The sequence below is a fragment of the Mesorhizobium sp. WSM4807 genome, assembly GCF_055811615.1.
The window spans coordinates 57,672-115,342 of the sequence record NZ_JBVVQY010000008.1 but is presented as its reverse complement, the minus strand read 5'-3'; the positions used below and the strand labels follow the sequence as shown (position 1 = coordinate 115,342).

Genomic DNA, 57,671 nt, shown 5'->3' with positions numbered 1-57,671 from the left:
CCTGTGCTAACGTTGCAAACCGGACCTCTCTGCCACCGGCGATGCAGAGGATCACCCAGAAGCTTGGCCAAGCCAATGGGAAGGCCGCACAACGGGGCGCACTGGAACGGCTGTGCGTGAGCGCCGTCAACTCAAGCCACGAGTTAGAACTGCTCAACCTCACGGGAGCCGCTGCCTACGAACCTGGCCTCGACACGGACGCCAACCAGGCCCGCATCATGCCCCGGGGCAGTCCTTGTCCAAGGCGGTGCAAACGGAAATGGCGGACGTCGACGGTCAACTCGCGCTTATCCGCAGGCGATCGCGTCGCCATCCAAGATCGCGCCTTTTCGGCGCGGTCGGGCACCCTTCCGATCGGATTCAGTCGGCGTTGTTAGCGCCGAACTCACTCGCCTCAACGTCATGGCGCCACAAGCGCGGATTTGCGGCGCCATGGTGCGGGCATTTACAACCCTGCTGCAGCGGGTCTCGTTGATGGCGAAGCGGCTTGCCCTGAACCAGTCGCTCGCGTCTGCAGCTCGCCAAGCTGTCGCGCAGCGCGATCATCCTGATGCTCTGGGATGGCAGTGGCAGGTGACCGCCTATGCGGTGAGCTTGGCTTAGCTCGATTGGCATTATCATATTTTTTATGAAAAATGCTGTTCATTAGTCCGAGTTACTTAAAAGAATGAGTCGGACCTGCGCGGATGGCAGCATGTATCGGGATTTTGATCACTACCAGGAGAAAATATTCCTTTCATATCTACTCGCCGCGCCAACGCAACGGACGCAGAGACGGTCGGCCGTTTCAGTCACGCGCTACTCGATGAACTCTCTGGCTGGAAAGCGCCCACGCCCGACGTCGTGAGACAAAGCGCGGAGACAGTGCTTGCCGACGCCGGCGTGGTCGCTGTGATCGCAAGTGCAGATGACGAGCCGGTCGGCATCATGGTGCTGAATGAATGCACGGCGATCTATGCAGGAGGCAAGTTCGGCTACATTTCGGAGCTGTATGTTCGACCCGACATGCGCTCCAAAGGGATTGCCCCTCATCTGCTTGACGTCGCCTCGCAGGAAAGCCGTGCTCGTGGTTGGACGCGACTTGAGGTTGGATCGCCCGGGCAACCAAAATGGAAGCGCACGCTCGATTTCTATCTGCGGAACGGGTTCGAGGAAGTCGGCCCTCGGCTCTGTCGGATAATCTAGACTCAGAGTTTGCTATAGGCTGGCTCAAAGCAACCTGCCGCACAATGTGACGGAACGGAAGCGGAACCATATTAATGCTACAGCCGAATGGTCGATAGTTGGCCATTTTCGCAGGTTAGGGCCGTCGGGGCCTTTTGCATCAGCGTTTTGGCTTTGGACTTCCTCGCGTTCTGCGACGAGGCGGGCATTGTGACGCCTCTGGCGATCGACCTCCGTTTCGGCTTCGAGGATACGCTTCAGCAGAGCGGCGTTCTCGGTGCCCAGGCGCCGCACTTCGATCTGCAGAACCTGGAAGCCATCGCTGCTGGGCGAGCTGCCGGGCCCGCTCGGGTGCGGCCTTGTTCCAGACGGCGATCCGGGCATTGGAGCGTTTGATGAACGGCTTCAGGGCGTGCGATAAGGTCGCCTCGGCAATAAGCGTCACCGCGTCCTTCTTCTCGCTCTTCACCAGGAACAGACGGTTGCGGTCCTGCTGGGTGGAACGAGAGACCAGCGGAGCCGTCATTGCCAGCAACCGGTCGATCAGATTCGGAGCCGCATGTCGCCGTCGGCGATCGAAGGAGCGCCTTTGCGCGCGTTTCACCTTTGCGCCGGCCCGGGGCTTGGCCCACTCGACGAAGATACGATGCTCATCGAGCGGATGGCGCCAAGGGCGGACGGCCGCCCTTTGATACGGTGATGATGTTGAAGATCATGGTGCTGCAGGCGCTCTACTGTCTCTCGGACGATCAGGCCGAGTTTCATATCCAGGACCGGCTGTCGCCGGTGGGCATGGCCCGCATATCCATCCCATGGATGCATTATATCCAAACAATCAAGTTTACCCATCCGTCATGATGCTGCATAGCGCAGTACAGGAAAGCCAATGTCCCGTGCTTTCCAGCTCACGTTCACGAGCGTGGACTTTGTTGGAAGACCAAGTCGAAATCGGCACATCATAAGGGGCAGAGTATCCATGAACGGAATGGCGGCGGGGCAGGCCGGATCTGGGCGTTTTATTGCTTTAGAGGGGTTGAGGGGGCTGGCTGCAGTTGGCGTCCTCTTGTCTCACGCCCTCTTCGCTGTCGAGCCAGGGATATTCAAAACCATGTACCCGTTGGCGCAAGCAGCGTGGCCAGAAATCGGATGGCCTGCTCAGCTTCTAACTCTCCCCCCATTCAGCATGCTTATCAACGGAAGCTTTGCGGTTTGTGTATTCTTCGTTCTAAGCGGCTTCGTCCTTACCAAGTCTTTTGCTGACACTGGAAATGCGTCGGTGCTTGTATCCAGAGCAATCCGACGGATACCCCGCCTCGGCATTCCAATCGCAGCTTCAATCGTTTTTGCCGGTACCATTTTTGCCATGGGGCTGATGAGAAATCTTGAAGTTGCCCCACTCACGGGCTCGGTCTGGCTGACCTGGTATTACCCTAGCTCAATTACGGCCGCGACCATCGCCCAGGAGGCCCTATATGAGTCCTTATTTCTCGGTAAGAACAAACTCAATTCACCACTCTGGACGATGTCCATTGAGCTCGTGGGTTCATACTTAGCCTTCATGTTCGCCTTCGCTGCGAGGTGGTTCACCTTCGCCCTCGTCACAGTTTTTGCCGCGGCTCTCTCTTTTGCGGTCCATATAGCTTACCTGCCCTTCGCCTTGTCGTTCGGCGTCGGCGTCCTCCTGACTCGCGTTTCTCCAGCGAAATGGCCTCACAAAGCTAAGATCGTAATCTTTCTTGCTGCCATCTATCTTGGCGGCTTCTCAAACGACATCTTGTATGAGCCGATCATCAAACTCTCCCCAATCGACTTTAATCCCCTGAAGGACGCAATGCACTGCGTCGGTGCAGCCTTCCTTGTCGCTAGCGTTCTCGCGCTTCCATCGCTTCAGCGAGCCTTCTCGTCATACTTTTTCCCACTCCTAGGTCGATTGTCGTTCTCGGTCTACCTTCTTCATTTCCCTGTCCTTTGTTCCCTCGGGTGCTTTGTCTATCTCTGGACTATCCAATGGGGGCATGCCATTGCGGCTAGTAGCACTGTCGTCATTGTACTTGTAACCACCATCATTGCTGCGGTGCCGTTTCAGCGCCTTGTAGACGTGAAGTCCATGGAAGTAGCCAAGAGGGTGGACCAATACCTGAGAGTAAGACTGCGGAGGCGTAGACTGGCGCTGCGCTCAACCATTTGAGCTGGACAAACATAGCTAATCATTCTGACCTCAATAAAACGAAAGGTGCCCTGCCTTGGAAGAATTCGTATCACGCATCGCCACTAATGTCGGCGTCGACCCGGCTCTCGCAGACAAGGCCGTTGGCATGATGCTGGGTTTCCTGCAACGCGAGGCAGCCGACGGTCCCGCTGCGCGCATGATCGAGGCCATTCCTGGAGCTTCGGAATTAGTGGCGAAGCATGATGGTGAGGACGCAGAGGGCGGCAGCGTCCTCGCCGGAGGCGGCGTGGTAGGTTTCGGCCAGCAATTGATGAACGAGGGTCTCAGCCTGGGAAATATCGCCGGCCTTGCTAACGAGACGATCGCCTTCGCCAAGGAACATGCCGGCGACGAACTCGTGGACGAGGTCCTCAATTCCGTTCCCGGCCTTCCCCAGTTCGCCTGATCAGCAGCAGCCGGGTGGCATACGATGTCGTGCGCCCGTCTCGGCCCTCTTGCGCAGCTAGAGCAGATTGGACGTATTCATAGCCGTCTGCCTCGACATAGTGCCTGCATTCCTCGGCTGTGAAAGCTGCGAGGCAGTTGGCCACGACCGACCAGAATTCGTCGATGGTTCGGGTGCAGCCTTTCTCAGGAGAGCCTGGAGCTTCGAGAAAGCCATCTCGATCGGGTTGAAGTCGGGCGAGTATGGCGGCAGGAACAGGAGCCGCGCCAACCTTCTCGATCACCTCGCGCCCGCCGCTGATCTTGTGGGCGGGCAGGTTGTCCATGACCACGATGTCGCCTGGGCGAAGCTCGGGTGCGCGGACCTGCTGCGCGTAGGCGAGCAAGGCAGAACCATGCATAGGGCCATCGAGCAGTATTGGCCCCGCCAAGCCGCCCAGCCGCAGGCCGGCCGTGAATGTGGTGGTCTTCCAATGGGCGTGAGGAACGGCCGCCCGACAATCGTTCGCCGCGCAGGCTGCGGCCACGCAACCGCGCCATATTTGTGGATGCTGCGGTCTCATCGATGAAAATCAGCCTTTCGGGTTGAGATCGAGCTGGCCATCGAACCAGGTTCTGCGGCGGCGCAGGACATTGGGGCGCTGCTGTTCGGCGGCGTGCGCCGTCTTGTTTTGAAACGTGATGCCGCGCCGGTCGAGGTACAGCCGGACCGTGGACGACGCTGCCCGCACGCCACGCTCGGCGGCAAGGCGCTCCCCGATCTCAGCAAGCGTGATGTCCGGCGCCTCCTCGATGAGGCCAAGAATGAAGGATGCGCATAGAGCTTCGAACGCGACGGCTGGCCCTGCTTGCGCGCTTCCATCTGGCCGGTCTCGCGATAGCGGCGATACCAACTCCCGGCCATCGAAATACCTATCCGGAAGCGACGCGTCGCCTCCCGCGTCGAACCCCCGACTTCAATGGCCGCAATCACGCGCCCCACGAAGGTCCGCCCTTGGACTCCTCGTCATCATCACATCCTCGTAAATCACCGGGACAGTGAATCAGACAGGATCTTCGCGTGATTCCCAAACCGACCCTGTGTTAATCGAAGATGCTCGAGGCATTCTCCGCCGAGTGTTCCGTACGGACCCTGCCAGACCACCAACCGCCGGGCGCGAAGCGAAACCTTGGAGTTCATTCGTCTACCCCAAAATCGACCTCGGGCGTACCGATATGCATAACTTTAGGCGGCAAAGGCTTATCCTGAACGCTTTCGATGAAGCCCGCGAGATAAGCAAATATATTGTACTTCTCAAGTACCAACCGCTTCGCCTCTCGTATTGCATCGCGACGTTCCTTCCAGAGGTCCGAGTTGATTATTTCTCGGATCTTTTGAATTACGTTCTTGTCCTCTGGATCAATCAGAACCATTGAATCCGGCGGGAAGAACCTCGTGATTGCCGGGCTGCCGTAATAGATCGGCATTGTTTCAGCAACGAAGCAGTCCATAAGCTTCTCTGTAAAATAGTAATCAGCTCTAGTATTCTCGAAAGCTATACTGTAGCGGTAAGGTGCAAGTGCGTCCCATTTATCTCCAATCAGGTGAAAACCTCGGCCGAACAGGTCGAACTCGATCTCCTCTCTCAGCCGCTCCAAAAACGCCAGCCGATATCGATGTCCTTTAAGCAGGGCGATGTTGCTGGTAATCCATGAGAGCCGACGCGGCTTGTCAACGACTTCGCTGACCAGAAGTTGGTCATATGACTTTCTTACAGACCAAGACCGAGTGATAGGTGGAGACAAGACGAACCGACGCCCTGCATTCTGCTGGGCTACCAACTCTGCGTCAGACGTCAAAACGATGGTATTTTCCCCCTGCCCTAGATGGAGGGCGCGATGAGCTTTCGTCGGCGGTTCGCCGATCGCAAAAATCGTCCTGTTCGGGCTCGCCTCGATATCAACAGGAAGTCCAAAAACAGAAGGAGAGTTAAAGATTATATGCCAATCCGGCGTGAAGGATGTCTTGCGGACAAAAGCGACATCGTTCCAGATTCCACTGCCCTTTGGAGTGAGATGGTGGATGGCGTCATCCAGACCGCCCCAAGAATCGAGGCATGCAGCAACAATGGGCGCCGGACGTTCCGTCAGCAATTTGGCGCTAGACAAAGTAGTTCGACCCCTTCACTTCGGTGGTACCGGCAGTAATTTCTGCACCAGGGCCAGACCTCTCTGCGCCTATTCCCGTCGTGAGATGAAGCTAAAACGATCGGAATCGATGGCTAAACGGGACGCAGGTAAGCCCTTCGATATCGAAAAGTTTGGGAGAACTGCACAAAGGCTTGTAACCCCTCCTCCTCCATCTCAATCGGCTTCCATAATCTAGCTCTGACTATTTTTGATGCAGTTTGGGAGTTCTGTCCAGAGTCTTCTGCAAATTTGCGATCACGGTCGCCGGTGTTGGCGGGTCAGGCGCGGCGTCTTCAAGTAACGCATGCGCCCAGCCCGCCCGCCGCCGTCAGGCGGCCTTGGGCTGCTCCAGCTTGCGCAGCATCTCCTTCTTGTCCTCGGCCAGGTGCTCCATGTTGAGATTCGCATGGCCTCCAGCCAGTTTTCGTGTGTTTCGACGGCGAGCGCGCGGACGAGCCGCAGACAGCTCTCAGCGCTGGGAAAGATGCGCACCACATGGATGCGCTGCTTGATCTCCTGATTGAGCCGCTCCAGGATCTTGGTGCTCTTCAGGCGCTTGTGATGCTGGCGTGGCAGCCGGTTGAAGGTGAGCGTCTCCTCGATGTTGTCCTCCACCCACTGGCACAGCTTGGGGCAGCGCGTCTCCCACTTGGCCAGCCATTGGGCGAAGTCGGGCCGCACTTCGGAAAGGTCGCGCCGGTCATACATCCAGCGCAGTACCTGCAGGCAGTCATCATCGATCCATTGGGCCGGCAAGATGTCTCGCGAGCAGATCGAAGCCGGCCGTGCCTATGACCGCCTTCTCAAGCGCGGCGCCCAGCCGAAGGGCTCAAGGCCATCGTCGCATGGTTCAAGCGCCTGTGGATCAAGTTCATCGGTTGATCAGTGTGCGGCCGACGGCATCGCCTTTGGAAGCAAAGATCAGGTTGACGACGCCTTCGGGAAAGCCGGCCGCGCACATTGCGCCTGCAACAAGCGGCGTCTGTGCGGCAGGTTTCAATATCACAGTGCAGCCCGCCGCCAGAGCCGGTGAGATCTTGCGCACCACCATTGAAGCCGGGAAATTCCATGGCGTGATCGTGCCAACAACGCCGATTGGCTGCTTGACCACCAGCATGCCCCGGTCAGTCGAGGGCGGGAAGATCGTCTCGCCATAGATGCGGTTGGCCTCTTCGGCATACCATTGCAGATATGCCGCCGCATGCGAGACTTCCGACTTGGCTTCGGCAAGCGGCTTGCCCATCTCAGCTGTGAGGATGGCAGCGAGGTCGTCGGCGTGGTCGATGATCAATTGATGCCAGCGCCAGAGCGAGTCCCGGCGATCCCGGGCGGTCAACGCCGCCCATCCAGCCTGCGCCGTATAAGCCTTGTCGATCGCCGTGCGCGTCTCAGCGGCCATGTCGGGTAGCTCTGCCAACACTTCGCCGGTGGATGGATTAAAGACCCTCGAACTTTCGCTCACCCAACAACGTGCCAAGCGTCGGCATGCGGTCGACAGCGCCGAACAGGTCGGGGAGTTTCAGATGGCGCATCAGCGGCTGGCACGCAGGCATCCCGGCTTTCTCTTCAACACGGCGGTTGGCTGCGTCAGGATGTGTAACCGCACTTCGCATAGGACCTCGAGCGACGGGCCCCTGTCGACCTGCCGACCGCGTTATGGAACAGGAACGACCGTTCCTGGAACGAGAATTCCTGTTCAGCGCCTTTCTCGCCCGCACGCCTGGCGGGGGCACCGAGCGTTGAGCCCTGCGACCTAATAACCGCAGCGCAAGGCATGGCATCCACGCATCCGCGGGAAGCGGCAATTTGGCCTAAGCTTTGACGGCGCCCGCGCGCCTGACGACGCGTGCCGGGTGCTCGTGAACCGAGCCCGCTTCTTCTTCGGCAGGCTCAGGCGGTCTCGGCCATCCGGATTCGCCCCCTGGCGCGGGCAGCCTGTCGGCTGCTGACGGTCGCCGGCCAGCCGGCCGGCGTCGATTTTGTGGTGGCCTTCCCCGGAAGCGGGGTGGGCGGCACTCCCTTCTAGGCCAGCCGCGGCATCCCGCAACCCTTCGCTTCGCTTCGGGTCCTCCTCTTCGTTCCGGTCCTTCGGATGCGGTCCGCCTCCGACGGCGGGCCTTTCCGGTCGCGTCTCGCCGCCCACCCCGCTTCCGGGGAAAGGCGCGGCGAGTGGTTAGCGGAGGACGAAGGAATGCGTGCAAACAACAAGCATTCCGGCAGCCGCGAGGCTGGCGCGGGCAAGGGCGGGCGCCCGGGCGCCAGCCTTTATCACGAAATCACGGACCGCATCATTGCCGAACTGGAGCGCGGCACCGTGCCATGGGTCAAGCCCTGGGGCAGGGCAAAGGCAGCCCTTGGCCTGCCCAGGAATGCAGCCACCCAGCGGCGCTATTCCGGCATCAATATCCTGATCCTGTGGGGCGCCGTCATCGAGCGCTCATACCCCAGCCAGAACTGGCTCACCTTCCGGCAGGCGCTTGCCCTTGGCGGCAATGTCAGGAAGGGCGAGCGCGGCACGACCATCGTTCACGCTGACCGCTTTATTCCCAAGGACGAAAAGGAACGCGCCAAGGCCGATGGCGACGAACCGCAGGCCGTGCCTTTTTTGAAGCGCTTTACCGTCTTCAATGTCGCGCAGTGCGATAATCTGCCCGACGATCTCCATGCCGCCGCCGAGCCGCTGCCGGCGCGCGAAATCGTCCCGCAGGCCGAGCAACTTATTCGCAGAAGCCGTGCGGATTTCCGTATCGGTGGCGATCGCGCTTTCTACATGCCCGGAAGCGACACCATCCAGGTGCCGCCGCAGCCGGCTTTCTTCCACCAGATCGACTACTACCGGACCTGCTTTCACGAGCTTGGCCACTGGACCGGCCACCCGACGCGACTCGGGCGCGATCTGACAGGCTCGTTCGGCTCCAGGACCTATGCGCGCGAGGAACTGGTTGCCGAGATCGCCGCAGCCTTCATCTGCAGCAGTCTCGGCATCGAGCCGACCGTGCGCCATTCCGATTACATCGGCTCATGGCTGACGGTGCTGTGCGAGGACAATCGCGCCATTTTCCGCGCGGCCAGCCATGCCTCGAAAGCCGCCGACTTTCTTCTTGGCTTTAACGCCGAGGCCGAAGCCGCGCAACAAGACGAGATCGCGGCATGAGCGCGCCCGATCCCGACACCCTGCAGACCGAACCGACCCCGCAAGGCGAGCAGACGCTCATTCCCGTGTCCGGCCGGTCACCACGCGCAACCGCCTTGCCCTTTTGGCCCACGCGCCGCGCAGAAGCCGCTCGATATCGGGCTGTTCGATGACGCCGCCAGAAATCAACTCGACCTGATTTGAGAGGAGTTTTCCCATGATCTTGATCACCGACGAACTGCGCGCCCAGCTGCTCGCCAATGGCGCAACCGACATCGAGACCGACCATGTCCCGGTGGTAAAACTGTTCGATCCGACCGGGCCAGCAACCTGGCTTCTCACCGAACTCGACGCCGACGGCGACACAATGTTCGGCCTTTGCGACCTCGGCTTCGGCTTCCCCTGAACTCGGCAGCGTCAGCCTTGCCGAGCTTGCAAGCGCCCAAGGGGCGGCTTGGCCTCGGCATCGAGCGCGACCTCTGGTTCAAGGCGCGCTTTCCGCTCTCCGTTTACGCCCAAGCGGCGTGCAGCGCCGGCCACATCACCGAAGCCGAGCGGCTGCTGCGACAGGCAGCAGAGGCCCTCGGCAACGCCCATCAAGCTTCCGCCGAACACGGCGGAGCAAGAGCGCCGATAAGGCGCAAAACCGTCCCCGCCGCATCGGCCTTCGGCCATCCCCGGCGGGGACAATCGCACCCCAAACGAAGGAGAAAGACCATGCAGCTTGCCCATATTCCGCTCGACTGACTGAACATTTCCGCCCTCAACTTTGCGCGACGCAAGACGCGCACCGGATATCGCCGACATCCTTCCGTCCGTCCGCGCGCGCAGCGTCCTCGTGCCGCTTCTGGTGCGGCCCAACGGCTCGCCGGAAAGCTTCGAGATCGTCGCCGGACGGCGACGCTATTTCGCCGCGAAGTCGCTCGCCGACGAGCGCGGCGAGGGCGATGCCTTGCCCTGCGCCATCATGGAAGACGGCGACGACGCCGATGCGCTCGAGGCCTCGCTGATCGAAAACTTCGTCCGCCTCGATCCCGACGAGGTGTCGCAGCGGGAGACGTTTTCGCGGCTGATCAAGGAGGGCCGCAGCGTTGCCGACATCGCCGCCACTTTCGGCATCACCGAACTTCTGGTCAAACGCATTCTGGCGCTCGGCGACCTTTTGCCGAAAATAGGGGAGGCCTATCGGCGCGAGGAAATCGACGCCACGACGGCACGCCATCCGACATGGCCTCCAAGGCGAAGCAGAAGGATTGGCTGGCGGTTTATGCCGATCCGGAGCAATACGCGCCGCGCGGCGACCAGTCGAAACAATGGCTGTTCGGCGGCCAGTCGATTTCCTCAGAGGTGGCGCTGTTTGCCGTCGAGGATCATCCGGGCCTGATCGTCTGCGACCTGTTCGCGAGAACAGCTATTTCGCCGATGCCGACCTGTTCTGGCAAAAGCAGAACGAGGCGATCGCCGCCAAGCGCGACGCCTATCTGGAAGCCGGCTGGCCCGAGGTGGCCGTGCTGGAACCGGGGCAGCATTTCCAGTCATGGGACCACAAAAAGACGCTGAGGAAGAAGGGGCGGCAAGGTCTTCATATCAGACTCGCATCGCGGCGCGGTCGAGTGCCACGAGGGCTGGCTGTCGCGCAAGGAGGCCCGCCGCGCCCGCGCGCAAGGCGAGGGCGGCGAGCACGAAGAAACCCCCGTCAAGCCGTCGCGACCGGAACTCACCGGGCCGATGCAGAACTATGTCGATCTGCATCGCTACGGTGCCGTGCGTACCGCCATGCTCGACCATCCGGGTGTCGCACTGCGCCTGATGGTGGCGCATGCCGTCACAGGTCCGGGCCTGTGGCAGGTTCGCCGCGAGCCGCAGCGCACCGCCAATGAAGCGTGGCGGCAAGCCTCGCAGCTTGCAAGGCCGAAGCCGCATTCGCCGAAAAACGGCGCGAGGTTCTTGCCCTGCTCCGCGCCGGACGAGGAGGGAGCGATAGCCGGCGGCAATGGCGACGCCTTTGCCCTCGCCACCGTCTTCGCCCGTTTGCTCGCACTTTGCGACGACGACGTCTTGTCATGGCCGAGACGCTCGAGGCCGGCAGCGCCGTGGTCGAAGCGGTCGGCAACCAATCTGAGCATCGACTGGGCGCACCGTCGATCAATGGGCCGGGGTCCAGCCGCTGTTCGTCCGCGAATAGGTGCCAAGCCGGGCGGCGGCTCTTTCGAGTGCCGCCGCCCCGCTTGCCTGCCGCTGGAATACTGGCTGATGCGAAAACGAGGCGATGACAGCCCGATCACGCTGACCGGCGAAGCCGGCTTGGCTCCGTCGAAGATCCGTTTGGCTCCATATACACCGTGCCTTCGCGCACGCCACGGCTGATGATGGAAGTCGGCTTCGGCGTGTCGCTGCCCTCGCGCCGGCGCTTCCATGGCGAGCCGGTCATTCGCTGATATCGCAAAAGTCCTGAAACACCCTTCCCAGACCAGACGCGCCTGGTTCCCCTTAGCTGGTGCCATTGCGTCGTCATGGGGTCAGCTGGCACACGACTGGATTGGATCGAGGTCATCTGACGCCGGTCCTGCCTCGACTGACCCAGATCAAGGCCATGTCCTCGTCGGCGTGGTTTGATCGACAGTCCTTCAAGGGAAAACGCATGTGCTGACCGACAGCCTGATCGTCGCTCCCAACGTCTTGACAATCCAGACCATACGGCGGGCAAATGACGATTCACCGGCCAGGAACCGACGTGAGAAACCCGCTTGAGGCGATGCGGCGGGCACTGGATCGCAGCGCAATCGATGCGCGACATGCGGCTCGACTCCAGCAACGTCTCACGAAGATAGTCAACGCGCTGGCGGCACGCTGATGGCCGGCTTTGACGACAGCTTCGACATCATTGTCGTTGGCGCCGGGCCGGTCGGACTTTCCTTCGCCGCATCGCTTGCCCACAGCGAGCTCAAACTGGCGGTTGTCGAAGGGCAGTCCCTGCAAACACTGGCAAGTGCGGCTTTCGACGGTCGCGAGATCGCGCTCACCCACGCCTCGACTGGAATCCTTCGCGAGCTCGGCGCCTGGGATGTTATCCCCGCTTCGGACAAGTCACCGCTTCAAGGCGCACGCGTCCTCAACGGATCGAGTCCTTTTGCGCTGTGTTTCGATTCCCCCGACGGATCCACGGAACCACTGGGCGTTCTGGTTCCGAATTGCCGGATCCGCGATGCCCTTTTCAAGATCATCCGCTTGCAGGGCCATGCCCGGCTGCTGTGCGGCCACTCGGTCGCGCGTGCAACAAACAGCCATCAGGGAGCAGTCGTAACGCTCTCCAATGGCAGGCAGCTGACCGCTCGGCTTCTCGTTGCCGCCGATTCGCGTTTGTCCGCCACCCGCGATCTGCTCGGCATCGGCGCCGATATCAATCGGCTTGGCAGCTCAATGCTGATTTGCCGGGTGTGGCACGAGCGCCCCCACCACCAGATCGCGATCGAATGGTTCGACCACCATCAGACGATAGCGATGTTGCCCCTCGCGCGAGGCATGTCGTCGCTGCTTTTGACTTTGCCCTCAAACGAGGCCGACGGACTGCTTGCCCTCGACGACGAGTTGTTCCTGATGGAGTTGACGAAGCGCTGTCGAGGGCGCCTCGGCAACATGAGCTTGGCAAGCAGCCGCCATATCTATCCGTTGGTCACCACCTGGGCCCACATGTTCCGGGCGCCGAGCGCCGCATTGATAGGCGACGCTGCCATTGGCATGCACCCGGTGACCGCGCATGGCTTCAACATCGGCCTCGGCGGCCAGAGGCAACTCGCCCGTGGTATCCTGGCAGCATGGCGCGACCGTCGCGACATTGCCGATCCCGACATGCTCCACAGATATGAAAGCCGACTGCGCCTGTCGGCGGCGCCGCTCTACCATGCTACGAATATTCTCGTCGGACTCTACTCAAGCGAGCACCCGGCGGCACGGCTTGCAAGACATGTGGGGCTGCGCTTCGGCCAGCATCTTCCCTTTGTCCGTCATGGCATTGCGGCCATGCTGAGGCGGTGAACCGCAGTCATCATAGCATCATCGTCAGCGTGCTGGCGTCGTAACAGGCTGGCGAGTTTGGTTCGATGTGAGAAATTTGTCGGCCGGCGCCACCCAGACGTGGTCCCAGCCACGCCCAATTCCGCCTTCGATGTGTTTACGGCGTGGATGGTTATCATCCAAACAATCAATTTTGCCAATCCTGCGGACCCTATTAGGAGCGTGACCGAAATCAAGTGCCTCGGCCCGCAGGTCTGCCCGGTGCAGGAAGCGGCCCCGCTTCTCAGATTGGTGTGCCCGGGTCCCCGACGCTAGCGACATCTGACGGCATTTGCAGCGCCGGTGATTGCTGCCTTAGCGAGGTGGGAATTTGACCCATAAAATCGATCATGAACTGCTGAATCGAGAAATGGCCGCAGACGATCCATGGCGGCTCGATGGCAACCCGTTCGAGCGGGAGCGCCACACGCAAATTCTCCGGTTGTCACTTGCGCAAGGTCCTGTCGCAAATGGGCTCGAAGTCGGGTGCGCTGCTGGCGCTTTTACGGAACGGCTAGCCCCCATTTGCCAGCGGCTCACTGTGATCGATGTCGTCGAGCCAGCGATTACGCGAGCACGTTTACGCATGAAGGAGCCGCCGCACATCAGGTGGATAATCTCCGATGTTCAACAATTTTCGAGTGATGAGCTGTTCGACCTGATCGTCGTGGCGGAAGTTCTTTACTACGTAGGAGACCTCGTTCAGATCCGCGCAGCAGTCCGCAACCTGGTAGGCCTGCTTGCGCCAGGCGGGCACCTGGTTTTCGGGTCGGCACGTGACGCCAATTGCCAACGCTGGGGGCACGCTGCTGGTGCAGAGACCACTATCGCCATGCTGAACGAATCGTTGACCGAGATCGAGTGCATCGAGTGCCGGGGCGCGTCGATCAATGAAGACTGCCTGCTGGCCCGCTTCCGAAAGCCGATTTCCGCTTTCTGATGAAACGAATTGTCGAAGTTGATTTGGAGACACTGTGCGCTTCTGTGGTGTCAAGCTGATCCTATATGTGGACGTATAAGAGCGCCCGATTGCGACAAGTTAGCCGGGTCCGGGCGATGGTCACTTCTGCTTAGGTATATCCGGCGTCTTCATGGGGCTCGATGTTCAGGGCCGCGAGCCTCGAGGGGGTTTCGCGGACTTCCACCTCAACGGCCCCCAGACGTCGGCCGAAGCCTTTCCGCTCCACACATCAGGGTCGGAAGCGACGGGGTGACCGTTCCCCCACCTCTGCCATTTTGCGTAAGGCGCATTGCAAGGATGTGCGGTGTAGTATCGCAACCTTGGCAGGGAAATCCGCTGTCGCGTTTCCCGTGCACCCTTCCGGCCTTGCGGTTCTGTCGGCATCGAGCCTCATCACACCATCGAAACGTCCGCCGTTTCATCGCGCTTGGAGGCGGGGCATTCCTGCCCCTCCCAAGACCCCGCCCAGACCAACGTGATTGCCGTTGGATCGCAGCCACAGGCGTATGCCGCCTTGGCCCCGCATCATGATTTCGCACATGAAGACGAACCAAAGGGCCTTCGAGCCCCTTGGAGCCCTGACCAAGCCTGCGCGGATTAGATGCCGCCGGCGTCTTGCCACCGGTACACGCATAAGCGGATCTCTCCCTCCCTCTCATCGAGGTCTGCGCACACCACAAGGCTTTGGCTACTTTTCGAAGATGGGATTCCCGGGGCCTGGCGAACCTGGAAATTGCCAGCCCATATGCGTGACTGTGTTCATGACGGCGCATGTCAGTTCGGTGACATGTTGCTGAACCTGTTTCAGTAGAAGAGCCAATGCTCTCGATGATCGCAACACGGCGCAAAGCCGATAGGCGCTCTGGCGCGAGCGTGCCAAGGCCCGCCAAGCCCCTTTGAAAATACCCAAAAAATCAAGAAACGGCTTTACCCAATAAATGACCGATAAATACCCAGATGGAGCGAAGTCCTTATTTTGCATGGCCCCCTATGCGGGACGGGCTCTATGACTGCCGCCACCGAACCTCAAAGGTGTTTCGGCCCAGGTGGGTGACGATCCCTAGCCGGGAAAGCGGCACTCCTCGTCGGGGGGCCGTCGGTCCCGTGTCCCGCCTTCGGCGGCGCTATGCTGACACTCCTACCGGCTGCCCTTTTAACCGATCTCGTCGTTGCAGCCAGTCCCGCGTCCCGGCCCTTCGGCCGGCGCAAGTGCTGACGCTCCTTAGGCTGCCTCTTCTGTGTGCGGCGATCTTTGATCCCTCGCACGGAATGAAAACTTAGGGGCCAGCTCCTTCGCGCATTTCAGGCCTCAGGTGCTCAAGCTGGGTGTTCCAGTCGGCCAAAACCTCAAACAATTCGTTCGAAGTAGCGCCATCCGGGTGCGCCCTCCTTCCGCTCTCCAGGTGCTTTCACCGACAGTCCGGTTGACAGGCAACACTCGAGAGCATTGACCAGACGATTCCTGTTGGCGAGTGCGACCATCGCACCATTGGCATGCCGTCTTGCCGCAACTTGTCGAGCCAGAGCTTCGCGGAACCTGTTTGCCGCCGGCGATCCAGAGCTGCGCGATCGTGCGTCAACGCTCGCCGCGTTTGCTGACGCCTATCGGGCCCATCCTCCACTTGATCGCTGCTTCGGCACGAGGCGCAGCCACGCCGCTGGCGGCCGCTCTTGAGGCAGGTTGTGTCACCAACAGCTGCCATCGGTGCGTCGCCGCTATCGGGGCCAATCGAGCACGACCAGAAGGTTCAGATCAAGGCCTTTGAAACGCATGGTTTTAGCATCCATAGCGTGGATGCTCTCGATCTAAACAATCAATTTTACCAATCTGGGCGGGTCGTTCATAGACCCCCACATGACATGCACCGCCGCTGCTCTACCGCGTGAGGTGCACAAAAGAACCCAAAAAGAGGAAGTCTTCGCATGCGCAATGACGTGCAGTGGAGGTTGTGCTGGGAAAATGAGTTGCAGCTTTCCGATCACCTCGAACTCTCTGAGTTCTTCCGGAAGACCTATGAGCCGACCGGAGCCTTCAATGGAATGCAATTCGAAGGCGGTCGAAGTTGGGCCGGTGCAAGGCCGGAGGTCCGCGCAATCGGCTATGATGTGCACGGGGTAGCCGCTCACTTGGGCCTGCTGCGCCGATACATCAAAGTTGGCGACGTTGATCTGCTGGTCGCTGAACTCGGTCTATACGGGGTGCGTCCGGATCTTGAGGGGCTGGGAATCGCCCATTCGATTAGCGTCATGTACCCAGTGCTGCAGCAGCTTAGCGTTCCATTCGCTTTCGGCACGGTTCGGCAAGCGCTCCGGAACCATGTTGGGAGGTTCTGCCGCAAAGGCTTGGCGAACATTCTGACGGGCGTTCGCGTGCGTTCAACCCTCCCGGACGTGTACCCCGATCTGCCTTCCACGACGCGAGTCGACGACGACGTACTCCTCATGGTGCTCCCAATTGGACGCTCGATGAGCGAGTGGCCGGCCGGCACTTTGATCGATCGGAACGGTCCAGAGCTATGACCTCGGATTTGTTATCCGCTCGCTTCCTCAAATTCACAGAAAAATCTGAGATCTCATGAACCTCTTTGCCCCAGCCAGTATTGTTGCAGTCTGCTCTTATGCGCTGCTGTCGACCGTCTATAAGACCGCGCAGGTGTTTTATACCCTGCCTACAAACGTACCGCCGACCTCGGGCGAACCCGCCGGCTGTGAGCCTTGGCCGAGCGTCGATGTCATTATCCCGTGCTACAACGAGGCTCCTCGCACCCTCTCGGACTGCCTGGCTTCCATTGCAAGTCAGGACTACGCCGGAAAACTGCAGGTCTATGTTGTTGATGACGGTTCTGGAAACCACGATGCCCTCGTAGGTATACACGAGGAATACGCGCGCGACCCGAGGTTCAACTTCATTGCGCTCCCAAAGAATGTCGGAAAGCGCAAGGCACAGATTGCGGCGGTTCGCCGCTCGTGCGGAGATTTGGTGCTCAATGTAGATTCGGACACGATACTCGCGCCGGACGTCGTCACGAGGCTTGCGCTAAAGATGCAAGATCAAGCGATTGGCGCCGCCATGGGCCAGTTGGCGGCTAGCAATCGCAGTGAAACTTGGCTGACGCGGTTGATTGACATGGAATACTGGCTCGCCTGCAACGAAGAGCGGGCAGCGCAGGCTCGGTTCGGTGCCGTCATGTGTTGCTGCGGTCCGTGTGCCATGTACCGGCGATCCGCGCTTGTTTCGCTCCTGGATCAATACGAGACGCAGCGCTTTCGAGGGAAGCCGAGCGACTTCGGTGAGGACCGCCACCTTACGATCCTGATGCTGAAAGCAGGCTTTCGAACAGAGTATGTCCCGGAGGCCGTCGCGGCAACAGTCGTTCCCAGCAGCATGGGTCCCTATCTGCGCCAACAGCTTCGCTGGGCCCGGAGCACGTTCCGGGACACGTTGCTGGCGCTCCAACTGCTGCGCGGCCTTAATATTTATCTCACATTGGACGTGATTGGGCAGAATCTTGGCCCATTATTGCTCTCTTTGTCGCTCCTGGCTGGGCTCGCGCAATTCATAACGACAGGTACTGTGCCCTGGACGGCATGCCTGACGATCGCGGTCATGACTATAGTTCGCTGCAGCGTGGCAGCGTTTCGTGCGCGCCAACTTCGATTTCTCGGATTCTCGCTCCACACACTCATCAACATCTTTCTCTTGCTCCCATTGAAAGCATACGCGCTGTGTACATTGAGCAATAGCGATTGGTTGTCGCGAAGCTCGGCCGCCACTGTGACAGACATCGGCGGCGCCCTTCCAAAGCCCGCCTTGGTGGCATCTGACGCAGCTTACAGCGAACAGCAATAGTCACGTGATCGCAGGTGGAAGAGTTTTGAGCCAGGACCAGGAAGATCAAATGTTGAGTCGGAAGTTGGACCCAGAGGATTTGCGGCGGATCGAGACTGGTTTGATCGAACGGGAGTTTCACGGGCAGACAAGCGCGAAAAGCTCCGTGCCTGACTCTCTGTCGACCGTGGCAGTCGATTTTGCCGGCGTAACCAAGTCGTATGGGAACAAGGTCGTTGTCGACGAACTGTCGTTCTCCGTTGCGTCGGGAGAGTGTTTCGGCCTCCTCGGACCAAACGGGGCGGGCAAAAGCACGATTGCGCGTATGCTCCTCGGCATGACATGCCCTGACGCGGGCGCGATCACGGTGCTCGGCGTGCCAGTGCCGGCGCGCGCTCGGCTGGCACGCAGGGGCATTGGCGTGGTCCCGCAATTCGACAATCTTGACCAGGAATTCACCGTACGCGAGAACTTGCTGGTGTTCGGACGCTACTTCGGCATGAGCACACGCGAGAGCGAAGCGGTCATCCCGTCGCTTCTCGAGTTCGCTCGCCTCGAGCGCAAGGCGGATGCGCGCGTCTCGGAACTGTCCGGCGGCATGAAGCGATGCCTGACGATGGCGCGGGCGTTGATCAACGACCCCCAGCTCATTGTGATGGACGAGCCGACCACCGGCCTCGATCCGCACGCGCGCCACCTGATCTGGGAGCGGCTGCGCGCCCTGTTGGCACGCGGCAAGACGATTATCCTGACGACGCATTTCATGGAAGAGGCTGAGCGATTATGCGATCGGCTGTGCGTGCTCGAAAGGGGTCGCAATATCGCCGAAGGCCGCCCGCAGGCGCTGATCGACGAGCATATCGGATGCCAGGTCATGGAGATTTACGGCGGCGATCCGCACGAGTTGCTTTCGCTGGTCAAGCCACATTCCCAGCGCATCGAGGTGAGCGGCGAAACCCTTTATTGCTACGCGCCCGACCCTGAGCAGGTGCGCACGCAACTGCAGGGGCGAGCAGGTCTGCGCCTTCTTTTGCGTCCAGCCAATCTCGAGGATGTTTTCTTGCGGCTGACCGGGCGCGAGATAGAGGAGTGAACGATGATTGAAGATTTTGCGGCGGCGTTGCCGGCCAATGCGTGGAACTGGGTTGCAGTGTGGCGCCGCAACTATCTGGCATGGAAGAAAGTCTCACTCGTGACGATTCTCGGTAACCTTGCCGATCCTATAATCTACCTTTTCGGACTCGGCACCGGCCTCGGCATAATGGTCGGCCGCGTCGACGGTGCGTCATATATCGCCTTTTTGGCGGCCGGCATGGTCGCGGTAAGTGCGATGACCGCCTCTACCCTCGAAACATTGTACGCGGCTTTCGCTCGCATGCACTCTCAGCGCACTTGGGAAGCAATGCTGTACACGCACGTTACCCTCGGCGACATCGTTCTGGGTGAACTGGCGTGGGCAGCCACCAAGGCCTTCTTGGCCGGTACGGCAATCACCATTGTCACCGCAACGTTGGGTTATGCAGCCTGGCCGTCCGTCCTCTATGCGCTGCCAATCATTGCTCTCACTGGGTGCGTGTTTGCGAGCCTTGCGATGGTCGTCACCGCGCTTTCGCCCAGCTACGATTACTTCGTGTTTTACCAGACGCTTGTCCTCACACCTATGCTGTTCCTGTCCGGTGCCGTTTTCCCATTGAATCAGCTGCCTGACGCCTTTCAGAAGATAGCGCGATGCATGCCGCTGTCACATTCAATCGACCTCATTCGTCCGGTTATGCTTGATCGCCCGATCGTCGGCATCGCCCTGCACATCGGGGTGCTCGGCCTGTACGCGCTGTTGCCATTCTTCCTCTCGATGGCGCTGTTGCGCCGCCGACTGATGCGCTGACGCGAAGAGAAGGAGATAAACGATGCGCTATGGACTTCGTGCTGCCAATAAAAACGACATCGCCAACAGAAATCGGCATGCCACGGAGGGTCTTCGGTGGCATCCACTCAATCTATCAACGTTATGGGCCGCCCGGCACCTCGATCACAGGATGTCATGTTGATTCCGGCCGAAGAGAATTTCTTTGAGCCCGATCATGTTTGACTGGCGTTCGTGGCGCGAACGACAACGCGGCCTGTGTTTCTGATCAGACGGCCAATTTAATATTCCTGTACGACAAATGGAGAGCGAGATGCTGTGTCTAGGATTGAACGGCGGATTGGACAAAGTCTATGAAAACAGATTTCAGATTTCAAACACATTCATGCACGATGGCGCTGCGGTGCTCGTCCGGGACGGACAGGTCATTGCGGCGGTAGAAGAGGAGCGCCTCAATCGGATCAAACATTCCAACAAGCTCCCAATTAGTGCGGCTCAATACTGTCTTTCAGCCGCTGGGGTTCAGCTCAGCGAAATCGATCGTGTGGCTTTCTACGCTACCGAAGCCTATAGCAACGCCATGCTCGAAAACATGCTAGCTTCCCAGCCGGACGCCTCCATTCCGTTGGACGCTAAACTGTTGATGCAGAGGCTGTTGGCGCAGGAGTTCGGTACCGAGCTCGACGCTTCGCGTATCTCATTTGTAAGTCATCATCAGGCGCACGCCGTGAGTGCTTTTGCAATGTCGGGCTTCGAGCAAAGTCTGATTTTCGCGATTGATGGCTCTGGTGATTTCCTGTCGGGCCTTGTGGCGGTAGGATCTGGTACTGAAATTACGCAACTTGCGACTTTCCCGGAGAACAATTCTCTCGGGCAATTTTATCTCGAGACGATCCGGTATCTCGGCTACGGCTTGTTCGATGAATACAAGGTAATGGGGCTTGCCCCCTACGGCGATCCCGTTCCCTATCGCGAGCTTTTCGAGAAATTCTATGAACTCTCTGCAAACGGCGAGTATCGCGTCCACCTGGACCGCATCGGTCCGACTTTGCTCCGCAGCATTCAGGTTCGGCAAAAGGGAATGCCATTCACCCAGCAGCATATGGATGTGAGTGCGTCGCTACAGGAAGCGCTCGAACGCATCGTGTTTCACATTCTTCGCCATTATCGTGAGGCCACCGGGATGACGCGGTTGTGCCTGGCCGGCGGAGTTGCGCACAATTGCTCCATGAACGGCAAGCTGCTCTATTCAGGACTTTTCGAAGACATCTTCGTGCAGCCCGCATCGCATGACGCTGGATGCGCATTAGGCGCCGCGCTAATCGTGTCTAATGAGTTGGGCCGCCCAGCGCCGCGTAGGCGATTGCAGGAGGTCTATTGGGGGCCGGAACTCGCGAGCGATCACGCTGTCGAAGAGGAACTAAAGGCATGGGCGGGGCACCTGGAGTTTGAACGCACTGAGGAGGTGGCGGATAGGGCAGCCGAGTGGATGGTCGGTGGCGCCGTGATCGGCTGGGTGCAAGGTCGTTCGGAGTTCGGGCCGCGAGCGCTCGGAAATCGCAGCATTCTTGCCGACCCCAGGCCCGCTTCAAACAAGGACCGGATCAACGCTATGGTCAAGAAGCGGGAAGGATATCGCCCGTTCGCCCCATCAGTTTTGGAGGAGGATGCGCGCGAATTTTTCGACCTCCCGGGCAGTGCGTGCGAATTTCCCTTCATGAATTTCGTAGTTCGTGTGCGCGATTCCAAGCGTGATTTGCTCGGCGCCATCACGCATGTCGACGGTACGGCTCGGCTGCAAACAGTATCGCGCAAGGCCAGTCCGGCCTACTGGGACGTCATCAATGCCTTCAAGCAGCGGACAGGCATCCCAATTCTGCTCAATACGTCCTTTAACAACAATGCCGAGCCGATCGTGGATTCAGTTGCAGACTCGATTGCCACGTTCCTGACGACAGAGCTGGATGGACTTGTGGTCGGGCCGTACCTCGTCAAAAAACGGGCCGCAACGCTGCAGGATTGGACTGCGCTCGCTGTTTCATTGCCGCCCTATGTATCCCTGCATAAAGTCCGCGCATACACGGCGCAGGATCGCCACGAGACCGTCTGCGAAATCCGAACGGATCACCGTGACTGTGCGCGTATTTCACATGACCTGTTCGATCTGCTGACGCGGATCGAAGGCGAAGCCGTGCTCGCGGATCTCCTCGACACAATTACGCTGGATCAGGGCCAGCGCGAGGCTCTCACAGGAGAACTGCGAGGATTGTGGGAGCAGCGCCACGTTCGGATGCATCCCTCGCAAGCTGCTCGCGTCCACCAAAACTGATGCCAAAGTCTGGACGACCGATAACAGCTGCCCAAACACCGGTCTGCACCTTCATATGATGGTCTCCAATCCAATTGACCGAGGCAAGGGTCCTGATGATTGCGTCTGCCGCGAGCATGCATGTTCGCTCCAGCTAACGCTTATTGCAGACGCGGATCAGCAATGGATTTGCTTACCGGTGGCTCAAGACAGCACGAGTTCGTCGTTTCTCGACGGCGTACCGGGTCGGTGACCGCCCCTGCGACATCAGCTTGGTGTTGCGCATAGCGGATGGGACGAGCGTTGGTGGATAGATTGGCGTGGGTTGACCCCGGTGGCGAGCGGGCTGGGCCGCTTGCGGGAAAGGCGGCGGCCCTTCGGCGCGCCAAGCCGGCATGTTCGTCGTTGAGCTGCTTTTGGCAAAATGCGTCGGTGGGGCGACGATCTTGTCTTTATGCGGCTTGATGCTTCGGCCTCCAATCATCCGGCCCTGTTGTTGGCATCCTTGATTTACGGCAATACGACGCCGGTGCAGATTTCGACGACGCCATCTTCAGGAAACCGAGGGTCTGTTGGTCAAGGTCACGCAGGGGTTAGCGTTGGCGATGCCCGACATCTGCTCTCGGGCAATCGCCTGATCGGAATGGGCCGCTAATCCCCCAAAACGGGGCGGCCCGGGTCACTTGTCTGACTATGGCGAACGGCTGCGTGGGAATCCGCGGTGGCGGGATCACCTGCCGAACACGCTGAAGGTAGATTTCCGGTATGGCGTCCTGGCGGCCTCAGATTCCCCAGCCTCGGTTTGGAAGCGCACGATGAACGCGGCGATGGCGCAGCGGCCGGCACGGCTCGCCTATGACGATCCGTGCGGTTCGCGCCCGGCTGCGCCAGGCACTTCAGGGCTATCTCTGGCGCGCCCGTACGGTTCGCTTCGAACCCGAGCAGATCGTCATCGTCAATGGTTCGCAGCAGGGGCTCGATCTCTGCGCGCGCCTGCTGCTCGACCCAGGGGACAGCTTCGTCATCGAGGACCCCTGCTACAGGATGGCGCGCCAGGTCTTTGCCGGCACAGGTGCTACGCCCGTTCCCGTCGAGGTTGACGAGGACGGCATGCAGACGGAGCAACTGGCGGGGGTCGCGGCCCGGCTGGCCTATGCGACGCCCTCGCATCAGTTTCCGCTCGGCGGCGTCATGCCGATGGCGCGGCGGCATCAGCTTCTGGAATGGGCGCGGGAGCAGGGCGCCTATGTCATCGAGGACGACTACGACAGCGAATATCGCTACGATATCAGCCCCGTTCCCCCGCTGCACAGCCTCGAGGATCATGGGGCGTCATCTACCTCGGCACCATCTCCAAGACGCTTTCGCCGATGCTGCGCATCGGCTATCTCGTCGTCCCGGCGGAATTGCAGCAGGTTTTCGAAACCGCCAAGCAGTTTGCCGACCAGCATTCTCCGGTGGCGGAGCAGGCGTCATTGGCCTCTCTGTTCGAGAGCGGCGGCTATGAAAGGCATGTGCGCCGCGTGCGCCGCCTAACGGCGAGCGCCGGGAGGTATTTCCAACCTGAAGCGGATTTTCCGAGATCGGATCGCCGTCCAAGGGGCCGACGCTGGACTGCTCGTCGTCATATGGTTCAACGACCTGCCGCGATCGCGTGAAACAGCGTTGGTCGAAGCCGCCCGACATGCCGGTCTGGGGCTGCACCCGATTTCGCCGCTTTATCATCGGCAGCCGGGAGCAGGCGAAGCCGACCGCGCCGGGCTTGTCATGGGCTATTCCGCCTTGAGCATCCGGCAGATCGAAAAAGGCGTCGAGATGCTGCGCGACGTCGTCCTCAACTCTGAGACGTCGACGGTTCCGCACGCGGGGTTAGAACATTCGCGACCGCTCATCGTAAACAGGTCATGGTTGAAAGCAGTTGGGCGACGGCCGCGCTCATGGCCGGCTGAATTAGCTGATCCGGCTTGCCGCCACCGTGCCGTTGCGCTCGGTCAGCAGTGCGTGGAGCCGACGAGGAGCTTCACATCAAGGGCCATTGTCTCATCTATCCGCAACATGGATGCTTGTCATCGAAACATTCGATTTTGACTATCGGACAGGACATTGCATAGGAAGAATTCAAGGATGCAGGCTAGGGAGATTGTCGATGTATGCGGTTGGCTCCGAGGAGCATTTTTCTGGTGTGTGCATTCTGGTCTGCGCCGAACATTGAGCGAGCCGATCCCCTTTTCGACCAGGTACGTCGGTGATCGCGCAAGCTGCATCGCGTCGGCTCTTTCGCCACAAGCCCCCAACTAGCGTAGGTGTCTACCCCAAGGATCAACAAGTCGAGGTTTCCCATGCGCTCCCAAGGACGGTGGAGGTTGTGCCGGGAGAACCAGTTGCAAGTAGCCGATCACATCGGACTCTCCGAGTTCTTCCGAAAACCCTATCGGGGGGACTGACCCTGCAATGAAAAGCCATGCGCTGGTAATTTGAGACGTTCTGCAGAGACGGCCCGGCCACGATGTTTCGATGTTCGCGTGCGGTCCCACTCAGAAGTGCTGGATCTCGACATGCCGCCTCGCGTGGAGGACGTGCTCCTCGTGATTATGCCGATTGCGCGGCCGATGAGCGAATGGCCGACCGATGCAACAATTGACCGGAAGGATCCGGAGCTATGAAACATCTTGATGACGGATGGGAGGTGCAGAGTGAATGCGCTGATGGAACCGGCCGTCGGAGCGTTTATCTGACGTTTGACGACGGTCCCGATCCATTCTTCACACCACAGATACTCGATGTGCTGGCGCAAAATAGGGTGCCAGCGACTTTCTTCGTGATTGGTGCCTACGCCGCAGAGCACCCGGACCTCATCCAGCGAATGATCGCAGAAGGGCATGAGGTGGGCAACCACACGATGTCTCATCCGGATCTGTCCAAATGCGGCTTGGGCGACGTCCAACGTGAGGTATTTGAGGCGAACCGTGCCATCATGGTAGCATGCCCCCAGGCCTCGATCCGCTACATTCGCGCGCCATACGGTGCCTGGAGCGAAGAAGTGTTCACTGCGTCAGAGATCGCCGGGCTGGCGGCCCTTCATTGGTCGATAGACCCAAAAGATTGGTCGCGGCCCGGCACCGAAGCGATCGTCGATGCTGTGCTCGCCTCGGTCCGGCCCGGCGCAATCGTGCTCTTGCACGACGGTTGTCCTCCCGACGAGTCGAGACGGAGCACTCAAGCCGGTCTGCGCAACCAGACCGTTATGGCGCTATCCAATCTGATTCCGGCATTAGATGCCTGCGGATATGAAATTCGCCCGCTTCCAGAACATCACTGAAATGCGAGATCCTATGGACCTGCTTTCCCAGCCAGTGCCTTGGGTCTCGCTTATGAAGGCTTACAGGCTTCGCCGACATCGGACGAACTGTAGGCTCCGACCCGTTGACTAAGCGTAGACGTTTGTTGTCACCTGCTACAATGAGACCCGCGCAGCCTCTCGGCATTGCCTGGCGTCGCCGGAACCTCTTCGACGATTCTTTCAATATGGTCTCCGGGATCGCGGGCTGCGTCCACAAGGTTTGGCAAACTAGTCGCCATTGCCGGGATATGCCCGACCCCTCGGCTGCGAAGGACCAGGGGTTCTCCGACTCGCACACCCCGCTGTGGATCTGCTCCTCGATCGTCACGATGGTCGGGTGCGATGCCATCTTTCACAAACTGGACCACGTCGATAGCTTCTGACTGGCTGTTTCCTGCAGGCCAGAGTGCCGGTATCTGACTGGTGACGCAAGGAGCTTCGCCATGTACATCCCTCCCGCTTTCCGCGACGACGACAAGGAGTCCCTGCGCGCGACCATCCGCGCGGCGGTGCTGGCGAACTTCGTTACAGTCACGGCGGAAGGGCCGCTCGCAACGCCACTGCCCCTCTTCCTTGACGAGAGCGAGGGCGAGCACGGCGTGATCTACGGGCACCTAGCGAAGGCCAATCCCCAGTGCCATGTTCCGCCGCTGGGCGACGGCTTGGCCATCTTCATGGGGCCGGACGCTTATGTGACGCCGGCATGGTATGCGACCAAGCGGGAAACCGGGAAGGTCGTCCCGACCTGGAATTACATCGCCGTCCACGCCTATGGTCCGGTCGAGTTCTTCGAGCATGCGGGAAGACTGCTGGACGTCGTGAATCGTCTGACCGACCACCACGAGGGCGAGCGCGCCTCGCCTTGGGCGGTGTCGGACGCACCGCCGGATTTTGTACAGGCGCAACTCCGCGGAATCGTCGGCCTGCGCATGCCGATCACGAGGCTGGAGGGCAAGCGCAAACTGAGTCAGAACCGGAACGCGGCCGACCGCGATGGCGTGGCCGCGGGCCTTGCGGCGAGCGAGCGGGCATCTGATCGCGAGCTCGCCGCTCTCATCCCAAAATAATCATGAACTTTGTCGGAATCGACCCATGATGCCAGAACTGGCCCCATTCGCCCTGTACCTCGCCGCGGCCTCCGTGCTCGCCATCACGCCCGGTCCGGGCATCTTCTATGTTGCCGCGCGCACGCTCGCCGGCGGTCGTCCGGAGGGTATCGCTTCCAGCTTCGGCACGGGGTTGGGGGGCATGATCCACGTCCTCGCAGCAAGCCTAGGTGTTTCCGCGATCGTGCTCGAGAGCTCGGAACTGTTCTCCGCATTGAAGCTGTTCGGCGCGGTCTACCTCGTCTGGCTAGGCTTTCGCACCTTTCAAGCCGCGCGCCGAGCGACTGGCGATGATGGCGCCCCGGTGCGTTCAGTCGGACCCCGGCGGGCGTTTCGTGAAGGGGTGCTGGTCGAGGCTCTCAACCCGAAGACGGCAGCCTTTTTTCTAGCCTTCCTTCCGCAGTTCGTGAACCCGAGCGCAGGGCACGTAGCTCTGCAATTCGTGGTGCTTGGCTCCGTGTCGATTGCGCTCAACACGCTCGCCGACATCGTGGTTGCCTTCGTGGCCAGCGGCATTCAAGACGGCGCGACAGCGCGTCCCAGGTTGATCCGCCGCCTGAGGGAGGCGTCGGGCGGCGCGATGATTGCACTGGGCGTCGGCCTCGCTCTGGCGAAGCACCCTGCTGCCTGAATTTTGCATCCGATCTGGTTGGGCATCTCTCCGGGTCGGCGGGTTAGCTTGAAGCAGATGGATGGCTGCGAGCCAGCTTCGGTCATTACACCGATTCAGGCGATGTCTCAGCAGGCGCGGACGTCCGGTCTGCCGCCGCTGAAGCAGGCGTTGGGATTTTTCCATCAATGCCTTGCAGCGCTTCAACGAGTGACTCCCGCCCGCAGGGCCGAGGCGAGCAAGCTCGCCGATTATGCGGCGGCCTGCGGAGCCAAGACGCTCATGCCGGTGCCTGTCAACGACGGCTCGTGGCCCGCCAATGGCGAGCGCCGGGGCGATCTCCGCTTTGCCTTGAAGGCGCTCAAGCCGATCCTCCAGTCGCGCGGCCTGATCGGTCTCATCGAGCCGCTGGGCTTCCAGACCTGCTCGCTTCGATCGAAGAACGAAGCGGCTAAGGCCATTGCCGCCATTGATGGCCAGTCCGTCTTCCGCCTCGTGCACGACACGTTTCATCACACGCTCGCCGGGGAGCCGTTCTTCTCCTGCGAACTGACCGGTCTGGTGCACATTTCAAGCGTGAACGATCCGATCCACTGGATCTACCCGGATCGCGTCCTAGTAGGTTCCGACAATGGCAGCCAGATCCGGGCGCTGCTTGATGGCGGTTATGCGGGCCCCTTCTCATTCGCACCGTTTGTCGACGCAGCCCACCCGCTGGACGACCTCGCAGGCGCTCTTTCCGCGACTATCATCTCGTTCGACACGCCTGTTGACACGAGTGCCGGTGTGAGACGCGGTAGTCAATCAGGGCTTGCGACCCTTTTTGGCGTCCCGCGGAGAACTCATTCTCGACGCCTCCTGTAACAATATCTCTCGCATCCAGACGCTTGCCGCATCACTGTTGTGAAGGGCGGGCCATTGGAGGGCCTCGGTAAATGCGGGAAGCGGCAGCGGAAGTTCGATGATCCGCAGCGGGAAGGTTTTCTTGAAATGCTCAACCAGCCGGAAGGGCATGGTCGATATACGAGCTGTGCCTGAGACCATCGGCGGGATCATGCTGAAGGCCTGCACGATAACCTCGACACGTCTCTTCAGGCCATGCTCAAGAAAAAAACGCTCCTCGACGGAGGGCTTCCGCCCGAACTTGGCCGCAACGTGCCTCATCGACATGTATCTCTCGAATGTAAGCTGCTGCGGCAGCTGCTTGTTCGTGGGGCAGCCTACGCACACGAGCGTGTCGTCGAACAGCGCCGCTCTTGGATGCGCGCTCGACATGAACAATTCTGGACAAATCAGAAAATCGACGTCACCGCGCCGGAGAAGCTCATCGGGGTCGTCGTCGAGCGGCAGCAATTCGAAGCTGACGGCGGGTGCTTCGCGTGCAACACGCTCCACGACCTTTTCAAAAAACACGAGTGTGGCGAAATCGGAAATCATGATCCGGAAGCGGCGATCGGATTGAGCCGGTTTAAACGGATCCCAAGAAATAATCGAGCACTGTATGTGCAAGAGTGCGCCGCGAACAGCGGGGGCGAGTGTTTCCGCACGCGAGGTTAGAACACGTTCGCGGCCGCTCATCGTAAACAGTTCATCGTTGAAATAATCGCGCAGCCGGGCGACGGCCGCGCTCATGGCCGGCTGACTTAGGTTGATGCTGCTTGCCGCCGCCGTGAGGTTGCGCTGGGTCAGCAGTGCGTCGAGCACGACGAGAAGGTTCAGATCAAGGCCTTTGAAGCGCATCGCTTTCACTTATCCATAGCGTGAATGCTCGCGATCTAAACAATCGATTTTACCAAACTTCCAGGGCGCTGCATAGATGACCGGACCTGACATGCACCCGATCACGCCACGGCTTCTGTAGCGTGTGCTGGGAAATGACTTGCAAGTAGCCGATCATGTCGAGCTCTCCGCTTTCTTCCGAAAGGCCTATGGGCCGACAGGGGCTTTCAGGCGGTCGTAGCTGGGCCGGTGCAAGGCCGGAGGTTCGCGCAATCGGCTCTATGTGCACGGCGTAGCGGCTCACTTGGACCTGCTGCGCCGTTCACTACGGTTGGCGAGGTTGATTTCTTGGTAGGCGAACTCGGATTGTACAGGGTGCATCCGGATCTTGAGAGACTCGGAATGAGCCATTCTATCCACGTCATGCGTCCGGTGCAGCAGCAGATTGGCATTCCATTCGCTTTTGGCACGGTTCGGCACGCGCTGCGGAATCATCTTGAGAGGTTCTGCAGAGACGTCCTGGCGACCATAGTGCCGGGCCATCGCGTCGCCACACATGATCGCGACCGCCACTGCGCTCCAGGTTTGCGATCAGGCACTGGGATTTCGTCCGCTCGGTTGCAGCCAGTCGGCCCTCGATACCACGCCGCGATCCGCGTAAAATTCGATCCTTTTCACCGAAACTGGCGTGCTCGCCGTGCCCAGAAACGGCCGGTAGCAACCGCAACAGATGGGCTGGAGTCTGATGCTTGATCAAATAACAGTCGGAGCGAAGGGACGCGGCTCGCGCCCAGCAGAGACAAACGACCGAGACCTAAGCCTTGACTTCGCCAAAGGTATACTAATTACTTTAGTGATAATTGGGCACCTATTACAATATGTAATTTATCGAGGCACTGAAGATTTTTGGATGTCTCCGTATTATAAGACGATCTACATGTTTCATATGCCTCTCTTTATGGCGATAAGTGGATATGTTTCTTCTGGGGCAATTTTGCGAAAAACGTTCATTCAAGGGGTCCGTAATCGAGCAGTGCAGTTACTACTGCCAATGTTTCTTTGGTGTGCGTTTATTTTCGCACTAAAGTCCGCCATGATTTATCCAACGAAGAGTTTAACTGGTGTATTGCTGGACATATCGAAGGAGGTCATTGGAACATACTGGTTCATATGGGCGGCGTTTATTTCGTTCGTTCTAGTTAGATTTTTTGCAACTTTCAATCGACTATCGATGTGGATCGTAAGCGCATCCGCAATTGGGGTCGCATTGGCGCCCATCACATTGTCAATAACCCCGTCGTTAAGATACACTTACCCATTTTATTGTTTGGGGTTCTTGTTTGCCCAGCCGATCGGATGGCAGAAAAATATCGTCTGGCGCCACAAATCGCTTTTCTTGGTCTTATTTTCGATAACAGCTTTCTTATGCTTCCTTGGGTGGGGCAAGGAGACTTACGTCTACAACAATCTTGTTTTAATTCATGATGAACAGTCAGCTAAACAAGTGTTTATGATGTTCGCTGGCTCTGCAACAGCTTCTGCAGTAGCGATGCAGCTTATGTTCCAGTGCTGGAGAATTGTCCATTCAACTAGAGTAGCTCAGTATGTCGCGGTGGAGCTTGGTCAGAGCACGCTGCTGCTGTACCTGGTCCAGGGTGCCGTGTTTCGCCTCATGGATGTGATACAGTTTGGAGAACTCTGGAATCTCACGACCAGAATCGCGTTCGCAAGTGTGGTTGGAGTGGCGATTGTCGTCACGGCGATGGCAATTCGCAAGATTGCGCGCGACCTTGGATATGTGTCGCAGATCCTTGTCGGAGCGCCGCCACGCCCAAGTCTGCTCAAATCTCAACCTGCAATAAATTAGCCACCCACAATGGTCGCGATGACAAGCAACCACGTTACGGACAGATGAGGCATGCGTTTCAAAGGCCTTGATCTGAACCTTCTCGTTGTGCTCGACGCACTGCTGACCGAGCGCAACCTCACGGCGGCGGCAAGCAGCATCAACCTAAGTCAGCCGGCCATGAGCGCGGCCGTCGGCCGGCTGCGCGATTATTTCAACGATGAACTGTTTACGATGAGCGGCCGCGAACGTGTTCTAACCTCGCGTGCGGAAACACTCGCCCCCGCTGTTCGCGGCGCACTCTTGCACATACAGTGCTCGATTATTTCTTGGGATCCGTTTAAACCGGCTCAATCCGATCGCCGCTTCCGGATCATGATTTCCGATTTCGCCACACTCGTGTTTTTTGAAAAGGTCGTGGAGCGTGTTGCACGCGAAGCACCCGCCGTCAGCTTCGAATTGCTGCCGCTCGACGACGATCTCGATGAGCTTCTCCGGCGCGGTGACGTCGATTTTCTGATTCTTCCGGAATTGTTCATGTCGAGCGCGCATCCAAGAGCGGCGCTGTTCGACGAGACATTCGTGTGCGTAGGCTGCCCCACGAACAAGCAGCTGCCACAGCAGCTTACATTCGAGAGGTACGTGTCGATGAAGCACATTGCGTTCAGGGTCGGCCGTGCGCAGATGCCATCCATCGAGGAACGGTTTTTGCTTGAACATGGTCTCAAGAGACGTGTCGAGATTATCGTGCAGGCCTTTAGCATGATCCCGCCGATGGTCTCAGGCACAGATCGTATAGCGACCATGCCCTTCCGGCTGGTTCAGCATTTCAAAAAGACTTTCCCTCTGCGGATCGTCGAACTTCCCCTGCCACTACCCACGTTCACTGAGGCCGTCCAATGGCCCACCCTTCACAACAGTGATCCGGCAAGCACCTGGATGCGGCAGATAATGTTGCAGGAGGCATCCCGCATGTGAAGCCGCGGGCGCTCCTGGCGAACGGCACGCAAAAAATTGGGTCTGACTCCAATTCGATGATTTTTGCATGACAGTGTGGTGCTGATTTTCCGACGCTGGTAGCCGGCAACACCAAAAACATGAAGTGGAAGAAGTACTTTTACCGCAGGCTTTGCGAGTCTGAAGGTCTACCCCTATGCACCGCGCCCAATTGCCGGGAATGCAATCAAGTCAAAAGCTGCTTCGCCCCGGAGGCATGGAAAGCCGCCTCACACGGATCAAGCACGGGTTCGCCCTTGTATTAATAGCCGTACGAGGCGAGCGGTCGACGGCGAGGCGGTCCGCTTCGGTCCGGCACTCTTAGGTTCTCTCGTCGGCACCATCATTCGCCGCCGCTGGTCGAAATCGACCGGACAACAACGTGCGATCGCGCAGAGACGACGGCTGCAACCGCCAAAAAATCGTGAGCAGGATCGCACCGCGCGGCTGATGCGATTGCATCTTTCCCCGTGCTGCACTGGCCTGTGTCAGGCGGTCTAGGGTTCGCGCTTCGGTCCGAGCAAACACTGTCAGGGCAGCGAGGAACGAGGCAACGGCGCTGTAGGCAAAGGCACTGGCAACGCCGGCATCGTCCACCAGCAGTCCGCCGAAAATCGCGCCGGCGGCGATGGCCACTTGGAACGTTGCGGCCATCAGCCCACCGGCGTTTTCGGCCTGCTCGGGAGGGGCGCGCAGCACCATGCATTCTGCAGTCCCACCGGCACCGCGCCGAAGGCAAAGGCCCATACGTACCGCAATCGCCGAGGCCCAGGCCGATGCTCCCAACATCAGCAGCGAGACAGCGGCCATCGCTATGAGCAGGGGGGCGGCAGGGCCGCGACTGCCTGGAGGCTGTGCTCGGCCAAGAATCCGCCGGCCAAATTGCCGAAGAAGCCGCCGATGCCAAAGGCGAGCAACACGAGCGAGATCGTCTCGATATTGAGCGCGGGAACATTCTCGAGGAAGGCGCGGATACAGATGAAGCCGGCGAAGTGCCCGGAAGCGACCAGCAGGACGACCAAAATCGCGACTTTGATTATCGGATTCTTGGCCACATCCAGCAGACTGCGGAAGCTGGCTGCTCCAATCGGAGGCAGCCTCGGAGAAGTCATGAGTTGCACTACCAGTGTAACGCGCCGAAGACTGCAGCGATCATGGAGGCGCTTCGCCACCCCCCAGACGTCGCCGACATAGGCGCCGATTGAACCGCACAAACGGTAGCGACGGTACGCCGGTGCGGATGATCGACATGGCGCGCCGCAGGAGGTGACCTGGAACGAGCCGCATCGCCAACGCTGCCGACATCGACCAGAAGCCTCCGAGCGCTATTCCGAGCACGACGCGGGCGGTCAGAAGAACCGGCAGCGACCCCGCGACGGCACCAATCGTGCGCTGGCAATTGTGCTCTTCGGCATAGGGTTGCTGCAACCGATCTCGCACGTATGGGTCCTGCAAGGAGCATGCTCGAGGATGTGGACCTCTACTCCGACTTGCTGACACTGACGGAGGGTGTCGGGTCAACGTGGTCGGCCACATGCCCGACGCCATGGCGGAGTGGTTCGGTGCTGAGCAAAGTCGCGGACGGCAAGGCGGACGCTTCCAGGGATTAACGCGGCAGGCGCAGGCAATGCGGGATTCCGTTGGCAGAAGGAGCTCAAACAGCTAATTCGCTCAAGCTTGTCACCACCGCAGCAGACGAATGGCGTGCCGGTCGGCAGGGCGGTGCAGGCCCTGGTGTTCGAACCCTCCATTCACATCGCTAAGCAAAAGCATTCGCGTGCTTGCCAGCTCAACAGCACAGTCTCGGCGCTTTATCGGCCATGACGATCAGATTCGTTCGTCAGATCAGGGCACTTTCAAAAGCCGTAACCGCACGCACCCGCAGTATCCGGCTCCCTCAGCGATGCTGCCGGCCATTGCAGCGCTAGAGCGCGGTAACTCAAGTTCGTTACAGCCCGCCGCTCAGCCCTCGAATTGACTTGCACCTGTCTTGGTCAACAGCAACCCATCGCTCCAAACGTGGTCTACGCATCCCCACTCACAGGCGGCAGCCGCATCCGGAAAAAAACCACGTCCATTGAGATTTGCACTCGTGTTGCAGAGCAGCGAAATGCCCGTGAGTTTCTCATATTCTATCAGAAGTTCTGCAATTGGGTGTTCAGAAGTTCTCGAAACTGTCTGAAGGCGCGCAGTCCCGTCGAGATGGACGACCGCCGGGATTTTTTCTTTCCACTCCGAACGGGTTCGGTGATCGAACAGCATGTAAGGATCCGGCGTGCCGGGATCGAACATCTCAGGTGCACGATCCTCCAAGCATATTGGCGCTACCGGTCGGAAATGCTCTCGAACTTTGATTTTGTTGAGATGGTCCTTCATTTCCGGCGAAGTTGCGGCCGCCAGGATGCTTCTGCCTCCCAAAGCACGTGGACCAAGCTCTGCGCGACCTGCAAGGAACACCACAGGCTTGTTGTCGGCGAGCACGCCGGCAAGTTCTTTCAGGCTGCAAGCAGCAGATTGCCAACCAGGCGGAACCTTGCCATGGCTCACATTTGGCCCGCTGTAGACTGACCAGTCGAGATGCACGAAACCTTTGTCGGCGGCCAGCGCACAGCAAGCGGCACCGATCGCCGATCCGCTGTCGTTTGGAAACGGAGGCACCCAGACTGCGTCGAACAAACCGCTCGCCCGAAGGGCGCTGTTCCATTTGATGTTCAGCCCGCATCCGCCGGCGATGCACAGGTTTCGGGTTTTGGGGACTGAGTACCCACGCAGCGCCCTTGTCATTCCCCGGACGAGAAGACGCTCCACGAAGGCATGGAACGAAGCAAGTATGTCCTCGGGCGTTTCGGGGATTAGCCGCGACGCGCTTGCATCGAAGAAGTCGTGCACAGCCGTGAGTAACGCGTCTTTGCTGTGGCTGTTGTTCCCGTAGCCAAAAGCAAGGTCCGTATCCCAGGCAAAATGGTCGTCGTAAAGCTCCTGAAACACATTCACGATGTGTTCATGGACCACTCCGAGCGCAATATAGGCCATCAACTTGCCGGCGATACCGAGATTCCAGCCAGTCCGCAGTTCTCGCCTGTAAGGACCGAAATGTTGGCCCACGGCCGCATAGGCATGGCCTATCATCGGAAACAGGCACCCAACAAATCGGACTCCACTTGGCTCGACGTAGTAAAGCCGCGGAAAGATGCAGCCGTCCCATACCAGACAAAATGCCGGTTCCTCAGCTTTGGCGAATGAGCTGGTGCAGTATGCGGAAGCCACGTGCCCAACAACATGCGGGTAGCTTTCATAAGAACATACCCCACTGTCGAGCATGAGACCGGAACCTTGATAGGCTGTCAGGGGATCTTCGGCGTCCCGCTCCACATATGGCGCGCCGTTGAGAGTGATAGGGGAGCCGTTACTCAGAACCTGGAATTCTGACTGGATTTCACCGTCCCATCCGTCAATAACGAACCGGTCGATATCGCGCGGAGCAAGCCCGTTTTCCGTCAAAACGGCGACGACCGTCTCAAGCCGCTCGATATGTTGGTATCGTAGGTTATTGTCGAGCTTCTCCATCTCGATGCAAAAGAGTAATCTGCCGTCTTCCACGACAGCAATTCCCCCGTCGTGCGTCAGCTTGATACCGCAAATGCGCATAGCAGATCCTTGTCGAGGTGACCGTAGAGCAACCGCAGAAAACGGCTGGAAAACATAGCCGTGGGTTTTGTCGCGCTATGCAGGATCATGAGGAACCGGTAAATTAGATTGTTTGGATGTGAGGCATCCGCGCGGTGAATGATCAGGTCTGCCGCGTGATCTAGAACAAAATGGCTGACACGCAAAAATCACCAGAATTGCGAGGCAGCGCTGTGCGGCACTGTAGAAGGCCTGGCCACCGCAAGCGCTGGGCAAGGATGTGCACGGTCACACATCACCCGCGCCACGGGAGGTGCCGCGCTCCCTCGGCACCGAGCGCGCGTGCTGAGCACGAAGGTTGTCGCGCTAGAAGAGAGCCTTCCCTGATCAAGCTACTCTTTAGGTCATCGACAAGATTTTCGATGGCGAGGGCAGCGCCCAAAGGGCCTATTCGGCTTTTTGAATCCCGCCGTCATGTTGGAGGAACAACCTCCGACAACCGATGGATCCCGCCTGCAGATCGGCAGCGGAACAGAGCGGCTAAGCGCGTGTGAGGCTAGCGCGGGGTCGGTCAAAAGGGCATTGTCTCGGCTCACAGATGCAGTGTCGGCTCGGCAAAGAAGACGACCCTGGGTCCTATTGACGGATGATCGCCTTGGGGGGCGGAGAGATGACCGGCTTGCACAGATTTGAGAGGGCGGTCGTTGTTCAGGTTGGCCGCCACAGTTCTGAGCGTATCGTATTCGATGTCAACCAGGCGGCCGCTATCCTGATCCGTGCCCTTCATCATCGGACCGAGAAACGGAGGGTAGCGATGGACGCTTGTCTGCAGGTATTGCGTGGTGAGGCCCATCCACCTGCTGCTCGAAGGGCTTTTGTGGCAGCCGCGCTTGAAGCAAAGATCCTGCGCAGCGATTGAATGCTGTCATCAAGGCTTTGATGCTTCGAGTGGAAGTCGTCTGGCCTGCACACTCTTCCGGAGAAATGTAGGCGTTGGCGGCCTCGGAAAGCCTACCTCCCTCGCCGATAAGACGTTCTGCCAATCGAACACGTTGACGAGGACGTGATTGGCGTCGTGATCAGCACGCCGCGCATTGTTCCCGATCAGATTATGGAGAACATCTCGGCTAGTCATCGAAAGGGTCGGTGCGTACATTTTTCCCTCGGCAATATGAAGTTGCGCGGCTTACGATCCAACACCTGATCCGAGGCGGTCCAGGACGCCGGCGAGCTGGCCCTTCGCGGCAGCGGAAAGCGGCTTGATTGGCCGTGGGGGCTCGGCGGAACAGATTTCGAGGAGCTCGGCGATTGCGTAGACGACGCGAAGGCTCGAGAACGTCTTAAAAAGCTCCCAAACCGGGGCCAGGGTGGCGTCGATCCGGTGTGCTTCTGCGTGGTCGCCGTGCTGAGCGGCTCTGACCATCCTCAGGCAGGGATCGGGCAAGATGCCACCGAGGACGCTGTACCATGTATCGGCGCCGGCGATCAGGGCCTCGGTGGCATTCCAGTCGCCGCTGTAGCCGATCGAGAATCCTTTCAGCACAATTTTTTTCTGGTGCGCAAGTTGGCCTTTGATAGCATCGCCCCTGTCGACTGAGTTCTTGATAGCGAGGATCTCAGGCAGCTGTCCCAGACGCTCGATGAGCGCTGGCGTGAAGCGAAAATGCGTGTTTGCAGGATTGTCGTAGATCACGATCGGCAGGCCGCTTTCGCGCGCCACTGTCGAAAAATGCTCGAAAACTTCGTCGTCAGTGAGCGGGGTGTAGGAAACAGCCGCGAGCAACCCCGCGGCTGCGCCAAGGGCCTTCGCATCACTTGCATAGTGTATCGCTTCATCGGTGCGCAAAGCGCCCACGCCCACCACGAGCGGGACTCGTCCACGCGTCTCGTCCAGCGCCTCGCAAATCGCCCGGCGGCGTGCCGCGCGCGACAGATACATGTAGGTGCCGGTGCTACCGAGCAGGCCGATGGAATCCACCTTTGCTGCGCAAAGCCGCGCTATCAGCTTTCGAAGCGCCAGGACATCGACGCCGCCGTCACTGTCGCTTGGCGTTATTGGGAAGGCCGAAAGGCCGCTCAGGAAAGCCATGCTGAAGCTCCCGTTGTTAGATTGGGTGAAGCGTTGGGCATCAGACCCCGTCCAGCGCCTGCTCTAGATCCGCGATCAAATCGGCGGCGTCTTCGAGCCCTACCGACAGACGCATGAGGTCGTCGCCGACTCCGTCAGGCAAATGCGCGTCCTTGCGGATTGACTTGCGCGAGCGGGTCAGGCTTGCCGGATGATAGATGAGACTGTCAGCGTCGCCGAGGCTGACCGCCCTGATGATCAGCTTGAGCCGGTCCATCATACGGCGCGCGCCCTCGAACCCCGTTTGGAGGCCGAGAGCCAACATACCCGAGCCTTGCGACATCTGTCTGCGCGCGATCTCATGGTCGGGATGAGAGCCGAGAAATGGATAGCTAACCCAAGCCACAGCCGGGTGCGCCTCAAGCGCCTGAGCGACCGCAAGCCCAGAGACACTGTGACGCTCCATACGCAACGTGAGTGTCTTCAACCCGCGCAAAATCAGGAACGCCGACATGGGCGAGAGCGCTGCCCCGGTGAGATAGCGCAGGCCAGTTTCGCGCAGCAGGTGCAGTGTTTTCGCATCGCCCAGTATCACACCGCCCAGAGCATCGCCATGGCCATTGATGTACTTGGTCAGCGAATGGATCACGATGTCGGCTCCGAGTTCCAGCGGACGCTGGAGGGCGGGCGAGGCGAAGGTGCTGTCGACGGCGACCTTCACGCCGCGAGAATGGGCGTGTTCGGCAATGGCAGCGATGTCGAGGATACGGCTCAGCGGGTTGATTGGCGTCTCGAAGAACACGAGCCGGGTCCTGTCAGTGATGGCGCCATTGAGATTGCTCGGATTCGACAGGTCGACGGCAACGACCTTGATGCCAAACTGCGGCAGCCCCTGCTCGACCATGGCGAGCGTGTTTGAATAGAGTGTCTTGTGGACAATGAGTTCGTCACCTTGCGAAAGCAGCGAAAGGATCAGCGTGCCGAAGGCGGCGATCCCCGAGGCGAGTACCAGCCCAGCTTCGGCTCCTTCGAGATTGGCGAGCCGCTTTTCGAGGATCTCGGTGGTCGGGTTGTATTCGCGTGCGTAGAGCCTTCCGCCAAGCGCTGCGACGGCTTCGTTTGCTGCAACGCTTTCAAACCCATACGTCGATGTAAGAAACACCGGCGTCTGAACAGAATTGGAAAAGCCGGCCGGATCGTAGCCATGATGGATTGCCCGGGTGGCGAATGCGAGACCGACGTCGTTCCGGGACGGCGTTGATGTTGCCTCGGCTTCAAGCTGATCTTCGGCGCTGGTCATCGGCTTTAACCCTCTTGATTTCGGGGACAATGCCGTCACACTAACTCAGATGGAACGTCCAGTTGGCGATGAAAGAAATGGTCCAGCCTTCTCCTGAAGCGTCGACAGCTCGCTCGCAAGGTCTCGGCGCGCGCCAGATCTGCGAAGCTCTTCGCGAGCAGATCCTAGGTGGGATCTATGAAACGGGCAGCCAGCTGCCGTCGTCACGCGGCCTCGCAAATGAACTCGGTGTGTCGCGAACCACGGTCACCGTGGCGTATGATCAGCTGGTCGCCGAAGGTTTCATCGAGGTCATTCAAGGCGCAAGACCTCGCGTTGCCTCTTCGCTAGTCCGAAGTAAAGAGACCAGCGCGGTGCCGAAACGGACTGGCCCGATCCACCTTTCCTGTTACGGCGAGCGACTGCGCGCCAGTCCGCCACGGCGCGATTACCTCCCCAACCGCCTCAAGGTCGATTTCCGTTATGGCGATCTCGCCCCATCTGATTTCCCGGCGCTGACGTGGAAGCGTGCGATGAACGCGGCGATGTCACAAAGCCCCGGAAGGCTGGCCTATCACGATCCACGCGGCTCGCATCGCTTGCGCCAGGCGCTGCAGGGATATTTGTGGCGTGCCCGAGCGCTTAGCTGCCAGGTCGAGCAGATCCTCGTCGTCAGCGGATCACAGCAGTGCCTCGATATGTGCGCGCGCCTGCTGCTCGATCCTTCTGACAGCTTCGTGATCGAGGATCCCTGCTATAGAATGGCGCGCCAAGTCTTTGCCAGCACAGGAGCCACGCCCGTCGCTGTCGCCGTCGATAGCGAGGGCATGAAGACCGAGCTGCTGCAGGAGATCCCAGCGCGGCTGGCCTATGTCACCCCGTCGCACCAGTTCCCGCTCGGCGCCGTCTTGTCGATTTCGCGGCGGTATCAGCTCCTCGAATGGGCTCGGCGCAATGACGCCTATATTATCGAGGACGATTACGATGGCGAGTACCGGTACGACATTCGACCGGTGCCCCCGCTGCATAAGCTGGAAGACCGCAGTTCCGTAATCTATGTTGGCACGATCTCCAAGACACTGTCGCCGATGCTGCGCATCGGCTACCTGGTGGTTCCGGCCGAGTTGCAAGACGTCTTTGCGATGGCCAAGCAGCTTCTCGACAGGCATTCTCCGGTCGCGGAACAGGAGGCCCTGGCCTCACTCATCGAGAGCGGTGGTTATGAAAGCCATGTGCGCCGCGTCCGCCGTCTTAACGGCGAGCGGCGAGAGGCACTGCTTGCCGTCCTTCGACGCGCGTTCGCAGACAGCATTGACATCGAGGGGGCCGATGCAGGGCTGCATGTCGTCGTCTGGTTCAAGGATCTTTCTCGGTCGCTGGAGGACGTCCTGGTTGAAGAGGCGCGGCGGGTCGGGGTTGGCATCCATCCGATTTCATCGCTGTACATCCGAGATGAAGGCCGCGCTGACCGGATTGGACTGGTGATGGGCTATTCCGCCCTGACCATTCGGCAGATCGAGAATGGCGTTCGGCTCCTTACTGGAGCTATCCAACGGGTAAGAAACTTTGCCGAAGAGTCGGCAAGATGCTCAATACCCGCCCTGACAGCGAGCGGGCCTGGCTCGTGACCCCAGAGTCGCGCCGGCATTGATCGCAGACTGAATCAGCAAGACTTGCCAGGACTGGCTCTGTCGGCCAGTCCTGGTCGACCTCGGGAAAGGAATTCTTGAGGATACTGTCAAATCCGGTGGAAGCAAGGCACCGTCGCGGCCGGCTTAAAGGAGGAAGCGTTGTTGGATTTTCCGCTGATCGACGAAGAAATAGCAGAGATCGCACCTGACTTTCGCGCAATCAGCATTCTTGTTGATGCAGAGGACAGTGCGCGAGGCGTCATGGCTCGGGACGTGTTGGGAGAGGCTTGCGATTTCGCCCGAGCGGGGGGACCGGCCTGGGGAGAAGCGCACTTGGCCAATTGGGCGGAGGCATACGTCCGGTTCGGCGCGAAACCAAACCGGACGCCGTGCTCGGCGCAGGCATTGAAAAAACGGGTGGAGAAGGATGGCCGCATCCCACCAATAAGTCCTGTCGTTGACCTCTACAATGCAGTGAGCCTGCGTTTCTCAATACCCATTGGCGGCGAAAATTTCGATGCATATGTCGGTAAACGGCGGCTGACGATTGCCGTAGGAACGGAGTCCTTCCACACTGTTTTGAATGGGGAAGCGGTCGTCGAAAGTGCTTCCAAGGGGGAGGTCATCTGGCGCGACGATCTGGGAGCTACATGTCGCCGCTGGAATTGGCGGCAGGGCACGCGCACCCGGTTGGAGACCGTGGGCGGCCGCATGTGGTTTATTTTGGAAAGCTTGGCAGCGATGCCGGAAGAGGCGCTCGAGCAGGCGGCTAAGATGCTCGTGAGCGGTCTGAGAGAGCTGGCACCAGGGTGTAAGGTCTACAAGCAGGAAATCACCACCGCTAAAGCCTCAGTCGCTAGTCTCGACAGGCGGGTCGGTTGAGGAACGTGCCCGACCCGATGATGATCGGTGCACTCGCAAGCAGTCTGCGTTCCTTTGCCAGCGGGTCTCCTGGGGCTGCGAAGGTCGATAGGAGGTAACGCCTCTGGCCATTTCGTACTCAGCAGGCCAGCGGAAGGTGCACCGCATTTCATAATTCGAATCGACCCAGCGTAGCCACGGTCCAAAGATTGCGCACCTCTTCGGGTTGCTGCTTTGATCAATCTCGACGTCAGAACGCTCCGGGGCGAGCTTCAGTCCTGGCACTCCGCATAACATCTCGTCGCGAAAGCCGGATTAATTCGGATCGAAGCAGTTGCGAGACATCTGCCATGCTTGGGGACTCGCTCTCCGCCGAGGGGGGATGCGGATGACGATTCATTTCCGCCTGCCTCATCGACGTGTGTGACGACCACGGCAGTCGTGCCCGATCCGCCCTGCCGCGTACGCCTGCCGTGCGGCAGTGCTCGATCGCCGACATGACCTTGAGCTGCCGAGGCTGAGCTGGCCTGCATACGCGACCTGATAGGCAGGCCGGGCAGCACGGAGCATATCGGCGATCTCGATCGAGTCGCCGCACGCTCACCCGTCGGGCGAGCTCTCCGCCTCCTTGAAAAGGCTAAGTTCTCGAGCTGGCTGGCCTGCAGCATATCTGCGGGTCGAGCCCCAGCAGGACCCGGGTAACTCCGACTTCGGCGCCGGCCTCCAGGCGTGGCGAAGCTGTGACGCAGCGTGTGCGGGCCGGGCCACTTGACGGTGTTGGCGCTTTTGCAGTCTCGGCGACAATCCGATGGATCTGCACGTCGGGTAATCGCGTGCTGCCCCGGGAACAGCCAGCCACCGACGCCCTGCTGCCGCCCGACCTTCCATCCGTAGCGCAGTTGGCTAAGCCGGCCGGCCGACGGGATGGCATCACGGCACCGTGCGCCGCGCCAACGCTCGATCGGCAGCAGCATGCGCTCGTTGTGACCGTGGGTCATAATGCACTGGCCGCTCCTCCTCCCTTGAACGAGCCGCACGAGATGCGCCATCTCCGGGTAGGTGTCTTCAACAGCACCCCATCAGGGCCGCCAGCAAGGCTGCCACTGATTTCTATCTTTATCGCCGGCAACGCGATCGGTAGTGCTACGCTGGCGACGGCGGGGCCACGGACGGTTGGGCTAAGCCAAGAGATGTCGGGGGCGCAGAAGCCGTGGAGGGCCTCATTGTTGGACCGCCAAATTGTTAGCCCGATGATCCCCCGCCATGCCACTTCACCAACTGGACGGCTTCAATTGCAACGAACTGGCTGTTTCCAGAGGGCCAGATTGCAAGTATCTGACCTGCAACGCACACAAGGAGTTCCCCCGATGTGCCCCCTCCGGCCTTCTGAGATGATGATATTGATTTCCTGCGAGCGAGCATCCGCGCAGCGCCGCTGGCGAACTTCGTCACTGCCACGGCCCAATGACTTTTCGCCTCGTCACTGCCCTTCTTGCTTGATGAAAGCGAGGGCGAGCACGGCGTGATCTGCGGCCAGCTCGCGAAGGCCAATCGGAAATGCCGTGTTCCGCTACTGAGCGATGGCTTGGCCATCTTCATGGGGCCGGATGCTTACGTGACCCGGCGTGGTATGCGGCCAAACGGGAAACCGGGAAGGTTGTGCCGACCTGTAAGGGAGGCGCTATGATCGCGCTGGGCATCGGCGTCGCTACGAAGAAGCAGCCTGCCACATCAGTTTGGCTCCGGATCGGTTCAGCATCTTTCCGGGTTGGCGCCTACTCTGCGGAAGCAGCTGGATAGCCTCGATCGATCCTCGGTCATTTCGCCTAGCAGATCAATGTTCTCAAGAGGCGCGGTAGTATCCGTTGCGTGAAAGTCGGCTCACAATGAAGCACAATCGTGTGAATAAAGAGCGGGTCAGTTCGATTGACTCGCCTTCCTATGCCGACCATTTCGGCCTCATAAATCAACAAACGGCAGAGCCAGTCAGCCGAGAATGGCGGCCGCTTTCATGAAGGAAAGCCACTCCGTGCGCCAGGCGCCACTTCGGTTTGCACTCGACCACATGGCGACGCCCGGGCTTGACGTCAGGACGTTCTTCGCGCTCGCCCGCGATCTCGGTCTGACCGACGTGCAAATCCGGAATAATCCCTGCAGTAAGGCTGTTGTGCGCGGCAAGCCGCCGGCGGATGTTCGGTCTGCCGCTGCCGAAGCGGGCGTCACGATCATCTCAGTCAACGCCCTACAGCGGTTCAACGAATGGACTCCCGCCCGCAAGGCCGAGGCCAGCAAGATCGCCGATTATGCGGCCGCCTGTGGCGCCCAGGCGCTCATGCTGGTGCCGGTGAACGACGGTTCGTGGTCCGCCAATGGCGAGCGCAATAGCAATCTCCGCGTCGCCTTGAAGGCGCTCAAGCCGATACTTCAGTCGCGGGGTCTGATTGGGCTCATCGAGCCGCTTGGCTTCCAGACCTCCTCGCTTCGGTCGAAGAACGAAGCGGCTAACGCTATTGCCTGGGTTGATGGCCAGTCCGTCTTCCGGCTTGTGCACGATACATTCCACCACACACTCGCCGGCGAGACGTCCTTCTTCTGCGATCTGACCGGTCTCGTGCACATTTCAGGCATAAACGATCCAACCTTGTGGGTTCACCCGGATCGCCTCCTGGGAGGTTCCGACAATTGCAGCCAGATCCGGGCGCTACTTGATGGCGGCTATACGGGTCCCTTTTCTCTTGAGCTCGTCGAGGAAGTCCACGCATTGAATGACTCTGCAGGCGCATTTGCCGCCAGCATCGATCTCATCCGACACGGGCTACTGGCGCGAGTGCCGGTCTAAGGCGCGTAGGCAAATTGAGCGGAGAAGTCATTCGAGATCGCTCCTGTGTCCCGCTCATGCAGATGCTTTCCGGATCACCATTGTCAACACTGGCCATTGGACTGCCTTGGGCGGCCGCGGCAGTTCGATGGGCCCGCAAGGCGAAGGTTGGATCTGATGCTGAGGGCGGCGGACTATCGGAATTTTCGGACGAAGAGCAACTGACGGCGGACAAAGGGCGAGTGCGCGAAGCCAACCGCAGGTGGTCCTGAGGTGATCTTTTTCTAGGACCGCGGTCGCGCCGCTGCTGCTTCACCTAGGCGGCCTCTCCGGGATTCACCGACGACCCGCTTCATCCGACCAGAAGTGCCGTTGCCAGACCCGTAGCTATGCGCTCTCGGATAGCGCGTGGGACAAGAATTCTGGCGCTCCGATCTGCGATTCAGCGTTATTAAAACCCCAGCTTCCTCTTCAGTTCCGCGTTCTCCTTGCGCAGGCGTTCCGCGAGCAGGCTCTTCAGTCGTTTGTTTTCTTCCTCAAGCGCGACGAGGTCCTTCAGATCGTCACCAACCGATGCAGGCAGCGCAGCTTTCTTCCATTGGTAGTAGGTCTGTTCTGAAATGCCGGCCTGCTTTACGGCGCTCTTGTGGGAGGCGCCGCCACTGATAGACTTCTGTATCAGGGCGAGCATCTGGGCGCGCTCCTTTTCAGAGTAGACCTTACGTCCGGTCCGCACGGTCGCTGCTGGTGCTTCCTCCGCCTGAGACGCCGCATTGGGCGCATTCTTCCGAGCAGGCGGCCCGGGCTCAGCCTTCGCTCTCGGCGACCGTTGGGCTTTCTTCATTTGAGGCCTCTCTACTTTGGCTGCCGGTTGCGTTGCAGTTGTTACTGATTCTGCGTCCAGGGGATTTGCCATGAGATACTCCGCTCGCGGTTTGTGCATGTGTTCAGCATCAAGCGCTACAACACTTGAGTCAACAGGGCGACCATTTGGCAACTCCATCTCCTCGAGTTCCCTTGTTGTCTCGGCCATTGCTGCGGTAAGATCGACATCGCTCCAGATCGAACGACTCCGTTTTTGAGAACTGCGCTTCTGTCTGATCTCCACCGTGAATGCTCGGGGCTGCCGCCTCATAGGTCGTTCCTTGTTGAACACGAATTATGCAGGAAGTCGCGGCAGACGACGAATGAAGGTCTGGCCACTTCTTCTGTAGCCGAGCTATATGCATCGCACCACCCGAGCAAGCCCTGCTGGCGACGCACACCCCGGAACAGACCAGTTCCTATGAGCCCCTAAGAGCAAGTATGCAATGCCATCCCGGGACCGAGGAGGTGGTGGATTCCCGCAGCATGCAAAAGCTATCTCCCGTGTTTTCGATGGTAGAGCGACGGCTGGCATCCGAACTGAAAGGAGCTGCTCAAGAGCTGCGATCCAGTCTGCGCTGGCAGTGCAGGACGGCATACCTCCGAAGGCCGGTGCTACCGACGCTAGCCCGCTGATTACCGACATCGGTTGGCGCCGAAGAACGGACAGCTGCGCAGAATTGGCGAGCGGGGAGAGGCGAGGGCACGAGCCGAGTCGAACTTGCATCGAGCGTCGTCCGGCAGCGGCAGAGCATGACAGGCTTCTTCGACAAGAACGGAGCCTGACCGAAGCTACTCGTCGCCGCAGTCGTTGCTGGGGCGACCCTTCTTTCACGAGTACCGCGGCGGCCGCCTGGTCGGAACGTCGTCCCGGTACTGACCGAGTGAATTTTGCGGAGCCACGCAGCGGCGTCGTGCGCAATCGGGAAAGCCAATATAGGCTTGCCCTGGGCAGGACGTTTTCGTGGCCCGCGGAGTGCATAAATTCCCCGAGCCTTTACCGGGCCGCTATACCTCTTGGGAGCGAGTTTGCCACGCTCACGATATGTCCGGAAAAGTTGTTTCCCCTTTCACGCCGAGCTTCAAGCCGCTTCACTTGTGTTCGCCTCCTCCTGAAGGCCCGCCAACCCGCTTTTCGCGTTCGATCGATGGCGCGTTCTCAGTTGGGAATGCTGAAGGACGCACGCCTGGTTGCCTCTCCGGCAGCCAGGCGATCACGGGGGACTTCGCTAAGCCATCAGCAAGCATTGCTGCAAAACGGCGCCAAAACTGCCCCCGACCGGCCTCGGCGTCCCCCGACCATTAGTGAGCGGTCCGACTCTGGGCAACGCACCGCTCCTGTTCGGAACACCGCATGAAGCGAAAGAGCCATTTTGGTGGGCCCGTTATGCTTCGTCCAGCAAACGATCGGCGGACGCGAGCAGCTTGTGAGGGATGCAGCCGAATGCAGCGCTGCTCCCACAACTGGCGAAGCTCCTTTGTAAGAGCTTCACGCTTAGCTTCATCTAACGTGATTGAATTGAGGAGATCCCCCAGCACGGCTTCGGCCTCGATCTGAATGAGCAGAGCGTACACTTCATTTGAAATGCGCACACTGTCCCGAGTGGAGTGGACTGCGCGGGCATTTATGAAAGGAATGTCGGCCATGGCGATAGATCACATCATTTCAGATGTTTTCCGGCAGATAGATGTCAAACGGGAGAAATGTCTGCCCCGGCGTCTCCGCGGTGCCGGTCCTGATGGCGCGATCCATCAGCAACATCAGCTCCTGGCAAAGTCGGCGCAGTGGCGTCGCCACCGCCATCGTGATGATGTCGTCCGCCAGGGCCTCCCGCGACTCCGGCGTGATTTCGTTCACGATCGCGACGAGATCCTGGCCTTTGCCCTCTTCCCGGAGCGCGGAGATAGCCCCCTCCATGCCACCGCCGGCCATGTAGAAGCCGACGAGCTCAGGTTCCCGCTGCATAAGATCCAGCAGCGCCTCGTAAGTGATCTGTCGCTTCTCAAGATTGACGAGCGTATCCAGCACCTCGAATGCTGGCTCGTTCTCACGGAAATAGGAACGAAACCCGCTTTCCCGCAGCTCATGACCCTGGAAACGGTGGCTGCCGACAAACACGGCCACCTTGCCAGACCGTTTAGCGACCTTGGAGAACATCCAAGCTGCCGTCCGACCGACGCTGCGGTTGTTGAGACCTATGTAGCCCTCGCGCACGCCGGCGGCGAAGTCAGAAAGTAGCGAAAAGACCGGGATGCCTTTCGCCTTGAGCTCCTCGACTGCTGCCGTGATCTTCGGGTGATCTGGCGCCACCATGGCGATCGCGTGGCATCGGCTACCAAGATCCTTAAGCAGTGCCGTCAGATCCCCAGGCAAATGTGACGGCGCGAATTCGATGAGCGGAATGCCGTGGAAGCAGTGGGCCGAACTGACCGACGCCTCGACCTCGCGCGCGAACTCCTGGTAGAAATGCTGGGCCGGTTTCCTCAAGATGAAGCCCAGCCGGTAGCGGGGCAGGTCCTTTCCCATGCGCTGTTTGATAAGTCCCGCAGCATGATAGCCGATCGCGTGGGCCGCGTGGTGGACGCGACGCGCGGTCTCCTCCCGCACCGGAAGGCGAGCGTTCAGCACCCGATCGACCGTTGCCACGCTCACCCCCGCTTCGCGGGCGAGATCGGCAATTGTAGGGCGCTTTGCCGTCGCTCCGATTTTGATCGGCTGGCGCTCCGTCATCCGGTGCATGCCGGCGACGGATTGGGGCGGCAAAGTGATTTCGGCATCCTCCCCGATCGACGGCCTATACATTGATCAGCGCTCCAGGCGCACCCGGGCGCGTCTCGGTCTGCGGTCCGTTTCCATAGGGCGTCCATGTTTCTTGTCCTCACCGCATTTGATGCTTCTGATCTGTGGCCCGCGAACCGCTGTTTAGACCCGGCGAGCCGATTGTTTGGTGGCTGATGAGCCGGCGACTTGGCTGGTCGCGCTGCAGCAATCTTGCTGGGGCGCGTGGTCGGTTTAATCTCTCGGCAAGCTCCCGTAGAAGGCAGCTTTCATGCGCGTTTCGTCCAGTTCGCCTTCCCAGCGGGCGACAACCAGCGAGGCCACCGCATTGCCGATTACGTTCGTCAGCGCTCGGCATTCGGACATGAAGCGGTCCACGCCAAGAATGAGGGCCATCCCAGCAACGGGAACGCTTGGTATTACGGAGAGCGTAGCAGCCAAGGTGATAAAGCCGGCCCCTGTTATACCTGCGGCACCTTTCGAGGAAAGCATCGCGACAAGCAATAGGAAGATCTGATCGGGAATCGACAAGTGCGTGTTCGTTGCCTGGGCGATGAAGAGGGCGGCGAGCGTCATGTAGATATTGGTGCCGTCCAGATTGAAGGAATATCCAGTCGGGATGACGAGACCCACGACGGAACGCTTCGCGCCGGCGTTCTCCATCTTCGCGATGAGCGAAGGCAGCGCGGCCTCCGAGGAGGACGTTGCCAGGACCAGCAGCAGCTCTTCCTTGATGTAGCGCACGAGAGAAAAGATCGAGAAGCCGTTGTATCGGCCGACCGCGCCTAGAATCCCGAATACGAAGAGGAAGGCGGTGAAATAGAACGTGGCGACCAGCATGGCGAGGTTGGCCACCGAACCGATGCCATATTTGCCGATGGTAAAGGCCATGGCGCCGAAAGCGCCGACGGGCGCGGCCCTCATCAGAATGCCGACCAGCTTGAACACCGGCGCGAGGAGCGCCTGAAGCAAAGAAAGCACAGGCTTGCCCGTGTCGCCGACCATCGCCAGAGCGATGCCGAACAGCACCGAGAAGAACAGGACCTGCATGATGTCGCCTTCGGCGAAGGCACTAACGATCGTCGAGGGAATGATGTTCATCAGGAAGCCGGTCACCGACTGCTCGTGGACCTTGGCGGCATAGCCCTTCACGGCCTGCGCATCGAGCGAGGCCGGATCGATATTCAGGCCGGCACCCGGCTGAACGACATTTGCGACAATGAGACCGACGATCAATGCGAGGCTCGAGAAGGTGAGGAAATAGATCATTGCCTTGCCGGCGACCCGGCCGACCTTCTTGAGGTCATTCATGCCGGCAATGCCGGTCGTCACGGTTAGGAAGATCACCGGCGCGATAATCATCTTGACAAGCTTGATGAAAGCATCGCCGAGCGGCTTCAGGCTCTCGCCGACCTCCGGGTAGAAATAGCCAACTGCGACACCGAGGGCGATGGCGGTAAGCACCTGAATGTAGAGCTGGGCGTAGAAGGCCTTGCGGGGCACGGGACCCGCGCTTCGGATTGGTGGAGCCAACAGCTTTTCTCTCCCTGACCGGATCGGGGTGGGGCCTCCTCCCTTCCCGCGCTTCTCCCATCGCGGCGCTCCGGTCACGCGCTGCTGGCATGTCGACAGCAAGTGTTGTGCCAAGTGGAGGCCCGCACCCAAATAAGGTATTCCTCCGCTGAGGCAGCCTCAGTAAGGGCGGGTTGTGCGGGTTTCCGCATTGTTGCCGTTATCTCGGGCGAAATCCCGCACTAACGCCCAGCTTTGCACCCATTGCTTTAGCCTGATAGCCACCAGTCGGTAACTCTGGGATCCGCTGTGCCCGCTCGCTTCTTTGTCGCATTTGCGACCCGGCCGGGCACGGAAGTGGAGGATTCCCTACACGAGCTGGCTCTTACCGCGCTCCCGCTGCAGCCGTGGCGTCCCGACGGGTCGTCGAAAAGACCGAATGATTCACCGGACCTGGCGCGCATCGGTGCGACTCAGAAGATGCTTCATAGCGCGAACACTTTGGCCGCTCGACGACACTTCGGGCCGTAGTGTCCGACGCAGCCGCCCTAACGCCGACAGCATCCCGGAGGCGTCGACCTCCGTACGCTCACCGCGCCGGGCATCCGTGAACACGCCGGGGTAACTCTGCCGTTCGAGATCGATCTGTCGGCAAATCTCAGTTGATGGAATTCTATCATGTCCTCCTGCTTTCCTTTCAGAAATGCGAGGAAAGCTCGGTTGACTAGCCATCCTCATTCCCGCTCTGTAGGGCAACGTGTGGTTGCGCTCCGGAAGCCTGAACCGCGCCTCAGTTCAGTAAGGATAGCCAAGCCATGCATCAAGCCTTGCCTCCGGCGTCTTTCGGGCTTGCCCCTCGTCAGGGCCTGACCGACGCCCAAAACCGTGACCCACACTTGATCTTATGCAAGGCAGTATGTCGCCTGCGGAACTCTGGCGTCCTCCCGCCGACACATCACGACGACCCGCATCAACGTTTCAAGCGTTCCGGTAAGCGGCTCCCACGCGCGAGCAAGTGCGCCAATCATGCGGCGGCTCGCGGTGCGAAGACATTCTTGTTGGTGCCGGCCATCGGTGGCTCGGGCCCTGATGCCATCTGATGATGCGTCTACGCGGGGGGACATCGCAGATCCAGATGGCGCGGCGTTGCTGTCGCGGCCCAAGATCGAGGATGACATGTCAGATCAGGACAATGGTCGCCAATCTGAAGACAGTGCTGAGCAGACTTCGTCAAGCTGGACATCATTGCACGACACCAAAAGGGATGACTCGGAACCCGCCATTCTGCCGTCGCGCGCGAGCGCGCTTGCCGGCATCTACGAAATTTCGAAAGCGCTCACCGCCCCCTCCGGGCTCGAGGTCAGGCTGGCCAAGGTTGTAGACCTGCTGCGATCGTTTCTGCAGATGAGGCACGGCATCATCTCTCTTTTCGACGGTGATGGCGAACTGGAGATCATCGCAGGCGCCGGCCGGACCGAGAGCTGCAGTGAGCGCTGCCGGACGTACCTGCCACGAAATGCAATCGACCAGGTTTTGGCGACGGACAAGCCCCTGGCCACCGAGAACATCGCGGTTCATCCGGCTTTCACCGCCGCCGACATGGACGTGCTCGGGGCTTCCGACGACATACCAGTGTCCTTCATCGGCGTTCCCATTCGCGTCGATGCAAATGTCGTGGGCACGCTGACCATCGACCACGTACTGCGCCATGGCTCAAGAGTTTGGCTCGATTACAGCCTCTGTCTGCTCCCGCTAATCGCCAACCTGGTAGGGCAGGCAGTGAAGTCGCATCGCTCTTTCGAGGGCGACCGAGAGCAACCGATGGCAAAGCAGGACTCCCTGCCAAAGCAGAAGCGCCTGGCCCCGCAGCGTAACACTCACGTGGAGGGGATGATTGGCGACAGTTTGGCGTTGCGCGGTCTGCTTGAGAAGGTTGCGCTCGTAGCTAAGGCCAAGATTGCGGTTCTGTTGCGAGGCGAATCCGGTACCGGGAAGGAGCTGGTCGCCAAGGCTATCCACGAGTTGTCCCCGCGCGCCAAGCGGCCCTTCATCAAGCTCAATTGCGCGGCGCTACCCGAGACTGTGCTGGAATCCGAATTGTTCGGCCATGAGAAGGGTGCATTCACAAGCGCGTTCAACTCGCGCAAGGGGCGCTTTGAGCTCGCCGACAAGGGGACATTGTTCCTAGACGAGATCGGCGAGATTTCGGCCTCGTTCCAGGCAAAGCTCTTGCGCGTGCTGCAGGAGCAGGAGTTTGAGCGGGTCGGGGGCAACCAGACCATTAAAGTCGACGTCCGCATCATTGCCGCTACGAACAAGAACCTGGAAGAGGCCGTTGCCAGAAACGAGTTCCGTGCCGACCTCTACTACCGCATCAGTGTTGTTCCCTTGCTGGTCCCGGCGCTACGCGAAAGGCGCAGCGATATTCCGCTCCTTGCAGCTGAGTTTCTCAGGAATTTCAACGATGAGAACGGCCTTATGTTGACGTTCGATCCGAGCGCAATCGAAGTACTGGTAAACTGTGACTTTCCCGGCAACATTCGCGAATTGGAAAACTGCGTGTATCGGACCGCGGTTCTGGCGGCGGGGCCATCAATCGGGAAAGACGACTTTGCATGCTGCCAAGACAAATGCTTCGCCGAGGCGCTGCATAATTGCAGACTTGGCAAAGTCGCGCTGCAACCCTCGCCGATCGGGCCGCTGCCACTGAGTCCGGCCATACCGCCGGCTGCTGCCGATAGATTTGCCGCCGTCGCACCCCCGTCGGACACCGTAGGGCAGCCGCCGCTGGACCCAGCCGGGGTAGTCCACTCTGCGAGAATGGCCGATGCCGAACGTGTCATCCAGGCCATGGAGAGATGTGGCTGGGTCCAGGCAAAGGCGGCGCGCCTGCTCGGACTGACGCCGCGCCAGATCGGCTACGTGTTGAGGAAATACGGCATCGAGATCAAGCGTCTTTGAACAGATCACCGAGCCGAGTAGCTGGCACAACGAAGGATTCGTGCCTCGGCGGCGCCTTGAGACGAGTGATGCGGGGCTCCTCCAATTCCGATCCGATCGCACAGGCCGCGCTGCCCCCGCGGTGGTCGCCCCCCACGAGCGGTCTGACGGCAGCGCTATCATCGGTGGTCCAGCCTATGTCTCGATCACTAGCTCGTGCCGAAACGCACTGAGACAGAAACGGAGAAAAATTGATGTCTGATGCAAAACTGCAAACTGTGCTTTCTTCCCTTTCGCAAGTAGCGAGACAGTTAGATGTTCTGCTATCCGACAAACCGGCGCCAGATCCTTGTTGCGTCAAGCTAAACACGAACGAGAACCCGTTTCCGTTGCCGAAAGCCATAATGCAAAGTGCGATGGCAGCTCTCGAACGGCAATATCTATATCCAGAAGACGACAACGTCAGCTTGAGGCAAGCAGCGTCGGAAGCCTACGGCGTCTCGAAGGATCAGGTGATCGCCGGAAACGGATCGTCTGAACTGCTCGGGCTTATCTACAGAGCTTTCCTGGTTCCAGGAGACAGAATGGCGATGATGTCGCCGGGGTTTTCGTTCAACCGCAAACTTGCCCGTTTGCAGGGTGCTCAATTTCTCGAAATCGGATGGTGCGCAGATCATTCCTTGCCCGTCGAAGACTTGCTTTTGGGACCGGCAAAAGATGCCAAGTTCATTCTGCTGGCCAACCCAAACAATCCGACCGGAACGTTTGTCCCGGTGGCCGATGTTGAACGCCTGGTATCACAATCAGACCGTCTGATTGTCTTGGATGAGGCCTATGTCGATTTTGCACCGGACAATGGTCTGCATCTCCTCGATCGCTATCCAAACCTCCTGATCTTGAGAACATTCTCGAAAAGCTATGCCACCGCCGGCATTCGCGTCGGTTTCGGACTTGGCCACCCCGAAGTCATTGGCAGGTTGCGGGATCTCCAGAACGTCTTCAACATGAATGTGATCGGCCAGGCGGTTGGCATCAGTGTGCTTGGGCACCGCGCCGCCTATGCCGAGAACCACAAGCACATCAAGCATGAAAGACAGCGAGTGACAGTGGCACTGTCGAAACTCGGATTTTCCGTAATACCTTCTCACGCAAATTTCCTGCTAGCGCGTGTTCCACCGGGGCAGGAAGGCTCATGGTGGCAAGCAGCCTTGGAAAGGCAAAAGATACTCGTCGCCTTCTTTCCGGATGCAGGGCTGGAAAATTACATCCGCATCAGCATCGGCACAAAAGCCGAGATGGATGAATTCCTTGACGCCGCCAGAGAGATAGCAGGAAGGGCGGAGGAAACGATCCCGCTGTGCCGGCGGTCAGCGGCTGCTGCCTTAACCAGTCGATAGTTCCCCGGCCATTAAGCGCACCGATAATTTGAATTTGCTTGCATCATTGCGAGCCACGAACTGTTGCAAAGAGTTGGAGAAAATCGCGTGAAGAATGCCTTCCCACGGGGCCTGACCTTCGGCATATTCGACCACCTGGACGAGGACGGCTGCGAGATTGCCCGGCAATACGCCGATCGCCTGAGTTTGGCAGAGGCCTGCGATCACCTTGGTTTCTACGCATATCATCTGGCAGAGCACCACTGCACTCCGCACGGGAGGGGCCCATCGCCGAATCTGTTCTTATCTAGCGTCGTCCAGCGCACCCGGCACCTTCGCGTCGGCCCGATGGTAATGCTCCTTGCCCTTTATCATCCGCTGCGTGCGTTCGAGGAGATCTGCATGCTGGACCAGTTGAGTGGTGGCAGGGTCGAACTGGGTATAGGGCGCGGCTCTCTCCCAGTCGAACTGGGTTACTTTGGGATTGCTGCGGAGGCGGCGCCAGGTCACTATGCGGAAGCCAGCGAAATCCTTATCAAGGCGATGAAGGGCGACACGCTGTCCTATCGCGGCCGCCATTTTGAGCTGAATGACGTCCCTTTGACGCTGAGATCTTATCAGCGCCCCCATCCACCGACATGGATCGCCACCAATAGACCCGAGTCGGCCAGCTGGGCCGCTGCAAGTGGCGCCAATATCGCGTGCCTGGGACCTGCCTCTTCTGTTCGCAGAATTACAGATGCATTCCGAGCCTGCCGGGAGCGCAGTGCCGACGCGGACGAGCGAGGGCCATTTCTTGGGATGCTCCGCATGGTCGTGATCGCGCGATCGGAAACAGATGCATATGCGCTCGCGGCCCCCGCTTACGAACGATGGCTCAAGAGCTTTAGGTTCCTCTACGACCTCAACGCGCTCCAGACGCCCCCAAATCTGCCGCTGAGCTTGGATGCAGCAATCGAGAGCGAATTGTGCGTGGTGGGAACGGCATCTTCTGCGCGACAAGCTCTTCTTGATCAGCTCGAAGAGGCCGGTGCTAATTATCTACTTTGCCAACTTGCATTTGGGAATCTGTCCTTAGACGCTTCGCTATACACCGCAAGGACGATCCAATCTGAAATCATGGCTCGAGTTACCTGACGTGCAATGCGCGTTCCGCGTTCGGAGTTGAATTTCTCCGGCGCACCATCACCTTCCCGGTCCCGCGCATGATGCCGATATAGTGCTTGGTATGTGGGTGGAGGGCGCGCACGCTTGTGGAGGCCCTAGATAGTTGGAGCGACCGGCCTGCCGATTAAGAAATCGCCCCGATGTCGTTTTCGCAAGAGAGGGGGAACTTGTGCGTACCTGGGCAAAGCCCCGGTTGTTCTGAGGCATAGAGAAGATTTCTATAGCTCATTATTTGAGATATTATGAGTTATAGAAAGGTGCGCTATAACTCATGGTATGGAATTGGGAGCAGGCTGACTGGCCGCATTTTACCTACAATAAGACGGCATTGGAACCGCTGGAACGCGAGTTCCTGTTGCGATCGGGCGAGTTCCTGGGTGTCTTTCGGCACGTCGGCGCCGACGATCGCGACCAGATCCGCATCGACCTTATCAGCGAAGAGGCCTTGAAGACGTCAGCGATCGAAGGCGAGTACCTCAACCGCGAGAGTCTGCAATCATCCCTGCGCCAGCAACTTGGGCTGGGCGGCGAGACCAGGCGCATTCCACCTGCCGAGCGCGGCATCGCTGAAATGATGGTCGATGTGTATTTGCATTTTGCCGATACCCTCTCGCATCGCACGCTCTTCGCCTGGCACAAGATGGTGATGTCGGGTGAACGGCGTATCGAGACCATCGGCAATTACCGCCAGCATGCCGATGCTATGCAGATCGTTTCCAATCGGCTGGATAAGCCCAAAGTGCATTTCGAGGCACCTCCCTCAGCGCGGGTAAAAGCCGAAATGGATGCTTTCACCGCTTGGTTCAACGATACCGCGCCTAAAGGTAAGACGCCGCTCCCGGCGTTAACGCGAGCCGCTATCGCGCATCTTTATTTCGAGAGCATCCAACCCATTTGAGGATGGCAACGGCCGCATAGGGCGTGCCCTTTGCGAAAAGGCGCTTGCTCAAAGCCTGGGTGAACCAAGTCTCATCGCTTTGGCATACACGATCGAACGCCACCGCAAGGCCTACTACGACAACCTGCAGGCCAGCAATAAGAGCAACGCGGTAACAAATTGGCTGCTCTACTTTGCCAACACGATCCTTGAAGCGCAACGCGTAACGCTGGTCCGCGTCGAATTCTCCGTAGCTAAAGCCAATTTTTACGAACGCTACCGAAACCAGTTCAACGAGCGGCAGGAAAAGGTCATCGCCGGAATGTTCCGCGAAGGCATCGACGGGTTCAAAGGAGGGCTCAGCGCCGAGAATTATATCGCCATCACTCAAGCATCGCGCGCGACGGCGACAAGAGATCTGCAAGACCTCGTTTCCAAGGGCGCGATGATTAGAACTGGCGAACGGCGACACACGCGTTACGCCCTGAACATTCTGGATGACCGCAGGTAAACCGCAGCACGGATTTATTGCCACCTTACTCGCGCAGCGACGTGCGAAGTTTTGAGCAAAAAGGTCTATGAATTCAGGATCGCGCTGGGCAAAGCCTGGGCACCAAGTCCGACTTAAACGGGTCCGTCTGCATTTCGCTGAGAATTTCAGGGCAACGGTTGCGGTCCCAGCGTGTTTTTATCTTCAAGTGTCGGCAATGTTCATGGCATTTCGGGCGAGCGAAGCGATACGGCCAACGCATCGGCGGTGCCGCTCCGCCTTTCTCCAAATCACCTTCGGTCTGGCCCATCTGGTTTGTTATATGAGCAAAGCAAATCACGTTCTTGCGACGCGCCGATGCAAAGGAATAGAGGGCGGCTGCTACCAATTGCCGAAGTGCAAGCCGGACTTCAGCTGGGTGGCTTAGCCGTGGTCAAAACCATCACCTCGCCGTGCGGTCGCGCCTCATGACCTGGAGGGTGGAGAAAAGGCCGGCTCACGAATGATTAGATCGTTCGAGATCGGGTCCAGTCAGTGCCGGGCGTGTTCGCACTGGCTGTGATCGGCCAGCACCTCAATCACCCGGCATTCGCCGACCTTCCCGTGCCGGCAGCCTTCGACCATGAGTTCAAGTTCGGCCTTCAATGCCGTGAGGCTGCGTATCCGCTGAACGACGTCGGCCAGCCGCGCTTGGGCAATGGTGTCGGCCGTGGCGCAGGGCTGGCTGGGATTATCCTGCAACGTCAGCAGGGTGCGGATGGCTTCGATGCCGAACCCCAACTCGCGTGAATGGCGAATAAACGCGAGCCGGCGCAAATCGCTGGTTTCATAGTGCCGTCGATTGCCCTCGCTGCGGTTCGGCGCGGGCAGCAGGCCGATCTGCTCATAGTAGCGGATGGTCGGCACTTTCACGCCGCTCTGTCGTGCCGCTTCGCCAATCGGGACACTGCGCATGATTTTTCGCTTGCTCCTCTAGTCGCTAGAGAATGTAGCGTGCCGCTGGAATGGTTCAAGGAGTGAGACGATGGCTGCAACCGCCGCACAAACTCGTTATCGCGTTGAAGGCATGGATTGTGCCGGCTGCGCGACGAAAATCGATAGCGCGGTGCGCCGCATGCATGGAGTCCGGGATGTGAACGTCTCGGTCACTGCCGGCACCATGACCGTCAGGCACACTGCCGAAAGCGACCTCGCCGCGATCGAAAAGAAGGTGAGGGGCCTCGGCTATTCTGTGGCTCAGCTCACGAGCGAAGCCGGACAGAACGCCAAACCGGCCGGGCACGGCACCAAAGGCGGCCATGACCACGCTGGCCACGACCATGCTGGCCGCGACCATGCCGGCACAGCCAAAGATGACCACGACGACGTGGAGGGCTTGCATGGCCACGACCACACGCCGGCCACGGGGCCGTGGTGGAACAGCGCCAAAGGCCGGCTGAGCATCGCCAGCGGCGCCGCATTGGCCGCAGCTTTTGCGATTCACTATGTCTGGCCGGCCACCGGCGTCTGGCTTTTCATTGCCGCCATGCTGATCGGACTGGTGCCGATTGCACGGCGAGCTGTGATGGCCGCGCTCGCCGGCATTCCCTTCACCATCGAAATGCTGATGACCATCGCGGCGATCGGCGCCGTCATCATCGGTGCCGGCGAGGAAGCCGCCACCGTGGTCT

The 57,671-nt window shown here is 59.4% G+C and carries 45 protein-coding genes and 10 pseudogenes (1 of these 55 only partly in view); 38 read left to right on the top strand and 17 right to left on the bottom strand.

Annotation, left to right across the window (positions count from 1 at the left end; genetic code table 11):
* The first annotated feature begins 432 nt into the window (after positions 1-432).
* From AC0L3N_RS12940 to AC0L3N_RS12920, 5 genes and pseudogenes are all read left to right on the top strand, one after another.
* Positions 433-603, top strand: a complete 171-nt coding sequence (locus tag AC0L3N_RS12940; RefSeq protein WP_473547940.1) for a hypothetical protein — start codon at positions 433-435, stop codon at positions 601-603.
* A 261-nt stretch (positions 604-864) separates the two neighbouring features.
* The gene (locus AC0L3N_RS12935; protein ID WP_473547938.1) at positions 865-1,185 is read left to right on the top strand and encodes a GNAT family N-acetyltransferase; all 321 of its coding nucleotides are present in this window, start codon (positions 865-867) and stop codon (positions 1,183-1,185) included.
* 648 nt (positions 1,186-1,833) lie between these two features.
* A pseudogene (locus AC0L3N_RS12930) lies at positions 1,834-1,947 on the top strand (transposase); the annotation flags it as partial.
* Between the two features lie 103 nt (positions 1,948-2,050).
* Positions 2,051-3,352, top strand: a complete 1,302-nt coding sequence (locus AC0L3N_RS12925; protein WP_473547937.1) for an acyltransferase family protein — start codon at positions 2,051-2,053, stop codon at positions 3,350-3,352.
* Between the two features lie 55 nt (positions 3,353-3,407).
* Positions 3,408-3,779, top strand: a complete 372-nt coding sequence (locus tag AC0L3N_RS12920) for a hypothetical protein (protein WP_436175704.1) — start codon at positions 3,408-3,410, stop codon at positions 3,777-3,779.
* A gap of 76 nt (positions 3,780-3,855) precedes the next feature.
* On the opposite strand, the pseudogene AC0L3N_RS12915 reads toward AC0L3N_RS12920, so the two are convergent.
* The 4 genes and pseudogenes from AC0L3N_RS12915 to AC0L3N_RS12900 all read right to left on the bottom strand — a co-directional run.
* A pseudogene (locus AC0L3N_RS12915) lies at positions 3,856-4,760 on the bottom strand (IS630 family transposase); the annotation flags it as partial.
* Positions 4,761-4,954: 194 nt separating this feature from the next.
* Positions 4,955-5,926: a glycosyltransferase family 10 domain-containing protein gene (locus AC0L3N_RS12910; RefSeq protein ID WP_082982603.1), complete on the bottom strand. Its 972-nt coding sequence runs from the start codon at positions 5,924-5,926 to the stop codon at positions 4,955-4,957.
* A gap of 349 nt (positions 5,927-6,275) precedes the next feature.
* Positions 6,276-6,682, bottom strand: a pseudogene (locus AC0L3N_RS12905) (transposase); the annotation flags it as partial.
* Between the two features lie 148 nt (positions 6,683-6,830).
* Positions 6,831-7,500, bottom strand: a pseudogene (locus tag AC0L3N_RS12900) (aldehyde dehydrogenase family protein); the annotation flags it as partial.
* A 638-nt stretch (positions 7,501-8,138) separates the two neighbouring features.
* On the opposite strand from AC0L3N_RS12900, the gene AC0L3N_RS12895 reads away from it, so the two are divergent.
* Entirely contained in the window at positions 8,139-9,101 is a 963-nt protein-coding gene (locus tag AC0L3N_RS12895; protein ID WP_473547936.1) for an ArdC family protein, read from the top strand.
* 57 nt (positions 9,102-9,158) lie between these two features.
* On the opposite strand, the gene AC0L3N_RS12890 is transcribed toward AC0L3N_RS12895, so the two are convergent.
* Positions 9,159-9,299: a hypothetical protein gene (locus tag AC0L3N_RS12890; protein ID WP_473547935.1), complete on the bottom strand. Its 141-nt coding sequence runs from the start codon at positions 9,297-9,299 to the stop codon at positions 9,159-9,161.
* Here AC0L3N_RS12890 and AC0L3N_RS12885 point away from each other — a divergent pair.
* The 18 genes and pseudogenes from AC0L3N_RS12885 to AC0L3N_RS12800 all read left to right on the top strand — a co-directional run bounded on the left by AC0L3N_RS12885 (position 9,298) and on the right by AC0L3N_RS12800 (position 28,015).
* Positions 9,298-9,717 (top strand): annotated as a pseudogene (locus AC0L3N_RS12885) (DUF2958 domain-containing protein). The gene AC0L3N_RS12890 and the pseudogene AC0L3N_RS12885 sit on opposite strands and share 2 nt — an antisense overlap.
* Before the next feature lie 132 nt (positions 9,718-9,849).
* Entirely contained in the window at positions 9,850-10,464 is a 615-nt protein-coding gene (locus AC0L3N_RS12880) for a ParB/RepB/Spo0J family partition protein (protein ID WP_473547933.1), read from the top strand.
* A 344-nt stretch (positions 10,465-10,808) separates the two neighbouring features.
* Positions 10,809-11,447 carry a hypothetical protein gene (locus tag AC0L3N_RS12875; protein WP_473548084.1) on the top strand — a complete coding sequence of 213 codons (639 nt, stop codon included), beginning with the start codon at positions 10,809-10,811 and terminating at the stop codon, positions 11,445-11,447.
* A gap of 486 nt (positions 11,448-11,933) precedes the next feature.
* On the top strand, positions 11,934-13,115 hold the full coding sequence (gene ubiM, locus AC0L3N_RS12870; RefSeq protein ID WP_065010661.1) for a 5-demethoxyubiquinol-8 5-hydroxylase UbiM: 1,182 nt from the start codon (positions 11,934-11,936) through the stop codon (positions 13,113-13,115).
* Between the two features lie 349 nt (positions 13,116-13,464).
* Positions 13,465-14,073 (top strand): nodulation methyltransferase NodS, encoded by a 609-nt coding sequence (nodS, locus tag AC0L3N_RS12865; RefSeq protein WP_095780356.1) that lies wholly within the window; start codon positions 13,465-13,467, stop codon positions 14,071-14,073.
* Positions 14,074-16,017: 1,944 nt separating this feature from the next.
* Positions 16,018-16,614 (top strand): NodA family N-acyltransferase, encoded by a 597-nt coding sequence (locus tag AC0L3N_RS12860; RefSeq protein ID WP_065010659.1) that lies wholly within the window; start codon positions 16,018-16,020, stop codon positions 16,612-16,614.
* 55 nt (positions 16,615-16,669) lie between these two features.
* Complete coding sequence (gene nodC / locus AC0L3N_RS12855) at positions 16,670-17,944, top strand: chitooligosaccharide synthase NodC (RefSeq protein WP_065010658.1); 1,275 nt, start codon at positions 16,670-16,672, stop codon at positions 17,942-17,944.
* Positions 17,945-17,993: 49 nt separating this feature from the next.
* The gene (gene nodI / locus AC0L3N_RS12850; protein WP_473548074.1) at positions 17,994-19,016 is read left to right on the top strand and encodes a nodulation factor ABC transporter ATP-binding protein NodI; all 1,023 of its coding nucleotides are present in this window, start codon (positions 17,994-17,996) and stop codon (positions 19,014-19,016) included.
* Between the two features lie 3 nt (positions 19,017-19,019).
* Entirely contained in the window at positions 19,020-19,808 is a 789-nt protein-coding gene (locus tag AC0L3N_RS12845; protein ID WP_473547932.1) for an ABC transporter permease, read from the top strand.
* Between the two features lie 292 nt (positions 19,809-20,100).
* On the top strand, positions 20,101-22,116 hold the full coding sequence (locus AC0L3N_RS12840) for a carbamoyltransferase family protein (RefSeq protein WP_473512044.1): 2,016 nt from the start codon (positions 20,101-20,103) through the stop codon (positions 22,114-22,116).
* Between the two features lie 834 nt (positions 22,117-22,950).
* Complete coding sequence (locus tag AC0L3N_RS12835; protein ID WP_473547931.1) at positions 22,951-23,631, top strand: aminotransferase-like domain-containing protein; 681 nt, start codon at positions 22,951-22,953, stop codon at positions 23,629-23,631.
* A gap of 129 nt (positions 23,632-23,760) precedes the next feature.
* Positions 23,761-24,183 (top strand): hypothetical protein, encoded by a 423-nt coding sequence (locus AC0L3N_RS12830; protein WP_473547930.1) that lies wholly within the window; start codon positions 23,761-23,763, stop codon positions 24,181-24,183.
* Positions 24,184-24,434: 251 nt separating this feature from the next.
* Positions 24,435-24,539: a hypothetical protein gene (locus AC0L3N_RS12825; protein WP_082982601.1), complete on the top strand. Its 105-nt coding sequence runs from the start codon at positions 24,435-24,437 to the stop codon at positions 24,537-24,539.
* Between the two features lie 111 nt (positions 24,540-24,650).
* Positions 24,651-24,758 carry a hypothetical protein gene (locus AC0L3N_RS12820; protein ID WP_473489080.1) on the top strand — a complete coding sequence of 36 codons (108 nt, stop codon included), beginning with the start codon at positions 24,651-24,653 and terminating at the stop codon, positions 24,756-24,758.
* Positions 24,755-25,414, top strand: coding sequence for a chitooligosaccharide deacetylase NodB (gene nodB, locus AC0L3N_RS12815; protein ID WP_473511980.1), 660 nt, complete (start codon positions 24,755-24,757; stop codon positions 25,412-25,414). The genes AC0L3N_RS12820 and nodB overlap by 4 nt, the downstream gene beginning before the upstream one ends.
* Before the next feature lie 464 nt (positions 25,415-25,878).
* Positions 25,879-26,502: an FMN-binding negative transcriptional regulator gene (locus tag AC0L3N_RS12810; RefSeq protein ID WP_065010655.1), complete on the top strand. Its 624-nt coding sequence runs from the start codon at positions 25,879-25,881 to the stop codon at positions 26,500-26,502.
* 28 nt (positions 26,503-26,530) lie between these two features.
* Entirely contained in the window at positions 26,531-27,172 is a 642-nt protein-coding gene (locus tag AC0L3N_RS12805; protein WP_473512043.1) for a LysE family translocator, read from the top strand.
* 57 nt (positions 27,173-27,229) lie between these two features.
* A complete protein-coding gene (locus AC0L3N_RS12800) occupies positions 27,230-28,015 on the top strand; it encodes a TIM barrel protein (RefSeq protein WP_473548073.1) in 786 nt (261 codons plus the stop codon).
* Here the strand turns inward: AC0L3N_RS12800 and AC0L3N_RS12795 are convergent.
* The gene (locus AC0L3N_RS12795) at positions 27,956-28,891 is read right to left on the bottom strand and encodes a LysR family transcriptional regulator (RefSeq protein ID WP_473547929.1); all 936 of its coding nucleotides are present in this window, start codon (positions 28,889-28,891) and stop codon (positions 27,956-27,958) included. The two genes, AC0L3N_RS12800 and AC0L3N_RS12795, sit on opposite strands and share 60 nt — an antisense overlap.
* Positions 28,892-29,015: 124 nt before the next feature.
* Here AC0L3N_RS12795 and AC0L3N_RS12790 point away from each other — a divergent pair.
* The 4 genes and pseudogenes from AC0L3N_RS12790 to AC0L3N_RS12775 form a co-directional block, all read left to right on the top strand.
* Positions 29,016-29,623, top strand: a pseudogene (locus AC0L3N_RS12790) (NodA family N-acyltransferase).
* Positions 29,616-30,737, top strand: a complete 1,122-nt coding sequence (gene nolL / locus AC0L3N_RS12785) for a nodulation factor fucose acetyltransferase NolL (RefSeq protein ID WP_473547927.1) — start codon at positions 29,616-29,618, stop codon at positions 30,735-30,737. Before AC0L3N_RS12790 ends, nolL begins: the two are co-directional and overlap by 8 nt.
* A 51-nt stretch (positions 30,738-30,788) precedes the next feature.
* Positions 30,789-31,694 carry a LysR family transcriptional regulator gene (locus AC0L3N_RS12780; protein WP_473511976.1) on the top strand — a complete coding sequence of 302 codons (906 nt, stop codon included), beginning with the start codon at positions 30,789-30,791 and terminating at the stop codon, positions 31,692-31,694.
* A gap of 86 nt (positions 31,695-31,780) precedes the next feature.
* A pseudogene (locus AC0L3N_RS12775) lies at positions 31,781-32,037 on the top strand (nitrogen fixation protein NifQ); the annotation flags it as partial.
* Here the strand turns inward: AC0L3N_RS12775 and AC0L3N_RS12770 are convergent.
* The 4 genes from AC0L3N_RS12770 to nodU form a co-directional block, all read right to left on the bottom strand.
* Positions 32,034-32,414, bottom strand: coding sequence for a hypothetical protein (locus AC0L3N_RS12770; RefSeq protein WP_473535601.1), 381 nt, complete (start codon positions 32,412-32,414; stop codon positions 32,034-32,036). The pseudogene AC0L3N_RS12775 and the gene AC0L3N_RS12770 sit on opposite strands and share 4 nt — an antisense overlap.
* Before the next feature lie 110 nt (positions 32,415-32,524).
* The gene (locus tag AC0L3N_RS12765) at positions 32,525-32,767 is read right to left on the bottom strand and encodes a hypothetical protein (protein ID WP_473547925.1); all 243 of its coding nucleotides are present in this window, start codon (positions 32,765-32,767) and stop codon (positions 32,525-32,527) included.
* 97 nt (positions 32,768-32,864) lie between these two features.
* A complete protein-coding gene (locus AC0L3N_RS12760) occupies positions 32,865-33,152 on the bottom strand; it encodes a hypothetical protein (RefSeq protein ID WP_473547924.1) in 288 nt (95 codons plus the stop codon).
* 522 nt (positions 33,153-33,674) lie between these two features.
* Complete coding sequence (gene nodU / locus AC0L3N_RS12755; RefSeq protein ID WP_473547923.1) at positions 33,675-35,360, bottom strand: nodulation protein NodU; 1,686 nt, start codon at positions 35,358-35,360, stop codon at positions 33,675-33,677.
* Positions 35,361-35,985: 625 nt separating this feature from the next.
* Here nodU and AC0L3N_RS12750 point away from each other — a divergent pair.
* The gene (locus AC0L3N_RS12750; RefSeq protein WP_348626648.1) at positions 35,986-36,258 is read left to right on the top strand and encodes a DUF982 domain-containing protein; all 273 of its coding nucleotides are present in this window, start codon (positions 35,986-35,988) and stop codon (positions 36,256-36,258) included.
* A gap of 267 nt (positions 36,259-36,525) precedes the next feature.
* Here the strand turns inward: AC0L3N_RS12750 and AC0L3N_RS12745 are convergent, their stop codons facing one another.
* Both AC0L3N_RS12745 and AC0L3N_RS12740 read right to left on the bottom strand, forming a co-directional pair.
* On the bottom strand, positions 36,526-37,428 hold the full coding sequence (locus AC0L3N_RS12745; protein ID WP_473547922.1) for a dihydrodipicolinate synthase family protein: 903 nt from the start codon (positions 37,426-37,428) through the stop codon (positions 36,526-36,528).
* A gap of 40 nt (positions 37,429-37,468) precedes the next feature.
* Positions 37,469-38,707, bottom strand: coding sequence for a trans-sulfuration enzyme family protein (locus AC0L3N_RS12740; RefSeq protein WP_473496081.1), 1,239 nt, complete (start codon positions 38,705-38,707; stop codon positions 37,469-37,471).
* 68 nt (positions 38,708-38,775) lie between these two features.
* On the opposite strand from AC0L3N_RS12740, the gene pdxR reads away from it, so the two are divergent.
* Positions 38,776-40,314: a MocR-like pyridoxine biosynthesis transcription factor PdxR gene (gene pdxR, locus AC0L3N_RS12735; RefSeq protein WP_473548072.1), complete on the top strand. Its 1,539-nt coding sequence runs from the start codon at positions 38,776-38,778 to the stop codon at positions 40,312-40,314.
* 162 nt (positions 40,315-40,476) lie between these two features.
* Positions 40,477-41,199 carry a B3/B4 domain-containing protein gene (locus AC0L3N_RS12730; protein WP_473547921.1) on the top strand — a complete coding sequence of 241 codons (723 nt, stop codon included), beginning with the start codon at positions 40,477-40,479 and terminating at the stop codon, positions 41,197-41,199.
* A 427-nt stretch (positions 41,200-41,626) separates the two neighbouring features.
* Here the strand turns inward: AC0L3N_RS12730 and AC0L3N_RS12725 are convergent.
* Positions 41,627-41,748, bottom strand: a pseudogene (locus AC0L3N_RS12725) (IS91 family transposase); the annotation flags it as partial.
* Positions 41,749-42,577: 829 nt separating this feature from the next.
* Here AC0L3N_RS12725 and AC0L3N_RS12720 point away from each other — a divergent pair.
* Together AC0L3N_RS12720 and AC0L3N_RS12715 are read left to right on the top strand one after the other, a co-directional pair.
* Positions 42,578-42,846: pseudogene (locus AC0L3N_RS12720) on the top strand (FMN-binding negative transcriptional regulator); the annotation flags it as partial.
* A gap of 328 nt (positions 42,847-43,174) precedes the next feature.
* Complete coding sequence (locus AC0L3N_RS12715) at positions 43,175-44,017, top strand: TIM barrel protein (RefSeq protein WP_473547920.1); 843 nt, start codon at positions 43,175-43,177, stop codon at positions 44,015-44,017.
* A gap of 430 nt (positions 44,018-44,447) precedes the next feature.
* On the opposite strand, the gene AC0L3N_RS12710 is transcribed toward AC0L3N_RS12715, so the two are convergent.
* From AC0L3N_RS12710 to AC0L3N_RS12700, 3 genes are all read right to left on the bottom strand, one after another.
* Positions 44,448-45,104: a transposase gene (locus AC0L3N_RS12710; protein WP_473547919.1), complete on the bottom strand. Its 657-nt coding sequence runs from the start codon at positions 45,102-45,104 to the stop codon at positions 44,448-44,450.
* Between the two features lie 1,422 nt (positions 45,105-46,526).
* Entirely contained in the window at positions 46,527-47,591 is a 1,065-nt protein-coding gene (locus AC0L3N_RS12705) for a LacI family DNA-binding transcriptional regulator (RefSeq protein ID WP_065011499.1), read from the bottom strand.
* A 282-nt stretch (positions 47,592-47,873) separates the two neighbouring features.
* On the bottom strand, positions 47,874-49,175 hold the full coding sequence (locus AC0L3N_RS12700; RefSeq protein ID WP_473548071.1) for a dicarboxylate/amino acid:cation symporter: 1,302 nt from the start codon (positions 49,173-49,175) through the stop codon (positions 47,874-47,876).
* A gap of 1,152 nt (positions 49,176-50,327) precedes the next feature.
* On the opposite strand from AC0L3N_RS12700, the gene nifA reads away from it, so the two are divergent.
* From nifA to AC0L3N_RS12680, 4 genes and pseudogenes are all read left to right on the top strand, one after another.
* Entirely contained in the window at positions 50,328-52,112 is a 1,785-nt protein-coding gene (gene nifA, locus AC0L3N_RS12695; RefSeq protein WP_473548069.1) for a nif-specific transcriptional activator NifA, read from the top strand.
* Positions 52,113-52,345: 233 nt separating this feature from the next.
* Positions 52,346-53,488 carry a histidinol-phosphate transaminase gene (gene hisC, locus AC0L3N_RS12690; protein WP_473547917.1) on the top strand — a complete coding sequence of 381 codons (1,143 nt, stop codon included), beginning with the start codon at positions 52,346-52,348 and terminating at the stop codon, positions 53,486-53,488.
* Positions 53,489-53,575: 87 nt separating this feature from the next.
* A complete protein-coding gene (locus AC0L3N_RS12685) occupies positions 53,576-54,604 on the top strand; it encodes an LLM class flavin-dependent oxidoreductase (RefSeq protein WP_473547916.1) in 1,029 nt (342 codons plus the stop codon).
* A gap of 301 nt (positions 54,605-54,905) precedes the next feature.
* Positions 54,906-56,022 (top strand): annotated as a pseudogene (locus tag AC0L3N_RS12680) (Fic family protein).
* 510 nt (positions 56,023-56,532) lie between these two features.
* Here AC0L3N_RS12680 and AC0L3N_RS12675 read toward each other — a convergent pair.
* Entirely contained in the window at positions 56,533-56,955 is a 423-nt protein-coding gene (locus AC0L3N_RS12675) for a MerR family transcriptional regulator (protein ID WP_065008538.1), read from the bottom strand.
* A 70-nt stretch (positions 56,956-57,025) separates the two neighbouring features.
* Here AC0L3N_RS12675 and AC0L3N_RS12670 point away from each other — a divergent pair, with 70 nt between their 5' ends.
* Positions 57,026-57,671 carry the 5' end (the start) of a heavy metal translocating P-type ATPase gene (locus AC0L3N_RS12670; RefSeq protein WP_473547915.1) on the top strand. Its footprint extends 1,601 nt past the window's final position, so only the first 646 of its 2,247 coding nucleotides appear in the window; its start codon is at positions 57,026-57,028; the stop codon falls past the right edge of the window.

What these genes read in the sequence shown, in the direction of transcription:
- AC0L3N_RS12745 (WP_473547922.1), bottom strand. Translation starts at nt 37,428, where the DNA reads ATGGCTTTCCTGAGCGGCCTTTCGGCCTTCCCAATAACGCCAAGCGAC.
- hisC (WP_473547917.1), top strand. Translation starts at nt 52,346, where the DNA reads ATGTCTGATGCAAAACTGCAAACTGTGCTTTCTTCCCTTTCGCAAGTA.
- nolL (WP_473547927.1), top strand. Translation starts at nt 29,616, where the DNA reads ATGCTTGATCAAATAACAGTCGGAGCGAAGGGACGCGGCTCGCGCCCA.
- AC0L3N_RS12780 (WP_473511976.1), top strand. Translation starts at nt 30,789, where the DNA reads ATGCGTTTCAAAGGCCTTGATCTGAACCTTCTCGTTGTGCTCGACGCA.
- nodI (WP_473548074.1), top strand. Translation starts at nt 17,994, where the DNA reads ATGTTGAGTCGGAAGTTGGACCCAGAGGATTTGCGGCGGATCGAGACT.
- AC0L3N_RS12800 (WP_473548073.1), top strand. Translation starts at nt 27,230, where the DNA reads ATGGATGGCTGCGAGCCAGCTTCGGTCATTACACCGATTCAGGCGATG.
- AC0L3N_RS12750 (WP_348626648.1), top strand. Translation starts at nt 35,986, where the DNA reads ATGATCGCCTTGGGGGGCGGAGAGATGACCGGCTTGCACAGATTTGAG.
- AC0L3N_RS12810 (WP_065010655.1), top strand. Translation starts at nt 25,879, where the DNA reads ATGTACATCCCTCCCGCTTTCCGCGACGACGACAAGGAGTCCCTGCGC.
- AC0L3N_RS12860 (WP_065010659.1), top strand. Translation starts at nt 16,018, where the DNA reads ATGCGCAATGACGTGCAGTGGAGGTTGTGCTGGGAAAATGAGTTGCAG.
- AC0L3N_RS12675 (WP_065008538.1), bottom strand. Translation starts at nt 56,955, where the DNA reads ATGCGCAGTGTCCCGATTGGCGAAGCGGCACGACAGAGCGGCGTGAAA.
- nifA (WP_473548069.1), top strand. Translation starts at nt 50,328, where the DNA reads ATGTCAGATCAGGACAATGGTCGCCAATCTGAAGACAGTGCTGAGCAG.
- AC0L3N_RS12825 (WP_082982601.1), top strand. Translation starts at nt 24,435, where the DNA reads ATGCGCTCCCAAGGACGGTGGAGGTTGTGCCGGGAGAACCAGTTGCAA.
- AC0L3N_RS12705 (WP_065011499.1), bottom strand. Translation starts at nt 47,591, where the DNA reads ATGACGGAGCGCCAGCCGATCAAAATCGGAGCGACGGCAAAGCGCCCT.
- nodC (WP_065010658.1), top strand. Translation starts at nt 16,670, where the DNA reads ATGAACCTCTTTGCCCCAGCCAGTATTGTTGCAGTCTGCTCTTATGCG.
- ubiM (WP_065010661.1), top strand. Translation starts at nt 11,934, where the DNA reads ATGGCCGGCTTTGACGACAGCTTCGACATCATTGTCGTTGGCGCCGGG.
- AC0L3N_RS12895 (WP_473547936.1), top strand. Translation starts at nt 8,139, where the DNA reads ATGCGTGCAAACAACAAGCATTCCGGCAGCCGCGAGGCTGGCGCGGGC.
- AC0L3N_RS12925 (WP_473547937.1), top strand. Translation starts at nt 2,051, where the DNA reads ATGTCCCGTGCTTTCCAGCTCACGTTCACGAGCGTGGACTTTGTTGGA.
- AC0L3N_RS12820 (WP_473489080.1), top strand. Translation starts at nt 24,651, where the DNA reads ATGCCGCCTCGCGTGGAGGACGTGCTCCTCGTGATTATGCCGATTGCG.
- AC0L3N_RS12805 (WP_473512043.1), top strand. Translation starts at nt 26,531, where the DNA reads ATGCCAGAACTGGCCCCATTCGCCCTGTACCTCGCCGCGGCCTCCGTG.
- AC0L3N_RS12875 (WP_473548084.1), top strand. Translation starts at nt 10,809, where the DNA reads ATGCAGAACTATGTCGATCTGCATCGCTACGGTGCCGTGCGTACCGCC.
- AC0L3N_RS12940 (WP_473547940.1), top strand. Translation starts at nt 433, where the DNA reads ATGGTGCGGGCATTTACAACCCTGCTGCAGCGGGTCTCGTTGATGGCG.
- AC0L3N_RS12770 (WP_473535601.1), bottom strand. Translation starts at nt 32,414, where the DNA reads ATGGTGCTGCGCGCCCCTCCCGAGCAGGCCGAAAACGCCGGTGGGCTG.
- AC0L3N_RS12715 (WP_473547920.1), top strand. Translation starts at nt 43,175, where the DNA reads ATGGCGGCCGCTTTCATGAAGGAAAGCCACTCCGTGCGCCAGGCGCCA.
- AC0L3N_RS12835 (WP_473547931.1), top strand. Translation starts at nt 22,951, where the DNA reads ATGACGATCCGTGCGGTTCGCGCCCGGCTGCGCCAGGCACTTCAGGGC.
- AC0L3N_RS12890 (WP_473547935.1), bottom strand. Translation starts at nt 9,299, where the DNA reads ATGGGAAAACTCCTCTCAAATCAGGTCGAGTTGATTTCTGGCGGCGTC.
- AC0L3N_RS12840 (WP_473512044.1), top strand. Translation starts at nt 20,101, where the DNA reads ATGCTGTGTCTAGGATTGAACGGCGGATTGGACAAAGTCTATGAAAAC.
- AC0L3N_RS12845 (WP_473547932.1), top strand. Translation starts at nt 19,020, where the DNA reads ATGATTGAAGATTTTGCGGCGGCGTTGCCGGCCAATGCGTGGAACTGG.
- AC0L3N_RS12795 (WP_473547929.1), bottom strand. Translation starts at nt 28,891, where the DNA reads ATGCGCTTCAAAGGCCTTGATCTGAACCTTCTCGTCGTGCTCGACGCA.
- nodB (WP_473511980.1), top strand. Translation starts at nt 24,755, where the DNA reads ATGAAACATCTTGATGACGGATGGGAGGTGCAGAGTGAATGCGCTGAT.
- AC0L3N_RS12740 (WP_473496081.1), bottom strand. Translation starts at nt 38,707, where the DNA reads ATGACCAGCGCCGAAGATCAGCTTGAAGCCGAGGCAACATCAACGCCG.
- nodU (WP_473547923.1), bottom strand. Translation starts at nt 35,360, where the DNA reads ATGCGCATTTGCGGTATCAAGCTGACGCACGACGGGGGAATTGCTGTC.
- pdxR (WP_473548072.1), top strand. Translation starts at nt 38,776, where the DNA reads ATGAAAGAAATGGTCCAGCCTTCTCCTGAAGCGTCGACAGCTCGCTCG.